General features: G+C 47.0%; 44 protein-coding genes (1 of these 44 running past the window's edge). 21 read left to right on the forward strand and 23 right to left on the reverse strand.

Features of this window, described 5'->3' with window-relative positions; all coding sequences use genetic code 11:
• Nucleotides 1-240, forward strand: partial view of an elongation factor G gene (locus QUB16_RS10200; RefSeq protein WP_333315839.1) — the 3' end only. The gene continues 1,824 nt to the left of window position 1, outside the view; the window shows 240 of its 2,064 coding nt (coding positions 1,825-2,064); its start codon lies beyond the left edge, outside the window; the stop codon is at nucleotides 238-240.
• Nucleotides 241-642: 402 nt separating this feature from the next.
• Here QUB16_RS10200 and QUB16_RS10205 read toward each other — a convergent pair whose 3' ends face one another.
• The 4 genes from QUB16_RS10205 to petP form a co-directional block, all read right to left on the reverse strand.
• Nucleotides 643-1,080, reverse strand: coding sequence for a DNA-binding protein (locus QUB16_RS10205; RefSeq protein ID WP_333315840.1), 438 nt, complete (start codon nucleotides 1,078-1,080; stop codon nucleotides 643-645).
• A complete protein-coding gene (locus QUB16_RS10210; RefSeq protein WP_333315841.1) occupies nucleotides 1,049-1,714 on the reverse strand; it encodes a hypothetical protein in 666 nt (221 codons plus the stop codon). Before QUB16_RS10210 ends, QUB16_RS10205 begins: the two co-directional genes overlap by 32 nt.
• Nucleotides 1,715-2,087: 373 nt before the next feature.
• Nucleotides 2,088-3,182: a Get3/ArsA fold putative tail anchor-mediating ATPase NosAFP gene (locus QUB16_RS10215; protein ID WP_333315842.1), complete on the reverse strand. Its 1,095-nt coding sequence runs from the start codon at nucleotides 3,180-3,182 to the stop codon at nucleotides 2,088-2,090.
• Between the two features lie 207 nt (nucleotides 3,183-3,389).
• On the reverse strand, nucleotides 3,390-3,590 hold the full coding sequence (gene petP, locus QUB16_RS10220; RefSeq protein WP_190735912.1) for a cytochrome b6f subunit PetP: 201 nt from the start codon (nucleotides 3,588-3,590) through the stop codon (nucleotides 3,390-3,392).
• Nucleotides 3,591-3,689: 99 nt separating this feature from the next.
• Here petP and QUB16_RS10225 point away from each other — a divergent pair, with 99 nt between their 5' ends.
• Both QUB16_RS10225 and QUB16_RS10230 read left to right on the forward strand, forming a co-directional pair.
• Nucleotides 3,690-4,034 carry a hypothetical protein gene (locus tag QUB16_RS10225; RefSeq protein WP_333315843.1) on the forward strand — a complete coding sequence of 115 codons (345 nt, stop codon included), beginning with the start codon at nucleotides 3,690-3,692 and terminating at the stop codon, nucleotides 4,032-4,034.
• Between the two features lie 224 nt (nucleotides 4,035-4,258).
• The gene (locus QUB16_RS10230) at nucleotides 4,259-5,368 is read left to right on the forward strand and encodes a FecR domain-containing protein (protein WP_333315844.1); all 1,110 of its coding nucleotides are present in this window, start codon (nucleotides 4,259-4,261) and stop codon (nucleotides 5,366-5,368) included.
• 240 nt (nucleotides 5,369-5,608) lie between these two features.
• Here the strand turns inward: QUB16_RS10230 and QUB16_RS33545 are convergent, their stop codons facing one another.
• Nucleotides 5,609-5,872 carry an NblA/ycf18 family protein gene (locus tag QUB16_RS33545; RefSeq protein ID WP_445251110.1) on the reverse strand — a complete coding sequence of 88 codons (264 nt, stop codon included), beginning with the start codon at nucleotides 5,870-5,872 and terminating at the stop codon, nucleotides 5,609-5,611.
• A 135-nt stretch (nucleotides 5,873-6,007) separates the two neighbouring features.
• On the opposite strand from QUB16_RS33545, the gene QUB16_RS10240 reads away from it, so the two are divergent.
• The 3 genes from QUB16_RS10240 to QUB16_RS10250 all read left to right on the forward strand — a co-directional run bounded on the left by QUB16_RS10240 (nucleotide 6,008) and on the right by QUB16_RS10250 (nucleotide 8,598).
• The gene (locus QUB16_RS10240) at nucleotides 6,008-6,604 is read left to right on the forward strand and encodes a phycobiliprotein lyase (protein ID WP_333231532.1); all 597 of its coding nucleotides are present in this window, start codon (nucleotides 6,008-6,010) and stop codon (nucleotides 6,602-6,604) included.
• Between the two features lie 262 nt (nucleotides 6,605-6,866).
• Complete coding sequence (locus QUB16_RS10245; RefSeq protein WP_333315845.1) at nucleotides 6,867-7,625, forward strand: phycobilisome rod-core linker polypeptide; 759 nt, start codon at nucleotides 6,867-6,869, stop codon at nucleotides 7,623-7,625.
• Nucleotides 7,626-7,911: 286 nt separating this feature from the next.
• The gene (locus tag QUB16_RS10250; protein ID WP_333315846.1) at nucleotides 7,912-8,598 is read left to right on the forward strand and encodes an NERD domain-containing protein; all 687 of its coding nucleotides are present in this window, start codon (nucleotides 7,912-7,914) and stop codon (nucleotides 8,596-8,598) included.
• Nucleotides 8,599-9,443: 845 nt separating this feature from the next.
• Here QUB16_RS10250 and QUB16_RS10260 read toward each other — a convergent pair.
• Genes QUB16_RS10260 through QUB16_RS10270 form a run of 3 tightly spaced genes read right to left on the reverse strand, consistent with a single transcriptional unit; the run spans nucleotide 9,444 to nucleotide 10,691 of the window.
• Nucleotides 9,444-9,845, reverse strand: a complete 402-nt coding sequence (locus tag QUB16_RS10260) for a biopolymer transporter ExbD (protein ID WP_333315847.1) — start codon at nucleotides 9,843-9,845, stop codon at nucleotides 9,444-9,446.
• Complete coding sequence (locus QUB16_RS10265; RefSeq protein ID WP_333315848.1) at nucleotides 9,829-10,488, reverse strand: MotA/TolQ/ExbB proton channel family protein; 660 nt, start codon at nucleotides 10,486-10,488, stop codon at nucleotides 9,829-9,831. The genes QUB16_RS10260 and QUB16_RS10265 overlap by 17 nt, the downstream gene beginning before the upstream one ends.
• Before the next feature lie 20 nt (nucleotides 10,489-10,508).
• Nucleotides 10,509-10,691 carry a hypothetical protein gene (locus QUB16_RS10270; RefSeq protein WP_333315849.1) on the reverse strand — a complete coding sequence of 61 codons (183 nt, stop codon included), beginning with the start codon at nucleotides 10,689-10,691 and terminating at the stop codon, nucleotides 10,509-10,511.
• Nucleotides 10,692-11,258: 567 nt separating this feature from the next.
• Between QUB16_RS10270 and QUB16_RS10275 the strand changes: the two genes are divergently transcribed.
• Nucleotides 11,259-12,821 (forward strand): energy transducer TonB, encoded by a 1,563-nt coding sequence (locus tag QUB16_RS10275; protein ID WP_333315850.1) that lies wholly within the window; start codon nucleotides 11,259-11,261, stop codon nucleotides 12,819-12,821.
• 102 nt (nucleotides 12,822-12,923) lie between these two features.
• Nucleotides 12,924-13,997: a hypothetical protein gene (locus QUB16_RS10280; protein WP_333315851.1), complete on the forward strand. Its 1,074-nt coding sequence runs from the start codon at nucleotides 12,924-12,926 to the stop codon at nucleotides 13,995-13,997.
• A 74-nt stretch (nucleotides 13,998-14,071) separates the two neighbouring features.
• Here the strand turns inward: QUB16_RS10280 and QUB16_RS10285 are convergent, their stop codons facing one another.
• Nucleotides 14,072-14,305 carry a hypothetical protein gene (locus QUB16_RS10285; RefSeq protein WP_333315852.1) on the reverse strand — a complete coding sequence of 78 codons (234 nt, stop codon included), beginning with the start codon at nucleotides 14,303-14,305 and terminating at the stop codon, nucleotides 14,072-14,074.
• 805 nt (nucleotides 14,306-15,110) lie between these two features.
• Between QUB16_RS10285 and QUB16_RS10290 the strand changes: the two genes are divergently transcribed.
• From QUB16_RS10290 to QUB16_RS10300, 3 genes are all read left to right on the forward strand, one after another.
• On the forward strand, nucleotides 15,111-17,921 hold the full coding sequence (locus QUB16_RS10290) for a TonB-dependent receptor domain-containing protein (protein ID WP_333315853.1): 2,811 nt from the start codon (nucleotides 15,111-15,113) through the stop codon (nucleotides 17,919-17,921).
• Between the two features lie 342 nt (nucleotides 17,922-18,263).
• Nucleotides 18,264-19,445 carry a PepSY-associated TM helix domain-containing protein gene (locus QUB16_RS10295; RefSeq protein ID WP_333315854.1) on the forward strand — a complete coding sequence of 394 codons (1,182 nt, stop codon included), beginning with the start codon at nucleotides 18,264-18,266 and terminating at the stop codon, nucleotides 19,443-19,445.
• A gap of 102 nt (nucleotides 19,446-19,547) precedes the next feature.
• Nucleotides 19,548-19,700, forward strand: a complete 153-nt coding sequence (locus QUB16_RS10300) for a hypothetical protein (protein ID WP_333315855.1) — start codon at nucleotides 19,548-19,550, stop codon at nucleotides 19,698-19,700.
• A gap of 703 nt (nucleotides 19,701-20,403) precedes the next feature.
• Here the strand turns inward: QUB16_RS10300 and QUB16_RS10305 are convergent.
• The 5 genes from QUB16_RS10305 to QUB16_RS10325 all read right to left on the reverse strand — a co-directional run bounded on the left by QUB16_RS10305 (nucleotide 20,404) and on the right by QUB16_RS10325 (nucleotide 24,420).
• Nucleotides 20,404-20,838 (reverse strand): hypothetical protein, encoded by a 435-nt coding sequence (locus QUB16_RS10305; RefSeq protein ID WP_333315856.1) that lies wholly within the window; start codon nucleotides 20,836-20,838, stop codon nucleotides 20,404-20,406.
• A gap of 30 nt (nucleotides 20,839-20,868) precedes the next feature.
• Complete coding sequence (locus QUB16_RS10310; RefSeq protein ID WP_333315857.1) at nucleotides 20,869-21,834, reverse strand: RluA family pseudouridine synthase; 966 nt, start codon at nucleotides 21,832-21,834, stop codon at nucleotides 20,869-20,871.
• 178 nt (nucleotides 21,835-22,012) lie between these two features.
• A complete protein-coding gene (locus tag QUB16_RS10315) occupies nucleotides 22,013-23,458 on the reverse strand; it encodes an ATP-dependent DNA helicase RecQ (protein ID WP_333152438.1) in 1,446 nt (481 codons plus the stop codon).
• Between the two features lie 37 nt (nucleotides 23,459-23,495).
• Entirely contained in the window at nucleotides 23,496-23,894 is a 399-nt protein-coding gene (locus QUB16_RS10320; protein WP_333315858.1) for a DUF4087 domain-containing protein, read from the reverse strand.
• Nucleotides 23,895-24,036: 142 nt separating this feature from the next.
• Complete coding sequence (locus QUB16_RS10325; protein WP_333152434.1) at nucleotides 24,037-24,420, reverse strand: hypothetical protein; 384 nt, start codon at nucleotides 24,418-24,420, stop codon at nucleotides 24,037-24,039.
• 489 nt (nucleotides 24,421-24,909) lie between these two features.
• Here QUB16_RS10325 and QUB16_RS10330 point away from each other — a divergent pair, with 489 nt between their 5' ends.
• The gene (locus QUB16_RS10330) at nucleotides 24,910-25,464 is read left to right on the forward strand and encodes a M23 family metallopeptidase (protein ID WP_333315875.1); all 555 of its coding nucleotides are present in this window, start codon (nucleotides 24,910-24,912) and stop codon (nucleotides 25,462-25,464) included.
• Between the two features lie 211 nt (nucleotides 25,465-25,675).
• Here QUB16_RS10330 and ftsH read toward each other — a convergent pair whose 3' ends face one another.
• Nucleotides 25,676-27,610, reverse strand: a complete 1,935-nt coding sequence (gene ftsH, locus QUB16_RS10335; RefSeq protein WP_333315859.1) for an ATP-dependent zinc metalloprotease FtsH — start codon at nucleotides 27,608-27,610, stop codon at nucleotides 25,676-25,678.
• 538 nt (nucleotides 27,611-28,148) lie between these two features.
• Here ftsH and QUB16_RS10340 point away from each other — a divergent pair.
• From QUB16_RS10340 to QUB16_RS10350, 3 genes are all read left to right on the forward strand, one after another.
• Entirely contained in the window at nucleotides 28,149-28,568 is a 420-nt protein-coding gene (locus tag QUB16_RS10340; RefSeq protein WP_333315860.1) for a helix-turn-helix domain-containing protein, read from the forward strand.
• Complete coding sequence (locus QUB16_RS10345) at nucleotides 28,525-29,364, forward strand: transposase (RefSeq protein WP_333315861.1); 840 nt, start codon at nucleotides 28,525-28,527, stop codon at nucleotides 29,362-29,364. The genes QUB16_RS10340 and QUB16_RS10345 overlap by 44 nt, the downstream gene beginning before the upstream one ends.
• 95 nt (nucleotides 29,365-29,459) lie before the next feature.
• The gene (locus tag QUB16_RS10350; RefSeq protein ID WP_333315862.1) at nucleotides 29,460-30,005 is read left to right on the forward strand and encodes an NADPH-dependent FMN reductase; all 546 of its coding nucleotides are present in this window, start codon (nucleotides 29,460-29,462) and stop codon (nucleotides 30,003-30,005) included.
• A 254-nt stretch (nucleotides 30,006-30,259) separates the two neighbouring features.
• Here QUB16_RS10350 and QUB16_RS10355 read toward each other — a convergent pair whose 3' ends face one another.
• Entirely contained in the window at nucleotides 30,260-30,490 is a 231-nt protein-coding gene (locus QUB16_RS10355) for a hypothetical protein (RefSeq protein WP_190734279.1), read from the reverse strand.
• A 131-nt stretch (nucleotides 30,491-30,621) separates the two neighbouring features.
• On the opposite strand from QUB16_RS10355, the gene psb32 reads away from it, so the two are divergent.
• Nucleotides 30,622-31,344, forward strand: a complete 723-nt coding sequence (gene psb32 / locus QUB16_RS10360; RefSeq protein WP_333315863.1) for a photosystem II repair protein Psb32 — start codon at nucleotides 30,622-30,624, stop codon at nucleotides 31,342-31,344.
• 58 nt (nucleotides 31,345-31,402) lie between these two features.
• Here the strand turns inward: psb32 and QUB16_RS10365 are convergent, their stop codons facing one another.
• The gene (locus tag QUB16_RS10365) at nucleotides 31,403-31,786 is read right to left on the reverse strand and encodes a DUF4346 domain-containing protein (RefSeq protein ID WP_333315876.1); all 384 of its coding nucleotides are present in this window, start codon (nucleotides 31,784-31,786) and stop codon (nucleotides 31,403-31,405) included.
• Between the two features lie 261 nt (nucleotides 31,787-32,047).
• Between QUB16_RS10365 and dcm the strand changes: the two genes are divergently transcribed.
• Entirely contained in the window at nucleotides 32,048-33,100 is a 1,053-nt protein-coding gene (dcm, locus tag QUB16_RS10370) for a DNA (cytosine-5-)-methyltransferase (protein WP_333315864.1), read from the forward strand.
• Nucleotides 33,101-33,506: 406 nt separating this feature from the next.
• On the opposite strand, the gene QUB16_RS10375 is transcribed toward dcm, so the two are convergent.
• From QUB16_RS10375 to QUB16_RS10395, 5 genes are all read right to left on the reverse strand, one after another.
• Nucleotides 33,507-33,917: a hypothetical protein gene (locus tag QUB16_RS10375; RefSeq protein ID WP_333315865.1), complete on the reverse strand. Its 411-nt coding sequence runs from the start codon at nucleotides 33,915-33,917 to the stop codon at nucleotides 33,507-33,509.
• A gap of 83 nt (nucleotides 33,918-34,000) precedes the next feature.
• A complete protein-coding gene (locus QUB16_RS10380) occupies nucleotides 34,001-34,408 on the reverse strand; it encodes a hypothetical protein (RefSeq protein WP_333315866.1) in 408 nt (135 codons plus the stop codon).
• Nucleotides 34,405-34,824, reverse strand: a complete 420-nt coding sequence (locus tag QUB16_RS10385; protein WP_333315867.1) for a hypothetical protein — start codon at nucleotides 34,822-34,824, stop codon at nucleotides 34,405-34,407. Before QUB16_RS10385 ends, QUB16_RS10380 begins: the two co-directional genes overlap by 4 nt.
• A gap of 271 nt (nucleotides 34,825-35,095) precedes the next feature.
• Nucleotides 35,096-36,904: an aspartate kinase gene (locus tag QUB16_RS10390; protein WP_333315868.1), complete on the reverse strand. Its 1,809-nt coding sequence runs from the start codon at nucleotides 36,902-36,904 to the stop codon at nucleotides 35,096-35,098.
• Nucleotides 36,905-37,115: 211 nt separating this feature from the next.
• Nucleotides 37,116-37,910 (reverse strand): Uma2 family endonuclease, encoded by a 795-nt coding sequence (locus QUB16_RS10395; protein WP_333315869.1) that lies wholly within the window; start codon nucleotides 37,908-37,910, stop codon nucleotides 37,116-37,118.
• 13 nt (nucleotides 37,911-37,923) lie between these two features.
• Here QUB16_RS10395 and QUB16_RS10400 point away from each other — a divergent pair, with 13 nt between their 5' ends.
• Both QUB16_RS10400 and QUB16_RS10405 read left to right on the forward strand, forming a co-directional pair.
• Complete coding sequence (locus tag QUB16_RS10400; protein ID WP_333315870.1) at nucleotides 37,924-38,619, forward strand: HAD family hydrolase; 696 nt, start codon at nucleotides 37,924-37,926, stop codon at nucleotides 38,617-38,619.
• Nucleotides 38,620-39,025: 406 nt separating this feature from the next.
• Nucleotides 39,026-42,367: a PAS domain S-box protein gene (locus tag QUB16_RS10405; RefSeq protein WP_333315871.1), complete on the forward strand. Its 3,342-nt coding sequence runs from the start codon at nucleotides 39,026-39,028 to the stop codon at nucleotides 42,365-42,367.
• Nucleotides 42,368-42,774: 407 nt separating this feature from the next.
• Here QUB16_RS10405 and QUB16_RS10410 read toward each other — a convergent pair whose 3' ends face one another.
• Nucleotides 42,775-45,132 carry an iron uptake porin gene (locus tag QUB16_RS10410; protein ID WP_333315872.1) on the reverse strand — a complete coding sequence of 786 codons (2,358 nt, stop codon included), beginning with the start codon at nucleotides 45,130-45,132 and terminating at the stop codon, nucleotides 42,775-42,777.
• 171 nt (nucleotides 45,133-45,303) lie between these two features.
• On the opposite strand from QUB16_RS10410, the gene QUB16_RS10415 reads away from it, so the two are divergent.
• Nucleotides 45,304-46,035, forward strand: a complete 732-nt coding sequence (locus tag QUB16_RS10415) for a sucrose-phosphate phosphatase (protein ID WP_333315873.1) — start codon at nucleotides 45,304-45,306, stop codon at nucleotides 46,033-46,035.
• A gap of 429 nt (nucleotides 46,036-46,464) precedes the next feature.
• A complete protein-coding gene (locus QUB16_RS10420; RefSeq protein ID WP_333106534.1) occupies nucleotides 46,465-46,818 on the forward strand; it encodes a DUF6464 family protein in 354 nt (117 codons plus the stop codon).
• The last annotated feature ends 301 nt before the right edge of the window (nucleotides 46,819-47,119 follow it).

The following is a 47,119-nucleotide window of genomic DNA, read 5'->3' on the forward strand; positions in this document are numbered from 1 at the left end:
AGCGGACACCGCGGCCAAATTCTCGGCTACGAAGGTAAAAAAGACTGGAAGGGATGGGATGCAGTTTCTGCTTATTTGCCGATCGCAGAAATGCAGAATTTGATCGTAGAATTGCGATCGCAGACAATGGGAGTAGGATTTTTTAATTGGGAGTTCGATCGATTGCAAGAAGTGCCGGAACCTTTAGCTAAGCGGGTTTTGCAAACTAACGGAAATGGCAACGGAAACGGTAAAAATTAAGCCGTAGGGGCGGGTTCACCAACCATTTCTGGAATCATTAAAAGGATAAATAAACCCGCCCCCCCCCACGGTAAATCTGAATGTACATTGCGATTGTTTGTTGGGTGGGGGCGGGTTTTCGAGATTGTTTGTTTCAGGCTATTATGGTTGGTGGAACCCGCCCCTACGGGATTGTGTCGCTTGATTCAAATTACAATTTGAATGTAAATTTGATTGGTAAGGGCGGGTTCACCAAAAATATATAAAGATGACCAACTATATATAAAAACCCGCCCGGCCCCACGGTAAATCTGAATGTACATTGCGATTGTTTGTTGGGTGGGGGCGGGTTTTCGAGATTGTTTGTTTCAGGCTATTATGGTTGGTGGAACCCGCCCCTACCGATTTTAATTATGATTCAGCTTATTCAGTCAACTCATTTAACCCCGAAATAATATTCTCGCCTAGCACTAACGCATTTCTCGCTTCTCTTTGTAAGTTAAACATAGTATCTTCATAATCAGCTTTATTCCTAAGTTCTCTCAATCTGCTTAAATTTTCACCTATTTTGACCAGGTTTTTCTTTTTAGTTGGGTGGTATATAAATTCTTCTGCTACATATTGATGTTCGTTGATATCGCGATTCTTACGAAAAAGTCTTGGGTCTTTTTCAATGTCGCGCAAGTAATTTCGCGCTAGGCAAAATGTCGAATAGTATGCTCTACTTATCGCCGATCGCAACTTGGCTTCCCTGTTAGGTGAACTTTCACTATTCGTGGCCGCTAACTCTTGAGCTAAATTCAAATATTCAGACCAATCACATCTCATTTTACTCCCATTCAAGGCTAATATGTAAATCATTTTTGGGGGCAGCTATTTTAGCTTCAAGCCACCAACTATCATCAAGGATGTTTAACTTGGCAAAAGCTTCCTCGACTTCGAGTTTAGTGTAGATAGCAATCCACAGCGATCGCCAATTGGCAATTTCTGGATCGGTTTTCACTTCCAAGCCTAATCTTTCCGTAGGAAACAGCGCTCGAATGCGATCGTAAGCTTCTAGAATCAAAGGTGCGATCGCTTCTTGTTCGATGATGATTTGAAAACTTTCTATAGGGTTTTCAACCGCGTACAGGCTTTTGATTTTATTAAAAGATGCAATGAAATTGTCAAAGGCTTTAGCTATTTCAGAGGGATTTTCCCTTTCTTCATGCGGCTGAGGAAAGGAAGGGCTTAAATTTGCAGCATCCGTGCTGTAAATGCTGTCACTTCTCTCGTTGTAGCGTTTGTCTTTTGATTTTGCTTGGTACTGAGCTTGTAAGTCGAGGCGTTCTTTTGTGTAAATTTCGTTCAGAGTGTGGTTTTGTTCGGCTAATTTTTCTAAAGCCAATATCTGACGACTTATATTCTCTTCCAAGTCGCCAAGCTGGACAGATGAATCGAGTTTAGCTAAAGCAGCGCCAAGGGCTTGCAGACTAATAATGTCTCTTGCTTTCATAATAGTCGATGGTTGGGAGGTTAGGGATTAACTTTACCAGTAATCGTGAAACCTGTCTGGATCTTCTAGCAGATTTGGCGGTTGAATGTACCTTTGGTTCGTAGAGGCGGGTTCACCAACAATATATAACGATGACCAACAATCTATATAAACCCGCCCCCACCCCACGGCCAATCTGAATGTAAATTTCGATTTACCGTGGGGAGAGGGCGGGTTTTCGAGATTGTTTTTTCCCGGCGATTATGGTTTGTGAAACCCGCCACTACGATCGCACAAATTAGACGATCGCGAATCAACGAGACATGATATTAGAGAACTCCATAATTCATCCCTGTATCCGTGTCAAAATCCGTGTCGTGCCTTCTTCCTTACCCTAAAAAGAAATAATCAAGTAACCATTCAGGAACTTAGCACCAGTAACTGATTTCCCAGTTAGCGCCGGAGGCAGCAAAATATTGCGCCGCTGATCGCCCGCTTCGATCGTCACTTCCGGCCCGGATTGAATCAATTTAATTTCTTTCTTGTCAAACCCAGGCAAAAACAAACTAACTTGACGCTGTGCAATGTTTATGTTAATGGGTTGAGGAGCTTTTGCGGCCTGAGAAAAATCTGGCAAAGCATCAATTAGCGGCTGCCAATTATTGTCACTGTGCGCCGGAACCGAAACAGCCGTCAAAGGATCAAACTCGGCAGTAATAGCTTCTGTAACCGGTGCTTGATTAACAATGACACCGCCCACAGTCAAACTAACTTGTTGAGAACTTCCCCAAAGATAGCGGGCAGTTGCGATCGCACTTGCATCTCCAGTCGTCACCAAAAAAGCCGCCGTGCGGTTCGGATCTGCCAGCGCTTCCTTACCCTTATCCAAAAGATTATCGACTTGCTTAGTAGATTGAAAAGCATTGTCTCCCGACATATCCACAGTCAACACGGTACTGACAAGCGGTTGAATAAAAGGCGACAAAGCTTTACCCAAATCCGAATCTACCAAAGCTTGGCGGAAGCGGCGGATGTACCAACTCAGAATTTCCGGCATTCCCAGCATCCGCAGCGTATCCATGCCGCCATTGCCGTCATAAACAATTACATCGTATTGTTTGCTGTCGTCGTATTCCCGAAGTTCATTCAACGCCAGCGCGCTGTCCATTCCCGGTAACACCCCTAATTCTTGACCGTAAATCTGCTTGAAAAAGGGAGTGCGGACATATTGAGCTTCTAGTTGTTTAACTTCGTCCCACCTGCGTTCTAGCAGTGGCCCGCTTTGCACCTGAACTGCTTTGAGGTTGGGGGCGATTTCCTGGGGGGTGAGAGTCAGGGGAACCCCTAGCAGAATACCCAATGCAGGGCCTGGATCTTGGCCGAGCAGCAGAACTCGCTTGCCTTGAGCGGCATATTTTTTAGCTGTTGCGATCGCGATCGTACTGCGGCCAGTGCCGCCTTTGCCCAAAAATGTCAAAATCAAAGCCATTTTCTGTTCTCACTGCCAAAGCTTACTCTTTAACATTTAAGCGCAACCTTCAGCGAGAGTGGGGGAGGGGGAGAGTGAAGGAAGAGGAGAGGCGGCGAGTGGGAGAGTGGGAGAGGGGGAGAGTAGGAGACGAAAGGAAACACAGTTAAATTCAATCCGTGTATCCGTGTCCGAATCCGTGTCGTGCCCCCCTTCCTTCAACATCTGTTAAACGGGTTCTAGCTCATCTTCAAAGAACCAAGTCGAAAAACCGTCAAACTTGACAACCACGCCTACTCCGCTACCGTCAACCATTCTGAATCCGTCAACAGTGCCTACTGGATTCTCTTTTATCCTGCCCACCATATTCGGAGGTATCCGATCTCTGAGACGGCGCACCTTCACTCTCTGACCTACTTCTATTGCCACTGAAATTGTTCTCCTGCTCTATATAACCTATATACAACCGTTTATTTTACAGTTTGGCGTCTACTTCGGAACAGCAACACCCGCAGGCGATCGCTCCCTATGATTTTCCATCGAAATTTCCACCAACTTTCCCTAAAAGACGGTATTCTAGTCCGAGTTGGTCGATCGTCTACCCTGATTCGCTTGGGTTTGCTTCATCATGTTTCACAGCGGCAAGCTCCACTGGCAGAGGCTGTTCAACACTTAGATAATTATTCTTTATCGCTTCCCAAAAATAATCTTTTTATTAATTGCCACAACTACAGGGTTTCTCTCAAATTAGTCATCCTTCCGGCAGAGGCCAAAAGGCCTTCAAAAACAGTAATTAATTTTATGTTTGCTATATATAAATCAGCGCTCTCTGATGTTGACAGCGGCGAAATTTCATGCTGCAAAGGACTTTGAGTCGGGTTGGCACAAAATTCCGAAGGTCAGATTTGAGGAAACTCCCAGGTTGTAACAGTTTACTAAAATATGACCCTAAAAAAAGTTTTAATGCTAAACTTTCAGGCTGATAAAATTTATTTTTGCTGCTGTGTTACGGCATAAAAAGTGGAACGATTGCCGGATTTAGGGAGTCTAATAGAGGAAAGGAAGTCCAGGAACTTCAATATGACAAAATTGAAATTATGAATAAAATTTTTACCTGTGGGCGATCGACCAAAATTCCGCTCCTAAGTTTGTCCTTGGCTGTGCTGGCGAGTCTGTCGCCCTTTCGTGGGACGATCGCCAGTCCGCCCTCTCCATCCCCCAAACAGCCGTCCAACACTACTAAAATTGTCTCAGTCGATCGACCGCCAGCACTACCAATTGGCTCAAAATCTCCAACAAATCCGGCAACACTGGCGGCGAATTCATCCCCAGCAGAGACGATAAAAGCTCAGGGAACAGCGACGGGGCGATCGCTCGAAATAGAAGAAATTCGCGGTACAGTCAGCTTTAAAGGGCGGCCAGCGGTTGTGGGCGATCGGCTACTCGCCCCCGGAGATGAAATCATCACCGGCCCCGATTCCACAGCCCGTTTAGGCATCGACAACGACATCGGCGTCGTGGAAGTTGCCGAAAAAACCGCAGTCAGAATATCCAATTTGTCAAGCAGTGCAGGTGGGGAAAAAGACACAGCGATTTTTGTCAGCAGGGGGCGAGTCAGGTTGTCGATCGGCAAAACTGCTGCGACAACTCCCGCAGCCAACACCTCAACAATTATCCCGCCGAACCAAATAGTCGCCCTCAATACCTTCAGCGGACTCGGCCAATCCAGTCAAATTGCCCAAAAAACCCGTTCTGCCAAAAGGGCCCCAGTCAGGGTTGAAACCCCAGAAGGCGTTGCCGGAGTCCGCGGCACCTCCTTTGGCGTCAGCGTCGGCGGCGGCAAAACCGCAGTCGAAACTATTGAAGGTGAAGTCGTAGTATCCGGTGGCAACACCGACTCAGAAGTAGTTCTCAACAGCGGCAACTCCACGACAATTTTCCCTCAAACCTCACCCGTGGCGCCCTCAGCGAGCCCTCGCCTAGCTAAACTCAAAGTCCGCAGTTTGTTGAGAGTCAGCGGCAATATCTATCGCCTCAGCGGTCAAATTAACCCGATCGACACAGTTTATGTCAACAACGAAGAAATTAAGATCGATCGAAATGGCAACTTCAAAATCCAAGGAATTTTACCTCCAAGTCGCCGCCTCAAAATCGTAGTGCGAGGCCCGTCAGTCACAGAAAGGCATTACAGCTTCGCAGTTCGCTAAACAACCTATCGTCGCGAGTAATGTACGCGGGCAGTCTCTGAGGACGTGAGTTAGATCTGAGATGTTGCACCATTCTCAATAAGCTTTTTAGGAACAGGCTTTCCGGCCTGTTCCACAAGAAAATTCACTCTTTGTGGAACAGGCCGAAAAGCCTGTTCTTGACAATGGTGCAAGATGTGAGTCGATCGCACTTTTTGCAGATACAAGCGGCTGATTTTTGTGAAGAAATGCTCGAAGAGTTCACATATTCTTCATCCAATGCTTGAACAGGTTTTCTTTAACCATACTTTGCCGCATAACTTCGAGCAAGTATTCCTGAGCTTGGTCTTGGCTTAACCTTTTGACTTCTTCGCGCAGCACTTGAAGTTTGAACTGCTGTTCCATGCTGAGGCTGGTTGTAGGCATATCCATAAATCGCTCCTCCAGTTTGCTGAGATTGATGCGAAATTGATCGGAATGACGTTTCGCAGGATTTGTTGTGTCTCCTACATTGTAAACTATCATAACATTCCCTTGACAATATGTCCAAAGTAGACATTTTGAAACTAATTTGTGTCGCAAAAGTACATCAAAGTGGGGGGAGCCTTATCATAAAAAGGCGTAAAGACAGGGAAGCCTAAGCCAAAGGAGCTAGTTCGTATGGATGCAATGGAGTTTTTTCAAAGCAGTGCTGGGGAATGGCGTTCTCAGCGCAGCACTCACCACCTCGCTTTCCGCCAAGCGGAGATTGGGGATTCAAATATTCAGGTAACGGCCCTGGGTGCGGATGACGCGCGAGTGGCCGATATTTGCAAGATGCACGAAGTCGATCCGAGCCGGGCTGCTGGGGGGGCTTTTGTGACTTGGCACGGCTCGATGGCGTGGGATAAGGATGATGAGAATCATAAAGGGTCTACAGTGTTCGCGATCGTCCCCGATCCTGAAAATCCCCGGCAGGGCTTGATGTTGCGGGAACGGGGCTATGCGGAAATTGTGCCGGTGGCTGGCCGTTTTGAGATGGATGATGAGGATGGGCTGCTGCTGATTACCGAATACGAGACGATGAGTTCGATCGAGCGTTTCTGGTTTGCTAATCCGAACGTGCGGATGCGGACGAGTACGGTAAAGCGCTTTGGCGGTTTCAGCACATCGACTTTTTGTACCGAAATTCGGGTGCAACCAGACTCGGATGCAACATCAGAAGCAGCAGCCGATCAAGTGGCCGGCAGCGAGTTTTATTCGGCTCTGGGTTGGTAATTTATTTGACTGTGAACGGTTGACTGTTTATGGTTGACTGTTTACGGTTGACTAAAATCTGCCAACTGCCAACTGCCCACTGCCAACTGCCAACTGCCCACTGACAACAGTCAACAAATGTTACAGATTGTTGCAAAAAATCAGGAAAATCAGATTTAGATTGCGGGAATCCCCTAATCTGTATGTTGGTTAGTTGTATCCGTTTTGCTGGCAGCTCACGGTGTCAACTATTTCTGAAATTTGAGATAACGGAGATTTTAACGTGGCGCTTCCTTTATTAAGCTACGCCCCCAAGAGCCAAAACCAGCGCGTTGCGGGTTTTGAAGTAGGGGGCGACGAGCAGCCGAGAATTTTCACAACTGAAAATGTGCTCTCGTCTGGAGACATGGATAATTTGATTTGGGCTGGATATCGCCAGATTTACAGCGAACACCAAATCCTCAAGAGCAACCGCCAAAAGTCTTTGGAGTCGCAACTCAAGTTCGGCCAAATTACTGTGCGGGACTTTATTCGCGGTTTGGCGACTTCTTCTCCTTTCTTGGAGCGGAATTACCAAACTAACAGCAACTATCGGTTTGTAGAAATGTGCGTGCAGCGCATTTTGGGCCGGGATGTTTACAGCGAGCGCGAAAAGATTGCTTGGTCGATCGTGGTAGCCAATAAGGGGCCTCAAGGCTTTATTGACGAGTTGGTCAATAGCGAAGAGTACCTGGAAAAGTTCGGCTATGACACAATTCCTTACCAGCAGCGCCGAATTTTGCCTCAGCGAGTTGGAGGGGACACTCCTTTCAACTTGAAGACGCCTCGTTACAACGAGTACCACCGTTCGCAGCTTGGCTTCCCGCAAATCATCTGGCAGACAAGTGTTCGCCGTTTTGTTCCTCAAGAACAGCAGCCCAAGGCTGGCGATCCGTCGAACTATTTGGGTATGGCGCGCAATATGCCCATTCCTACTACTCCGCCGCAGCGCGTGGCTCTGGCTAATATCAATATCGAGACGATGGTTCCCCGTCGCCGGTAATTGATGCTGCCCTGATGCAATTATTTGTGTCGGGCGATCGACTGAATCGATCGGCTTTTAGGCTGAGAGAGTTTTGAGTCTTGAGTTTTGAGGTTTGAGTTTTTTGATAAACTTGGAATCCAAAACTCGGGACTCATAATTTTTTGTCATTAGTCATTAGTTATTAGTCATTAGTCATTAGTCATTAGTCATTAGTCATTAGTCATTAGTCATTAGTTATTAGTCATTAGGAAGAAAAATAATTCGACCTTTTCTCGTTGTTAACTATAAGTGCATAGGTGCATTTATGCAGCCGCAATATAACGAAGATGCTGGAAAACCATTGCGTCGCCATGCTCAACAGCTTCGTACCAAAGCCTTATACAGGTACGGTGCGGCGACAGGGCTAGTGTTGTTGCCACTGCTGGTATACGCGGTAGCACCTTTTGCTCCTTTATTTTTATTTTTGGTCGCGGCTATTTTGATAGGGGCATTAATCGCCCTTCCGTTGATTGAGGACGGGAAAACGTTTTGGAAGTCGTCTCAGAGATTTGACCAAGGGGCCTGTGGTGAAGAAAAGATTCAGCAAGTTTTGGAGTCCTTAATCCAATCTGGATGGATAGCTGAGTACAATTTAAGATTGCCGGAAGTAGGCGATATCGATGTGTGGCTGCGATCGCCTAAAGGAGTCAATTTTATCCTTGATGTGAAGTCTCACTCAACCGTAGTTCAGTTGGATGGGGATGTGCTCAAGCGTCTATCTTACGACGGGAAATTGATAGATTTTAAGAAAGATTTTCTGGCACAGATTGCCAACCAAGCTACGGCTATAAAAAAAGCTAAGAAGTTAACTAAGGTCACTCCAGTAGTTGTATTTAGCGATGCCAAAGTGATTTTGATCAACAAAAAAAAGATTAGGGGTGCTTACGTCATGGAACTGGGCAATCTGGTATCAAGGTTGCAAGAACTCGATCGCACCTATAAAACTAGATAAGATTGGGAGAAATGAGATAAACGGCTACCTTGATATGTTTGACATCAACAAATTTGCACACAGCAGTACATCCCAGACTTGCACTAGCATCTAACCCACATTCCGCACCCCCAACAGGCCCACACGCAGTTGGGGTGCCTCTTGAGAGTCCTTAGCCCAAGATAATAGTCAGTAAAAATACCCTGAATTCTGTGTCAGGAGCACATCAACCAGTTAGAGGACTCTCAAAATTGACCTTACGGGCATGATTCATATCTTTTTAATCTATAAAAACTCAAAAATCTAGTTCTAACTCAATACGGTTCAGTTAAGGAAAATTGTAACGCAAATGTTGGGCGGAGTGAAACCGAGGGTTCGTTCCACGGGCCCAACCTACGCACGATCGGTTTTTTTAGCACTAACCCAAGCGTATTGGTGGAACATCTTCCTCCCTATTCTCCAGAGTTACAACCAGCCGATCGGTTATGGAAATTGGTGGATGAACCGTTGGCTAATACTTGTGTTAAAACTATAGATGAACTCGAAACAATATTAGTTGAACGAGGTCGGTTGATCCAGGAGAATATGCAGGTATAAATTCGGAATCTAACCAACTATCATTGGTTAAGCTATGACTAATTTGTTTCAGACTTTTGAAAGCCGGATTCCGTATAATGTGCCGCCACAGGTTCAACAAGTTATTGAGAATAAAGTGGACAGCCAGTGATTAGGTTTCAACAAGCTTGGTTGACAGCCCCGCAAATTCGCCGCCGGGAGTCACCCCGCCAGCTTTTTGAGTACATTTGCACCGGGGAATTTCACTTTAAAAGTATGAGGGATTACAAATTAGGAATTATATTAGCTCTCTACTTTGCGGTAGCAATCCCTAACTTAGCTCCCTTAATTCGGCGTAATCGATCCATAACTTCCACCACATTTCCGTGATTGACGTTTTTATCCGCATTCAGCACAATTAATGAGCTCGGATTTGACCCCATTACCTGTCGCACTGTACTCTCAATCTGCTCTAAGTTGACTAACTTTTTATCAACCATTAATTTTCCCCGATCATCAATGGTGACGGTAATTTTAGCAGGCGAGTCCTGAACTTGAGAGGTTGAGGCTTTCGGTAAATTTACGGGCAAACCCTCGGATTTGGATAAAGACAGAGAGGAAACAATTAAAAACGTCAATATGGCGAAGACCACATCAATCATTGGCACGATGTTAATCTGGGGAATACTATCAGGTTCATCGGGTAGGCGCATAATTAGATTCTCTTGGTAATTTTTCGTAGCGGTGACGGTACAATAGCTCTAACTGGCCTCCAGCTTCCTGAATAAAAGCAAGCTGCTGTAAGTAAAACCCGCGAAACATATTGGCAAATAAGAGTGTAAAGATTGCCACAACTAACCCTATTGCCGTAGAGACGAGGGCTTCGCTAATCCCAGAAGTAACGCCTGCAGCATTGGTGCCCGTGGCATTCCCCAGTTTGAGCGAGGAAAAGGTGGTAATTAACCCCAAAACTGTTCCGAGCAACCCAAATAGTGGGGAAAGGCTGATAATGGTGTCAAGTATTGTATTGAATCGCTTCAGGATAGGGATTTCTGCCTGAGCGCCACTCTCTAGGGCCAAACGAAATTCTTCGATGTTGGGCGAGTCTAATTCTAAAGCTTCTAAAAAAATCCGGGCTAGGGGCAAATCGCCGTTTACTTGTAACTTTTTGATGGCGGAATCGGGGTTTTGACTGTAAAGCTGTAGCACTTCTCGCACCACTCGCCGCTGCCGCCGATTTACCCTAAACCAAAAGGCAAGACGCTCTACGATCAGCGCGACTGCTGCGATTGAGGAGGCCAATAGCGGCCAAGCAACAATGCCTGCGGCGCGAAAAATGTAAATGAAAGCATCCATTGATTTGTACTCTCGCTAGCTCAGTTGAATGATCGCAAGCTGCCTAATGGTGCAATTAGATCGAAGGCTGGTAGAGTTTCTGCGTCAAGTCGGCACAAGTGATTCAGACTGCGAATTGTTTCACTCAAGCGCGATCGCGATCGCAAGCGCGATCGCAAGCGCGATCGCACTACCTGTATGTGACTATCTTCGTCTGTACCCAAAATGCTCCTACTGCGATCTCGACCGAGATCGCGACAGATTGTTCTGCCAGTGCTTCTTTGCTAAATATTTGCGTTAGGACTTGACAATAATCTTCAATAATTTAAAAGATTCTCAACTAGGTTTCCACAAAATTTAGGGTTTGTCAAGTCATGCTCCACCCTGTTAAATAACAATGTGCTATTCAATGCTTATCTGAAATTATATTTACTTATTAATCAATTTTTAGGAAAAGCTTGAGAATGTGGAAATTTGTTGGTAAATTATGGGCTAGAGTATTGCGGTTAAGGCATTTTGGAACCTAGCCCTGCCCGACTCCGAACATTGACAGCACCCAGGAGAGCGACGTAGACGCCCCCAAAAGAAATGCTGAGGGGTAGCCTCTAGTCGCAATCTCAAAATTAAATAATGAAAATTAATTGCAAGAGTCTTGAACAGGGTGACAGTCTTCTTATAGGATGGGTAGGTTCATCATTGATAGCAAGCTCAACCCGCAGTTGGTAGCTTGTTTCGGGTTATGTCGGGGAGCCAGCGAGGATGTTGCCATCCATAAAGGAGAGTGAGAAGGCATGAGTTTTTCAAATATTTCGGCGACGCAAAGACAACAACAAGAAGAAGCTCTCAAAAAAGTTCTGGCGATCAGTCTGTTAGCCTCAACCTTACTGCACGGTGTCGCGCTGCCGTTGAGCCTCAAGTTCGTCAAACCTGCTGAATTTGCAGAGGATGCAATTGAAATTGTTGTGCTTGATGAGCCCAAAGTAGAGGAAACCGAGCCAGAGCCGACTATTCCAGAAAAGGCATCTCCCCCGCCTGACACGTTCAAACCAGAACCGCCACCAGAGCCAGCTCCCGCAGAGGAGCCACCGGTAGCGACAACGCCCCCGCCGATTCCAGAGGAGCCACCGGTAGCGGCAACGCCACCGCCGATTCCAGAGGAGCCACCGGTAGCGGTAACGCCACCGCCGATTCCAGAGGAGCCACCGGTAGCGGCAACGCCACCGCCGATTCCAGAGGAGCCACCGGTAGCGGTAACGCCACCACCGATTCCAGAGGAGCCACCGGTAGCGGTAACGCCACCACCAGAGATTAAGAAAGAGCTGCCATTAACGGAAACTTCGCCACCAACTCCTATCGAGCCTTCCCCCCCACCTCAACAGGATTTCAATTCCCCAGAAACTCCTAAAACCCCGATCGCCAAGGAACCCGAAACCCCCTCGCCCGATCCTCCAAAAAGCGAACCACCCGTTACCGCCTCCCGCCCCAAGGGTGCTGAAAGTTCCACAGACTTTACAAAAGATGCTGGAAATCCCAACTCCTCCGACAGCCCTGAAAAAAATAACCCGCTCTCCTCGTCTGCTTCGGCGGGTAGCGGGGAGCCTTCTGATGAGCCATTAAATCCTTCTTCCGGGCCCATACAGCGATCGCCCGCGGCGGGCTCGCCAGTCACAGCTACTAGGCCAGGAGGCGGTGGTAACTCTGGAAATGCGATCGGCGATCTCACAAACCCCTCCTCCTCTGATAGCCCCGGAGGAAGTTCGTCGAACTCACCATCCGGTGCCAGCAAAAATGGCGACATACCTTCTGATGAGCCATTTGCGGCTGGTTCGGGGCGATCGCCCCGAACACCTGCGGCTCGGTCGCCAGTCACGGCCACCAGGCCAGGAGGCGGGGGAAATTCTGGAAGTGCGATCCCAGATGTAGGAAACCTCCCCTCCTCTGGTAGCCCGGTCGGAAGTGGGTCGAACTCATCACCCGGTGGAGGTGGAAATGGCGGCGGGGGTTCGTCAGGGCCATTTGGCAGCGGTTCGGGGCCGATGCCAAAACAGACAAATCCAGTCCGAGGGGGGAGTCCTTCGCGCCCGAACGGCGCGCCTCTGGTCACTTGCATTAGTGGCTGCGGTAAACCTGAATATCCGATCGCAGCCAGAGAAGAAGGACGCCAAGGCCAAGTGGAACTCATTTGTGACATTGACCCCAATGGTAAGACATCCAACATCAAGATATTGACTCCTAGCAAATACAACGACTTGAATCGCGCCGCGATGAAACAAGTACAAGAAAGGAAATATGCGCCATCAGAGAGTGGCATTTCAGGAGAAAGAATAGTCATTATCTTCCGGCTCGATGACTAGGGATTTTTTTGAAACTCTAGCAATTTGGCTGGGGATTCTATAGCACCCTCCAAGGAATAGCAAAGTTAAAAGTTGAATTTTTTGTGAATTATGAATTTGGGAATGTCGTCAGCAATATTAAGTAAACTTCAGCGAGTTGGACTCGCTCTCTTACTTGGTTCCAACTTGGGAATGGCTTTATTGTTTGCCAACCCTCACAGCGCATTGGCAGGAGTAATTACTTTACCCGATGGCGGACGTTGCGAGGGAGAATTGAGTGAGGGCAAACTCAGCGGCCCCGGCATCTGTCAATATGCCAACGGCGATCGCTACGAAGGCCAATTTCTCAACGGCAAACCTCACGGTCAAGGCATTTATACCTTTAAAGAAGAAGGTCGATACCAAGGAGAATTTGCCTTGGGTGAATTCAACGGTCAAGGTGTCCGGGAATTTGCTAACGGCAACCGCTACGAAGGAACTTTCAAAAACGGTGAGTTCGATGGTACAGGCACTTTTACCTCAACTAACGGCATTCGTTACGAAGGCTCTTTCACGAGTGGTTCCCCTAGCGGTCGAGGGGCTTTTACCTTCACTAATGGTACTCGTTGCGAAGGAGATATTAAAGAAGGAAAAGTTAACGGCAAAGGCGTCTGTGAATATGCTAATAAGAACCGCTACGAAGGAGAGTTGCTGAATAACTTGCCTCACGGACAGGGAATTTATACCTTTGCTGAAGGAGGTCGTTATGAGGGGCAATTTAGTGAAGGGCAGTTTCACGGTAAAGGGGTTCGCGAATATCCGAACGGCAACCGCTATGAAGGAGAGTTTGTCAAGGGCAACACTCAAGGTCAGGGGTTGTTTACTTTTAAAGAAGGGGGACGTTATCAAGGGCCGTTTGACAATGGAGAATTTAGTGGTGAAGGTGTCCGTGAGTTCGCCAATGGAAATAGCTATAAAGGCACTTTTGTCAAGGGTAAGATGAGCGGGAAAGGAGTTTACATTTTTGCGAATGGCGATCGCTGCGAAGGCGAATTTAGCGATGGTCAGTTCAACGGCAAAGGTACTTGCATTTACGCCAATGGCGATCGCTATCAAGGTGAATTCCTCAACGGGCAAAAACACGGGCAAGGTTCTTATCTATATGCAGATGGAACGAAGGTAGAGGGAAATTGGCAACAGGGGCAGCTCCAAAAATAATTGTTTTTCCTTTGACGCGCCACTCTCCTTCTGAAAAAGCAGTGAACCAATTTTAAGAGAATTGGGCTAGGTTTTTATTCCCTTTGGATCTCAAGCGGAGTTAGATACCCTGCTAGCCCCAGGGCTGTTTCATTCTCGCGGGCGATCGCGTCTAACTCTCGATAAGTCAAACTGGCGGTTTCAGTTTTTCCGTCTAACAGAAATGTATATTTCTGCTCTGGTTGGTGTAATGCTCTGTTTTGTAGGAGTTCTACTAAATTGGTACAACTTTCGGTGAGTTGGTTTCCCTGAATGCTTGCGTCACTCATCGATTCTTTTTACCTATAAATCTTGTTTGCAGTACGCCAACCAGTTGGGTCAAATTCTTTCCACATAGACTTTCTGTGAACAGTTGTTGGGCGTTACGACTCTGGCATCAGCGCGTTTGAGTCTTCAATCCGGGTATGAGCGCTTGTTTTCACGTTTTGTTGTCGATCGGGCTGTTCGGCTGCAGGCTCCGGGGCGATTTCAGTCCGAGCCAGCTTCGATATCAGCTTCAGGGGCTTTACGGCTATCGACTTTAAGCATATTAGGCTAGATGACATTTATTATCAAGAGTTGTCAACAAAGTTGTTGACTCTTCTCGTTTCCTATATGACAATCTTTTCTAACTCTGGTCATAGCATTTTAGGCGGGCGTTTGTCTGGTTCTGACCATCAACCATAATAGGCACCTGGTGTGCAACTAGTATAAGGGGTGACACCCCCTATCTAAAAATGCAATAATTTTTCATTAGTTAACTCTTGACAGATGCAAGTGCTCTGTTATCTAATTAAGGCACTTTCTCATTAAGCGCCCCGCGATTACTTCCTTTAACCGAAGAAGCTGCCAACCGTGGGCGATCGTCCAGAGCGCCACCGGACTGAGGCTTTCGCCCTCACGCGCCTCCTGTATTCCCAGACAAAGGCCACTAGCGACGGGAGAATCGGATCGAACTGCGCCCGACAACTGGGCCGGATCTTCCGCAGGTCAGTTTCAAGAGGCACACAAGAGCAGCAACGCTGCCACAAATCATGTTGTGCAAGCAACGCAAACCACATATCCGAAGTTCCATTAATTGTTGATTCAAGAGTAATGAATAGATCGCAGAAATTATTAAATAGCCTTGGGCTGGCAGGAGTCGTGTCGGCGTTAGTCGCTGGGCCGGCGTGCGCTTCCAACATCGCGCAGGTGACGGGCGTTCGCCTCAACCCCACGTCAGAAGGCATTGAAATCATCCTAGACACTGAAGATGGAAGACCCCTGCAAGTCTTCAGCGCCAGCTTTGGCGAAACTTTACAAGCTGATGTCATCACCGCTCAACTGCGACTACCGGGGGGAAATGAGTTTCGTCAAGACAAGCCTGCTGCCGGAATTGCTTCTGTCACCGTTACTCCTTTAGATAACAACAGCATCCGAATCAAAGTCGTTGGCGAGAGGGGTCAACCAGTGGCACAGGTGATTCCTAACGCTGCGGGTCTGATTCTCAGCTTAAAACCCACCTCGGAGATGACTGCTCGCCCGTCTGCACCTGCTCCTACAACACAGGCACCAGGTACACCCGGAGAACCCTTGCCGCCGACAGGGCAGTCGGTAGAGATACCCGCAGAACCCTTACCGCCTACAGCGCAGCCACCTGGGACACCAGGAGAACCCTTACCGCCTACAGCGCAGCCACCTGGGACGCCCCCAGAACCCTTACCGCCTACAGCGCAGCCACCTGGGATACCCCCAGAACCCTTGCCGCCTACAGCGCAGCCACCGGGGACACCCCCAGAACCCTTGTCGCCTACAGCGCAGCCACCAGGCACACCACAGGCGGGGAGAGACCCGATTGAAATTGTCGTCACTGCAACACGAACCTCAGAAAGAGTGACAAACGTGCCGCGCTCTATAACGGTGATAGACTCAGAAGAACTTCGGCAGCAGGTAGGGCCATCGAGAGATATCGGGGAAGCTCTGGCAAATCAGGTTCCCGGTTTCGCGCCCCCGAATCAAACTACTGCCACTTATGGACAAACTTTGCGGGGTCGCGACGTTTCTGTTCTGATTGACGGCGTGCCGCAAACGACCAATCTTCAATCTTTTGTCAGAGATTTTAGAAACATCGATCCCAGTGCGATCGAGCGCATTGAAGTAGTGCGGGGGTCTACCGCAATCTACGGCGCTCAGGCTACAGGTGGCGTGATTAATATTATTACTCGTCGGCCAACTGAGGAAAGGCTAACTGCTGTGACTGAAGTGGGCGTCAGTAGCGCTTTAACAAACACAGAAGATGCTTTAGGCTTTAACGCTCAGCATACGATGTCTGGTCGAAGTGGCAATTTCGATATGACCGGCACTGTCTCGCTCGCCAGAAGTGGAGCTTTTTACGATGCCCAAGGCGATCGCATTCCCTTTTTTGAACTCGGCGGAGATAGCAGCACCCTCTTCAACGTCATGGGCAAAGTCGGGGTAGATTTGGACACCCAACAGCGGCTGCAACTAACTGTCAATCACTATCGGGAAACTCAAGATCCCAATGTGCTCGGAGACTCTAGCGTTGACGACCAGGAAGGACGGCAAAAAGCCCGCGCCATCCGAACCGGAAATTTGGATATCGCCGGGGAAACACCGGGAAATAGGAATACACTCCTCAACCTAAGTTACACCAACCAAAACCTTTTTGGCAGCAGCCTTCAAAGTCAAATTTACTATCGAACGCATTCCAATGTAGGTGTTCCTTCAGATTACCGCACGTCCGATTTCTTTGGGCCGTTTGTCGGTGTTACTCGTTCGCGCACCAACACCGAACAAATAGGAGGAAGGCTGGCGATCACCACTCCTTTATCGCGTGCCGAAAATCTTCGATTAACTTGGGGTTCTGACTATGTTACTGAAGATAGCAGACAGCGTTTCGACCTGTACGACACGGAGAGATTTGACGCAAGTGGGGGCCGGGTTTACCGGAAAATCTCCGAGCGTCCTTTCGTTCCTCCTTACACTTATGACAGCCTTGGCCTTTTCGGTCAATTGGAATGGAATATTGACGATATCGTCATTCTAAGTGGCGGGATACGTCACGAACGCGCCGGGTTAAACGTCAATGATTATACCACTTTTAACGAGCGCCAGATCGAAGGAGGCGATCGCAAATTTAACGCCACCCTATTTAATACAGGGGCTGTCTATAAAATTAATGACAACTTCAACATATTTGGCAACTTTTCTCAAGGTTTCTCAGTTCCAGATTTCGGCCGCATCCTCCGCCAACCCCCCGACAATTTTGTCGGAATTGAATCTTCGTTAGAAGTAACTCAACCGCAAAAAGTCAACAACTACGAAATTGGCATTCGAGGAGGGTGGCGAGCGGTGCAAATGTCGCTTGCCGCTTTTTACAATACCTCGGATCTAGGAATCAGTTTTCAACCAGTTGGCAACACAGGCCGCCTGGAACTCATCCGCGCCCCAGAACGCATTTACGGCTTAGAAGGGACTGTGGATTGGCAACCTGGACGAGCATGGTCGATCGGCGGGACTGCTACTTATATTCAAGGCGAATATGAGGAGGACAACCGTTACATCGCGATCGATAGCAGCCGAATTCCACCGCTCAAGCTAACAGCTTATGTTCAAAACGAAACTTTGCCGGGATGGAACAATCGTTTACAGTTATTATATTCTGGAAATCGCGATCGGGCCTTCAAAGACGGCTCGGATGGCGGCCCGATTAGCAGCTATCTCACACTGGATTACGTCAGCGCGGTTAAAATTGGCTCTGGGCTGCTACAAGTCAAAGTCGAGAATTTATTGAATAATCAATATTTTCCCGTGCTCTCCCAATACTTAGCTGGATTTGGCTCGGACACCTCTAATTATGCAGGCAGAGGTTTGACTCTCAGTGTTAATTACCGCCTTAACTGGTAATTACAGCAGATTGCAGGTTTAGGAGGTAGATTCAATATCCCCCGTAGGGACACTCCAAGAACCCATTGGTGTCAATTTAACGTCAAACCGACAGTCCGGCAGGGGTTTAAACCCCTGCCTCAAAGCTAAAGTCCTCTAAAAGAGGACTGAAGGACTCATACCAAATCCGGGTTAAAAACCCCTTTATTGCTGGAGAGGGGGAGAGGGGGAAAAATTAGCTCGCCAGTTCAAAAAGGGGGTGAGTAACCCGGATTTAGTATCATTAGTCCTCTTGAGAGGACTTTAGCTATTAGACAGGGGTTTCAACCCCTGGCGGACTCGCGGGCCCACTAACGGACTTGAATGAGAACAGTTAACGGCTTTGAGAAAAATTTCGAGATGAAGTTCCGCAAACTCGCATTCAAACTGCACTTGTATTTGGGGTTGGTGGTAGGAATATTTCTAGCAGTAATTGCTTTAACCGGCAGCTTGCTGGTTTTCGGCCCCGAAATCGAGCGGTTCTTCAATCCCCAACTCCTGCAAGTAATTCCTCAAGCCGAACGCATACCGCTGGAAAATGTCCTGCAAATTGTCCAAAAAGCTTATCCGCAAAATCAAGCTCTTAGTATTTTGCTGCCGCGAGCAGCGAAGGAAGTTTGCCAAGTTTCGATGCTTTCAAAGAGTGAGGAAGTAGTTAGCGTTTATGTCAATCCTTACAGCGGAGAAATTAAAGGTGCGCGCCTTTGGAAAGACAGTTTTACAGGTTTTATTTTGACGTTACACGCAGAATTAGCGGGAGGAGAACTCGGTCATTTTTTTGTAGGCATTTGCGGTCTAGTAATGCTAGGACTAACTTTTACTGGCTTGGTATTGTGGACGGGTTGGCGCAATTTGGCTCGCGGATTCTCTATTAATTGGAAAGCTCACTGGCAGCGGACTGTATTTGATTTACATAACGTTTCTGGCATTGTATCGGTCGCTTTTCTCATACTAATTTCCGCTACAGGGACAGCGATAATTTTTTACGCGCCGGTTGAATCGACTCTGTATTGGCTAACGAATGAAAAGCCACAGCCAGCATTGACTTCTCATCCCCACTCTAGCAGTTCGAGGCAAAACCTTGATGAAATATTACACCAAGTTAATACCGTTTGGCCGGAAGCTACAACCACTTTTATTTCTCTGCCTTTGACGCCTGAAGCAATTTTTAAAGTACGGAAAAAATTTCCCAACGAGCCGCACCCAAACGGGGTTAGCACCATTTATATAGACCAATACAGCGGCAAAATATTGCAGGCTGACAGTGTAAATTCAGCTTCTGTAGCAAATCGAATTCTCAGCTCGCTTTATCCGCTACATATTGGCAGCTATGGCGGAATTTACTTGCGACTGGCACACGCGATCGCAGGATTAGCAGCGTTTGTACTGTTTGTTACGGGTGTACTGATGTGGCGACAGCGGCATTTGGTGAAATTTTACCGCAATCAGGCGAGACAGCAATATGAAGAATTATCTCCACTTAGCCAGCAATGGCCTTGGTTTTAATGAGAGCGGCGTGGGATTTTATGCGGGTCTCATTCTCCTGCCTAAAAACCCCTAGCCTCGGAATTTTAAATCCTATTAATCGCGTATTTCATGCAAAAATTTATGCAACTCTGGCTGGGACAAACTGCTTCGATGATTGGCAGTGCTATGTCCGCGTTTGCGCTGACTGTTTGGATTTGGGAGTCCACAAGTCAAGCGACGGCTTTGGCTTTGTTGATGTTTATGAACAAGGTGATACATCAATTAGGAAAGTAGCCGCCAGATTTGATGTAAGTAAACGGTTTTTCTTCACGGGGTGACAATGCCGTCAAAACGTCCGTATCATCAGGGACATAGCCCTCAAACCCCTCTGAAAAAATGGTAGCTTGTTCCGTCTTATTGCCATTAATTCCTCAATCATTTTTTCACAACATTCTATTCCTATTACCCAAAAATGACCATACAATCCCATCCAAAAACTACTATGTCGGCGTATAGTTCGCGGTTCTTCTTTGATGCGCCCCACATATTTTTGAATACCCATTTTTTTAGTTGTCTTTGGAAACAATTTTGGTAAAATGGAGGTAACATTGTATATAGATGGGGTTGCTTATAAAATTTACCCCATCTTTTTTTACCATAAATCGGTCTAACCTTTGTTAGCTATGGGTCAAGACGGGGTTGTCACCCCCTGAACTATCTGCCTTCATCTGCGTTCATCTGGGGTTTCCTTCTTGCATCAAAGATTTAGGCAAGAAGTTTAATGAAAAAAAAGGAAGGGGAAAAAAGGTTTATATAGCAATCCTAAATGATTATACTCGTTACCAGGCTCTGCCTGGTAACGCATATCCGGAGGAAGAGCCTCCATTGTCGCAGCCGAGGCAGAGCAAGAGTGACATCGGTTCCCAGGCAGAGCTTGGGAACCAGTTAACCAGTTATTGAAACTGATTTAGGATTGCTATAGTAAGGAATTTAGTCATTAAAAAGGTAAAGGATCTGGTTCTGACGGTAAGAGGCTTACGCCAGTATAAGCTGATTGGAGTCGATCAAAAATGTATTCAAAAGCTTCTTCAAAGTGTCTGGGTTCATCAATGAGAATCTTGAATTCGTGACCCCAAGGATAAACGGTGACAATGAAATTGTCAATAACTTTGTTAACACTCAAAGATATTTCGACTGTTTCGCGATCGCCATTTTGGGGATTTTCTGGATTTTCGCAAACATCGATCGCACCATCAAAATACAGAATGCCATTGTCATCAAACTTCTGATTTTGGTTGTGAATCGGGCATTCCAAATAATCGCTCATTTGCTTGATAAAAATTTCACTAAAATCCTGACAAGCTTCGCAGGATTCGCGGTATGCTTGCCGGGATGCTGCGTAAGCTTTGCAAAGTTCCTCAAATTTAGACATAGAAATTACCAGTGTTAACTGCCCAACATATCAAGTGTGAGAGCGCAATCGCAATATTTTCAACAAGGTGTTGAATTGATCGGGTAAAGGTGCGATCGCCTCTATTAATTCTCCTGTTACGGGATGCTGCAATGTCAGCCGCCATGCGTGGAGGGCTTGTCCGGTTAAATTGACGCCGATGGAACGGTTGGAACTGTACATCGGGTCGCCGACAATGGGATGTTTTATCTCCGCTGTATGCACGCGAATTTGATGGGTGCGGCCGGTTTCTAATTGATAGTGCATTAAGCAATAGTTGCCGATTCTTTCTTTGATTGTCCAGTGAGTAACTGCGGGGCGACCGCCTTTTTCTACTGGTACTACCGCCATTTTTTTGCGGTCTGTGGGATGCCGCCCGATGGGTAGGTCTATTGTGCCTGTTTCGGTGTTGGGAGTCCCGTAAACTATGCCTAAATACTCGCGGCGGGCCGTTTTGGTTTTGAGTTGGGCTTGCAGGTGTTGGTGGGCTATGTCGGTTTTGGCGATCGCGATCGCACCTGTTGTATCTTTGTCTAATCTGTGAACGATTCCCGGCCGCTGAACTCCGCCTATTTCTGCTAGGGGACAGTGGGCTAAGAGGGCGTTGACTAATGTACCGTCTGCGTGTCCGGCGGCTGGGTGGACGACTAATCCCGCTGGTTTGTTGATGATAATTAGGCTGTCGTCTTCGTACAGGATGTCTAGGGGAATTGCTTCGGCCTGCAACTTTGTGGGCTGGGTTTCAGGTAAAGTGAGGTGGATGCGATCGCCCGTTTTTACTGATATTTTTTTCGATGTGCAGGTTTCGTCGTTGACTTTGACGTTACCTTGTGATATTAGGGTTTGGATTCGCGATCGGGATAAGTCCGGTATCTGGTTTGACAGCCAAATATCTAATCGCTGATTGACATTACTGCGATCGAATTCCTCTGTATTTTCTACTGTGTAAATCTGTGCCGCAGTGTCTGTTTCTATCATTTACTTTCTTTGGTAATCGGTAATCGCTAATTTAAAATCGATCGATTTGTATGCAGTACATATCTTGTAGGGGTGGGTTTCACCCATAATAATTGCCTAAAACCAATAATCTCGTAAACCCGCCCCCACGAACACGGTAAATCGAAATCTACATCTTTCAAGATACAAGAGACTGGTTTCACCGACAATTATCGCAGTGGCCGCACTGCATAGATTTCGCCTCATTTGCAAACCCAAAAGCTTGCAGCAAAAATTGCCACCTGCACTCGCGATGTTTCAAATATTTTACCATTTCTTCCGCTGCGGTAAAGTTTGATTTTTCCGCTTTTTGCTGGGGAGATTTATTGATCGCATAATTAAAAGGATCTTGCCATGTTAATTGTCCGCTGCTGTGCAAGATTGAAAGGGCGATCGCACTTTCGGGAAATTCGCGGGAAACAGCTTCTATATCGCCTTTAACTGGCAGTTTTTTTGCTAATTGCTGAGCTTCTCGGTATTGCGATCGCAATTTATCTTGAAAAAATTGCCCTCTTTGTTTATCTTCGGAATAAAGCAAACCCGTCGGTTCGCTAATCAGTGTCAGGGCGATCGCCGGTTTGCCGTCGCGTCCGCCTCTACCAATTTCCTGAATGTATTCCGATAATAGCAAAGGTGCTTGATAATGAACAACCCACCGGACATCGGGCTTGTTAATTCCCATCCCAAATGCTGAGGTACAAGTCACGAACTTAAGCTCATTGTTCAGCCAAGCTTTTTCTATTTTTCGTCGTGATTCTGGACTTAAACCTGCATGATATGCTGCTGTTTCATAACCTGCTTCTTTCAACAAATCTGCCAAGTTCTCGCTATCTTTTCTAGTGCGGACATAGACTAAACCTGCTTGTTTTGGTCGAGCTTTAATAAAATTTAATAACTGCTGCTTGCGTCCTCTCGGCGTCCAGACTGTCTGCACTTGCAGGTGTAGATTAGAACGGTAGGGACTTAGCAGAAATGCTTCGGGCTTTTGCAGTTGCAAGACATTTTTGATTGTTTGCTGTGCTTCCGGGTTGGCGGTAGCGGTAAAAGCTGCGATCGCAATTTTACTATTTGCTGGTTTAGCTTTCAACAAAGCCGGCCGCACTGTTCCCAAACGGCGGTAAGCTGGTCGAAAAGTATCACCCCACTGCACTAAACAGTGAGCTTCATCTAATATTAAACCGTTGATTGGGATGTGCGGCTGACTGATAATTTCCCAAACAGGTTTGCTGAGTAATGTTTCGGGAGACAGGTACAGCAATCTTAATTTGTTTTGTTGCAGCGACTGCATAGTTTGTCGGCGCTGCTGTGTTGGCAATTGACTGTGGAGGAGGGAAGCGGGAAGATTGCGATCGCGCAATTCTTGCACTTGATTTTCCATCAGTGCGACTAACGGCGAAACTACCAAAGTTAAGCCTGTTTGCAACAAAGCTGGCAGTTGAAAGCAGATGGATTTGCCACCACCTGTCGGCATAATTATAATTGTATCTTTTCCGGCTAATAAACTACCGACGATTTCTCCTTGCGGCGGTCGGAAGTCGTCGTATCCCCAAATTTTTTGGAAGGCGGCGCGGGCTTGATTTAATGTTAGTTCTGGTTTAAAGTTCATTTGACTCAGTTAAAAAACTTGTATGGTTTCGCCACAACTAACGAATTTTTGGCAAATTCGGATCTTTTCGACAAGTCGAGAGTGGTAATTGTTCACCACCTTGTATCGTGGTAATTCTCATTCGATTTCTATCTGTCACCACATTTAAACAAGCACAGCCATATCCATAATTAACATTAGTTTTAACATATTCATCGTCGTTAAAAGGAGGAATAGTGTTCATTCCTCCGGCTTGATATCCCCCTTGCGCCGAGATTGTCCACTGAGCATCTTTGTCTTTGAGATACCAATTAGCAGGCGTGGGATTTATTAACCATCCGCACCTGGTTTCAGCCGCTTTTGCAGGAATAATAACCAGCGAAAAAGATGAGATAATTGCAGGTATCAACCACTTTATTTTCATAGCTTTACATCCTAATTTTTGAGCGACAATCATACAGGAATTACGCGCTTCGAGAAAAGAAACAGAAACCGGGTTTTTTAGCGAATCTGCGGGTGACAACGAAATATTGTCGCAAAAACCTGGTTTCTAACTACCTGCGCGTAAGTCCTGTCCAAAATCCAAAATCCAAAATCCCCTAAGACTCCTCGCCGTCTCGGCGGCCGAGCTCGTACACGCCGCCACCAATACAGGCGATCGTACCCATAGATACTGCCCAACCAGTGCCCAGAGACAATTCGACGCCCCAATTGCACAATCCCCCCGCAATCAAAAAGGGTACAATGCTCAACAGCGAAGCGTAAAACGCATTTTGGGCTTCTCTGGCTTGGCGGGTTCTTTCAAACTCGGCTTCCGAGGTGTAGAGGGATCTCTCGGCAAAATTCATCCAGCGGTTCAGTTGCAGGATTACCCATTCTGTGAGGGGCGACAGGCCCCAGTATAGGGCCAAAGACCACAAGGACGCACCGGCGATCGCAGTTGCGTCTATGGCAAAGCTAAAGGGAAAAATTTCAGTAAGCATTGCTTGATGTTTGTGATGAATTTGAGATTTTGGACGGCATCCAAAATCCCCGAACTTAACTATAGTGTCAAGCAAAAGCTCGATCGAATTCAACCGCAGCACGAATTTCCAATTTTTTTTATCACCCCTGGGCATTTACCCGGAAGCCTTGACACGGGTTTTGGATGGAGTAAGATACACGTTGTTATTAAACTGATTCGCGATCGCGGGTAGAGCTCAAAGCCAATCTTGCAGCGAATTGGCATAACTTACATTTTGCACCCTTCTCAGAAACGGGCAAGATGCCCGTTCCACAAAGAATGATTTTTTTGTGGGGAGTAGGGGTTGGGCCGGAAAGCCCGCCCCTGAAAGCTTTATTGACAAGGGTGCAAGATGTGAGCCTAACAGACAACGCACACTCCCACACACATTTAACTTTGAGCCGTGAAAAAAATCCTGCAAGACTCTAGAGGCCCGCTGACGGCAAAACGCTTTTTTCGTTTCAGACAGATGCTGCTGCTGGCACTTTCGATCGGCATTGTGTTGATCAGCCCTTATTTGCAGCAGCAGGTGGTCAAAGCTCAGTCAGGCTTACCAAGCAGAGTAGCGACGGGTAATTTGTGGCAAGAAGCTTCTTTTCCAGTCGAAAACTTTGAAACATACACTTCCCCCTTCGGCCCCCGTGGCGGGGATTTTCATTACGGTTTGGACTTGGCTGCCCCGGAAGGCAGCTATATCCGCAATTGGTGGGGCGGGCAAATTGTGGAAGTTTGGGAAGATGGCCGATGCGGCACTGGTATGATCGTGCGATCGGGAAATTGGGAACATATCTACTGTCACCTCAGAGGCCGAGTGCTAACGGCTAACGGCGGACGTTATTATACCGATCGCGAAGGTACTTTGCAAATTTGGCAAGGTCAAACAGTGCCTGCGGGTGCGAGAATTGCCAGAGTTGGGATGACAGGCCGCACGAGTGGGCCTCACTTGCACTGGGGATTGAAGTACGGAGGCCGCTGGGTAGACCCGGCTTTGGTTCTCCGGGAAATGTACGCGCAACAATCTTAAACAGTTGACTGTTGACTGTTGACTGTTGACTGTTATTACCAATAATATATTGTCCGGTTAAACACTTGTCATTGCGACCGTAGAGAAGCAATCGCAGAAACATTGCGATTGCTTCGTTTCACTCCCTGCGGACATATCGTAAGTGATTAGGCGGACATGAGATAACTAATGACCACTGCCAACTGCCAACTGCCAACTGCCAACTGACTCTTTACGTTGGTGCTAACTCTTTTTTTGTCAACTCGGTGTACCGCTCGACAATTTGGCGGAATTCGTCGCCGTCGATCGTTTCTTCATCCAACAACGCTTCGACAAGTTTGTCTACCAAAGCGCGGTTTTCGCGGATTATTCGGCGAGCTTCTTCGTAGCACTCAAAGGCAATTTCCCGGACTTGGCGATCGATCTTGATTGCCATGTCTTCGGAATACTCGGATCGCGAATTCCAGTTTTGGCCCAAAAACACCTCATTGTTCGGACTTTCCAAAGCCACAGGCCCCAAATCCGACATTCCATAAAGCGTTACCATCTCCCTCGCGAGACTGCTAACTTTTCTGAGATCACTACCAGCACCGGTGTCGATTTCAGCATCGCCATAAATTTCGGCCTCCGCCGCCCGTCCCCCCAAAGCTACTTTAATTCGGTTTAACAGCAAAGCCCGACTCCTTAAACCTTCGCTGTCGAGCATTTCGTCGTCGAGCACAAAGCTAGTAAAGCCTTCAATGCCACCGGAACGGGGAATAATCGTTACTTTTTCCACCGGGTCGGCATTTTTGAGCATGGTCGCGACTAGGGCGTGGCCAACTTCGTGGTATGCTGTCATCCACTTTTTCTTGCTGTCCAGCAGCGGGTTGAGGGTAAGCCCGATCGTGATCCGGTCGATCGCATCGTGAACTTCTAAGTTACTAATCGTGTCTTTGCGACGCCTCGCGGTGAGAATGGCTGCTTCGTTGAGCAAGTTTGCCAAGTCAGCACCGGAAAAGCCGGGAGTGCGACGGGCGATCGTGTCTAGGGCAACTTCTGGGTCGAGTTTTTTGTTGCGCGCGTGAACTTGCAAAATCCCCAAACGCCCTTTGTAACTGGGTAAATCTACCGTTACTTGCCGATCGAACCTGCCGGGCCGCAGCAGGGCGGTATCGAGCACGTCGGGCCGATTAGTAGCTGCAATCACAATCACGCCGCTGTTACCCTCAAACCCGTCCATTTCTGTCAGCAACTGGTTGAGAGTTTGTTCGCGTTCGTCGTTGCCGCCGCCGATACCAGCGCCGCGCTGCCTTCCTACGGCGTCTATTTCGTCGATGAAGACGATGCAGGGCGAATTTTCTTTAGCTTTCTTGAACAAGTCGCGGACGCGGGAGGCGCCAACTCCGACAAACATTTCGACAAATTCGGAACCGGAGATGCTGAAGAAGGGGACGGCCGCTTCGCCTGCGATGGCTTTTGCCAGCATTGTTTTGCCGGTGCCTGGAGGCCCAATTAACAGAACTCCTCTGGGAATTTTTGCGCCGATGGCGTTGAAGCGTTCGGGTTTTTTGAGGAAGGTTACGACTTCTTGAAGTTCTTCTTTAGCTTCTTCGATGCCTGCTACGTCGTCGAACATCACGCCGGTTTTGGCTTCCATTTGGAAACGGGCTCTGGATTTGCCGAAGTTCATGGCATTTCCTTGAGATTGGGTCGATCGGCGCAGGATTGCCATCAGCACTGCCAACACTGCAAAAATCACTAGCAAGTTTATTACTAAACTGACTGCCGCTGCGTTATCTGCTGTTTGTTTGACTTCAAAGTCAATCTTTTTGGCGCGGATTTGCGAGTACAGTTCTCGGTTGTTGTAGTCGAACAGACTAACTGATTGGGTTTGATCGCTTTTTTGATTTTTTAGCCTAACCTTGGCAGTTTTTTGAGTTTCGTCTACTTCGATTTTACTGACTTGCCCTTTTTCTATGTTGTCGATGAGTTGGCTGTAACTCATGGTGTTTGGCGCACTCTCGGCAAACACCGGGGTCGAGAGCAATATTCCTTGAGAAATCACCAAACTGCCCAGGATGCGCCAAAGATTCCGTCCTGGAATTGATTTTTTAGGATTCTGGCTCGACTTGTCTTTGTTTACAGCTAGATGCCCCAGCCATGCGTGTTTCCAAGAATTTTTCATATTGCTTTGCCCAAGGTTGAAGACTGCCAAGATTGACCGCTTGTGGTTTGCTACGTTCATTTATTTTAACAAGAGGGCGGGTGTTGAATGGGTTTATCTCTCACTGGATCTCCAGATACCCCTCTTGAGGGGGGTTTTGAATCCACGGCTTCCTCAAGAAACCGGGTTTTTTACGTAATCTGCGGGCTATAACCAAGGATTTTGCTCAAAAAACCCGGTTTCTGGGCCCCCTTCACTGAACTTACCCACGCATCCTCAAGAAACCGGGTTTTTTACGTAATCTGCGGGCTATAACCAAGGATTTTGCTCAAAAAACCCGGTTTCTGGGTTCCGTCGGTAAATCTCAAATCTCAAATCTCAAATCTCAAATCGATTGACCGAAAAGCGAGACACAAGCCCCCGGCTGTCTTACGTGGGGATAAGTCGGTAGCGGTTTCAACCGCCTTGAATATTTAGCTCGTGTTCTCTTGTATTTCTTGAAAAAACGTTCAGTCGATAACTCAAGAAAAGAGTAGAATAGGTCAAGGAGGTAAAGTAAGTGTTCAATCTGACCTACGAATTCAAACTTAAGCCCACAGTAGCACAAGTAACAATATTTGAAGATTGGCTAGAACAATGCCGTCGTGTATACAACTGGTCGCTGGCAGAGCGCAAAGATTGGTTTAAATCTCGTAGTTGTCAAATTAACGCTTGCTCAATTCGCGCTGAATATATAATTCCAGCCTCCGTACCCAGACCGACCTACGCCAGTCAGTGTAAGGGTTTAACTCAAGCTAGAGCAACTATACCAGCACTCAAAGCAGTTCAAGTGCACGTTCTGCAACAAACTCTTAAACGGCTTGAAGGCGCATTTGTAAATATGTGGGAACAAAAACACGGATTTCCTCGCTTCAAAAAAGTTGGGAAGATGCGATATGATTGTATTTCCTCAGATGGGAGTAGAACCTATCAAAAATAGTGCTGTTAAACTACCTAAGATTGGCTGGGTGCAGTTTCGCCAAAGTCGAGAAATACCAAGTGATGCAATACTAAAACAAGTGCGCGTAGTTAAGCGTGTGTCTGGCTGGTATGCAATGCTAGCTTTGCAATGGGACGTTTCAATCCCCGATATCATTCCACATGGAAACCCCGTGGGGCTTGATGTTGGCTTGACTAATTTTATTGCAACTTCGGATGGGCTTCTAATTAAACGTCCAAAGTTTTTTATTGATGCAGAACGCAAGCTTAAATTACTGCAACAGAGTGTCAGTAGAAAACGCATAGGCTCAAATAATTGGAAGAAAGCTCAGAAAAAAGTGGCACTGCTGCACGAGTACGTAGCCAACTGCCGAAAAGACTGGCATCGCAAGCTATCACACAAAATCTGCAATGATGCAGGGATGGTTTTTGTCGAGAATTTGAATCTGGTCGGGTTATCGAGAGGAATCTTGGGCAAGCATTGTTTAGATGCTGGTTTTGGTCAATTCTTCAACATTCTCGAACAAACTTGTTTTAAACGTGATGTGTACTTTCAAAAAGTAGATGCCAGAAAAACAAGTCAAATTTGTCCAAATTGCGGTACAGAAACAGGCAAAAAAGACCTATCAGAACGCACTCACAGTTGTTCAAGCTGCGGGTATATAACAGATAGAGATGTAGCCTCCGCTCAAGTAGTTTTAATTAGAGGACTTGCAGCCGTAGGGCATACGGTGAAGATGCTGGCTGAGGGTAAATTCATTGGAATCCCTGTGAAGCAAGAATCCCCCGGCTTCTAGCCGTAGGGAGTGTCAAAGTTGCCGATCGAACTTGCTATGTTAATCATACTCGTAATGAGTACGTTTTAGTAAAGCAGTTATTGTTTTTAAGCTTTATGGTAAAAATTGTCGGCATTGGTGGAAGTTTGCGGGCTGGCTCCTACAGCCAGTTAGCGTTGAATGTGGTAGCAGAACGGGCCGAGGCCCTGGGCGCGGAAGTTGAAATATTGGATTTGCGATCGCTCAATCTGCCCTTCTGCGACGGTGAGAATGATTATCTCGATTACCCGGATGTGGAAAAGCTGCGAAATGCGGTTAAGCAAGCCGACGGCTTGATTTTGGCAACGCCGGAGTATCACGGTAGCGTCAGCGGTGCTCTCAAGAATGCCCTGGATTTGATGAGTTTTGAGCATTTGGACGGGAAAGTTGCGGGTGCGATTAGCGTTTTGGGAGGGCAAGTTAACAGCAACGCACTCAACGATTTGCGCGTGATTTTGAGATGGGTGCACGCTTGGGTAATTCCCGAACAAATTGCGCTCGGACAAGCTTGGAAAGCTTTTAGTCCAGATGGTAAATTGTTGGATGAAAAACTGTCGGAAAGGTTCGACGAATTTGCTCGGAGTTTAGTAGAAAATACGCGGAAATTGCGAGGAATTTCTTAGCAGACGGCTTGCTTTCGCCAGGAGTCATTGGTAATTGGGAATTGGGAATTGGTAGTAACTAACCAATAACCAATAACTAATGACTATTGGTAATGGGTAAGGAGTAATTTGTATTGGTTATTGGCAATTGGTAATTTGTAGCAACCAACTACTGACTACTGACTAATGACTACTGACTAATGACTAATGACTAATGACTACTGACTACTGACTAATGACTACTGACTAATGACTACTGACTAATGACTACTGAGTTAAAATGGCATATCGATCATGTCTCCGAAAGGATGGGGTACGTCGATCGCCATTCTGCCGGGTTTTGACTCATATTTGTCTATCCACTTTTTGGCCAATTCCAAAGCTTCCTCCTCAGTCTTGGCATTTTGGACGGCGACGTGGCGGTTGCCGCGGCTATCCCAAACCTCGACGTAGAAGACTTTCTGGGATTGAATAATCCAACCTTTATAAGTGTCTGCTGGTTCCATAGTGAGAATCCTAAAATAATCGGGGGGGAGTTCCACAGGCGAGCTAATTGTAAATATTGCCCTGCATAAAATGAATTTTACGGGGGTTTCTATAGTATTTTTGGAAAAAAGTCAGTTTTACGGTTAACCTCATGACCCGACTCCTGAAGCAATTATTTAACTGGAGAAAATATCTCCAACCTTTAGCCGCGGCGATCGCGATCGCCCTAATCGCATCCCAGATGGCGGTATTGCCGGCATTGGCGACTGGCGTTTACGAAATGCCGGTGTTGTCGGCGGGCGATCGAACTTGGGTGTTCGACAAAGGCGACGTACTCAGCCGCAGCAGCGAAAGCAATATCAGCAGCGTGCTCGACAACCTGGAAAACAAAACAGGGAAACAAGTCCGATTTGTCACCATCCACCGCTTAGACTACGGCGAAACGACTGCAACTTTCACCGACCAACTGTTTGAACAGTGGTTTCCCACAAAAGAAGACCAGACTAATCAAATTTTACTCGTTCTCGACACTGTTACCAACAGTGCGGCAATTCGGACGGGGGAAGGGGTGAAATCCCTGCTAACCGATGAAATTGCCCAGAGTGTGGCCGGGGAAACAGTGCAAGTGCCGCTGCGGGAAGCCAATAAATACAACGAGGCATTTGCGGCTGCAAGTACGCGCATTGCAACTGTTTTGTCGGGCGAACCCGATCCGGGTGCTCCTGAAGTTGTTGACAACATTCAAGTTGAAGGCACGTTTAAAAAAGCGGAAGAAACAGACCAAGGTAATGCCACAGTTGTTGTGGTTGTGCTGTTGGTATTGGCGACAGTGATTCCGATGGTGACTTATTTCTGGTATCAAGGTTTTTCGTAATCGGTGCTGCTAAGTCCGATCGGTTGCCATTTTGTCAAGAAATTCTGGCAGGGCTGCACTAATCTTGAACGTATTCTCGATCGCTCAACAAAGCAATTTCTGCCCGTACAAATTCCCGTCCCAGATAAGCCGCGTGATCTAACATTGTCACAGGACAGGGGCGGGTTTCTTCTAGGATTTTGACACAAAGTTCTTTGGCGGTTCTGCCGGTAAAAAGTGTGGACTGAGTGCGTTCTACCTTGCCGCGGGCGGGGATGGGTTTGCCAGTTTCGGGATCGACGGCGAGGCCTCGATCGTCGATGATGTTGGTGAAATGTTTGGCACAAATTAAGCTGGTTTCGCGATCGAGATAGATGATGAAGTAGCCGCCTGGATCGAGGTCGATGTGGCGTTTGGATAGGTTGTCATCGATTGCGGTGAGATTTTCCAAGGTTTGACTCATGGTTGGTGAAAGAAAGTAGACAATAGCTGTGATTTGTTCTGCTATTTCTAGTTTAGTCGGCTGCGGGACAAGTTTGGGAGTTTTTGGGCGATCGACATTCTCGGCGATATCTGTAGGCACGGCAATGCCCTGTCCGGCGCGGGGTTTTTGTTTAAATTAGTATTGTGAACCGCAGAGAGCGCAGAGAACGCAGAGTGAAAGAAGAGAGAGAAACAAAATATGTTAGGATTGGCTGGAGTAAGATTTAGTATTAAATTATAGATGAAATTTATAGATTTGTTTTCAGGAATAGGAGGTTTCAGACAAGGGTTTGAAAAAATTGGCTTTAAATGCGTTTTTTCCTGCGAAATTAACAGCAAATGCCGAGAAGTTTACACAGGAAATTTCGGTGAAGTTCCTTTTGCCGACATCAGTAACATCAATCCCGCCGATTTAGCAGACTTTGATATTTTAGTCGCCGGGTTTCCGTGCCAACCTTTTAGCATTTGCGGCAAAAAGTTGGGTTTTGAAGATACTAGAGGCACGCTCTTTTTCGAGATTTGTAAAATTATCAAAGTCAAGCAGCCTAAAGTTATCGTTCTCGAAAATGTCAAGCACTTAATCCATCACGACAAGGGAAATACCTTAAAAGTAATTATTGCCAGTCTTGAAGATTTGGGATACAGCGTGAATTACAAAACGCTGAATGCTAAAGACTTTGGAATTCCTCAACATCGTGAAAGAATATTTATTATTGCAACTAAAGGTAAACCCTTCAATTTTTCTCGACTTAAAAGCAAGTTTCCTCCGCAACTCAGGGAATTTCTAGATGAGATAGGAGATTTTGAAATATTGGACAAATCCGAGTATACTTTAATTGAGTCTCCGAGAAAGCAAGATTCGGGACTTTTGTTTGTAGGTTACAGAAATAAAGGTACTTGGAAAACTGGCGTGAGGCCAAATACAGAACATTTATCCAGAGTTCACAGACAGCCTAATAGAATTTATTCGGTAGATGGAGTGCATCCGACAATTCCTTCGCAAGAAACATCGGGCAGGTTTTTTATCTACATTCCTGAGCAAGATATGGTGAGAAAGTTGACCCTGAAGGAATGTTACCGCCTTATGGGTTTTCCTGAAGATTTTAAAAGTTATCCTAGTGCGGGGGAAAGTTACAAGCAAATTGGGAATTCGGTTTGTGTGCCGGTGGTGGAGGCGATCGCCCAAGAAATATTAAGTCAAAATTTATTGTCAAATGAAACGAAGGAACCACAAAGACACCCAGAGTCTCGATTTCTTGAAGAAGTCAAAACTCTAGCTAACACTATTACTTAATCTGACAACTTATTTTACTATCTTGACGAAGATTCCCATACAATTCGAGACTGTCTTGCCAATAAAAGTGCAAGCTCATCAGCCCTTGGACGGTTATCTTCACGATAGGGCAAGCCTATAATACTCCCATGAGATGAAGAGTCACGTACTACATTTAGACCTAGTTCTCGAATTTTCCCTAAATCCAGGCTAGCAACTCCTTCACAATTTCTCAATGCACTCAAAGATTGCTCTATGGAAAAATTGACAGAAATACCCTGTTCGTTTATACGTTGGCGCAAATAGTAGGCGTCCGATTTGACGATCGATCTATCCCGATCTATCCATCCTTTTCGGAGAGCTCGGTAAACAAGTGTACGATCCGGTAATGTTTCCAACTCTGACGCACTCCCTGAAGATGGTTCTATCATATTTTGTTAAACCACTGCAACCAGTCAACTAATGTTGATGATGAAGCGATATCTTCGACCGCATTTTCATTGTTGGCATGGTGATAAATGTCAACTGGTTGCTCCGCACTGAATGGACAAAATAGGCGCACTGTACGCTCTGGTTCTAAGCTTGTCCAATCTAGTGTAATACTGCCTCGGTCATCTGTACCTGTTGAGGCTTTTGGAAAACTGTTTCCCATGCTATCGTATGCCTCAACAACCAATTTCATCGCTGTCCTGAAAGCATATTCAGTCGGTCTTAAAATCCCGTACTCATCCTCTTCTTCTAAATCTAAAAGCTCGATCAGACGTTCGACAGTGATTCGGAAATTTGATAAGCCGCTATTGCTAGTGCTATTAGTAATCTGTTCGTTCGCTACAGTCATAATATTCAATCCCTTTTAGGCGATCGCGCTAGTTTTATGCTAACACAGCCTAATGCTGTGAAATTATTTGACAACTTGCTGCGCTATATTTGCGAAGGTTTCCATACAATTTGAGATTGCTGTGCTAACAAATCAGCCAGCAAATCAGCCATCTCCGGGTCATCTTCAGCATAAGGTGGATCTGCTATCTCAGCGTGAGATATAGCGTCAGGAATTACATCTAAACCTAACTCGCGAATGCCACCTACCTCAAGGCGAGCAACTCCATAACAAGTTCTGAACCTTGCAGCACATTCTTCAGGAGAACAAACACTAGCAATGTTTACAGAAATACCCTGTTCATTTTTATTTTTTCGCAAATAGTAAGCTTCAGATTCAACCAGTCCAGTATCCTCATTTATCCACGGTTTGCGAAGTAAAGCCCGGTAGACAATAGCCCTCTTAGGTAGTGGTTCAAACTCTGCCTGATTACTAAATTTTTGTTCGTTCATGCTTGATTAAACCACTTTAGCCGATCGACTAATGTTGTTGCTGACATTACCTTCTCTGAACCGTGTTCATCATTTTTGCGATGATAAATGCGAACAGGTTGCTCGTCATCGTCCATAAACGGACAAAACAAGCGAACTTTACAAGCTGGATTTACACTTGTCCAAGTCAGGCTAACACCGCCTTGATTATCTGTACAAGCTGATGCTTTTGGAAAACTGCTTCCCATCATAGAATGTGCTTCTACAACCAAATTAAGTGCTGTTTTAAAAGCAAAGTCGCTGGGTTTTAAAAGGCCGTATTCATCCTCATCATCTTCGCCTTCATAAAGCTCTCCCAGACGTTTGAGAGTGATACTCAGTCCTGAGCGGCTGTAGTTGCTACCGCTATCAGTAATCTGTTCTTTCGCTACAGTCATAAGATTCAATCCCTTTTAGCCGATCGCCAATTTCATTTTAACACAGCCTCATGCTGTGCAATTTGCACTCAAAACTCCGAGCATTGACTGTCGCTCGATATTTGTATGAACACGGCAGTGCGGTGTCCAAATCCGAATATATTTGTAGGGATACAGCACTGCTGTGTCCGCGATATTTGCAAGGACACGGCACTGCCGTGTCCCTAAAGAAAACCGCCATACAACCACCAATGGATCGGAGGCAATCTTAATTCCCGACTGCAAACTTGTCTTAAGCGGGAACTTGGATTCTTTCAGTGCCGGCAAGTTCAAAGGCTGCGTGAACAGCCTTCAAAGCAGTTACTCCTTGTCCTTCATCCACAACGCAGCTAATTTTAATCTCGGAAGTGGCAATCATTTGAATGTTGATTTGCTGGCGGGAAAGCGCTTCAAACATCTTTGCCGCTACTCCCGGATGCGCTACCATCCCGGAACCGACAACGCTAACTTTGGCTATTTGTGTATCGACTGCTACTTCGCCCCATCCGAATTCTGGGGCGGCTTTTTCGAGGACTATTTTAGCAGCTTCGGCGTCAATTTGTGCGACGGTAAATGCAATGTCGCGAGTTAATATGCCGTCGATATTGTGGCAGCGCTGCGACTGAATAATCGTGTCTACGCTGATATTTTCCTCGGCTAAAAGTCCGAACAGTTTTGCTGCTACTCCGGGGCGATCGGGCAATTGGCGAATTGCTAGACGCGCTTGATTGAGATCCAACGCAACGGCGCGGACTGCGGGCGGTTTGTGGGATGATGAACGCAGCCCAACAGGGGAGTTGGCGACATCAAATGCTTTGCAGAGTTCGGCAACGGCCCGATCGCAATCTTCGGCATCGATCGCACAACTAACTTTCACCTCGGATGTAGAAATCATTTGAATGTTAATTCCCGCATCCGCTAAAGTCTTAAACATCTGCGCCGCTACCCTCGGACGACCGATCATTCCCGCACCCGCAATGCTAACTTTAGCTATTGGCCGTTCTTCTGCTTTCACTTCCGGTTCTCCCAATTCAGGGCGAGAATTCTTGCCGAGGGAGGGGATAATTGCATCTGCAACGGCGGTGGCTTGTTGCAGAGATTTTCGCGTCACGGTGAAGGCAATATCGTTAGTATTTCCTTCATGAATTGACTGAATAATTAAGTCTACATCGAGGTTTTGTTGGGCGATCGCGCCAAACAACCGCGCTGCTACACCGGGGCGATCGGGCAAACGCAGTAGCGACACCCCCGCCTGATCCAAGTCAAATTCCACCGCATCCACCGCTTTTGCGAGCTCCAAGCCCTCCAAAGGCCGGGGTTGCGGGGGTGGGGACACTACACGGGTACCGGGGGCGTCACTCCAGCTAGAAAGCACTACCAGGGGCACGCCGTAATTCTTGGCAATTTCTACCGCGCGCGGGTGGAGGACTTTTGCGCCCAAACTCGCCAATTCCAGCATTTCGTCGCAAGTGATTTCGTCCATCAATTGCGCGTCGGCAACCAAGCGCGGATCTGTAGTCAAAATTCCGGGCACGTCGGTATAAATTTCGCACCTGTCGGCCCGCAGCGCTGCAGCCAAGGCTACTGCTGTCGTGTCGGAACCGCCACGGCCCAAGGTGGTAATTTCCAATTCTCCGGCATCGGCGATGCCTTGGAAACCCGCAACAACAACAACTTTACCGCTTTTTAACTGGCTTTCAAGCCGATTCGGATCGATTCGCAAAATCCGGGCGCGGGTGTGGGCGGCTTCGGTGACAATGCCGACTTGGGCGCCTGTGAGGGAAATTGCGGGCTGTCCCATTTCCTGCAATGCCATGCTCAAAAGTGCGATCGAGACTTGTTCCCCAGTGGAGAGCAACATATCCATTTCCCGCTTGTTGGGATTTGCGGAAATTTCCTTGGCGAGTTTAACTAAACCGTCGGTGGTTTTGCCCATCGCCGAAAGTACGACAACGAGAGAGTTGCCGAGCTGTGCTGTTTTTACAACTCGTCGGGCTACTTCCAAAATGCGATCGACTGTACCAACCGAGGTTCCGCCATATTTCTGAACAATTAGTGCCATAGATTCTACACAAAGCTACAAAATACTTATCAAATAATACAAGCAGCTTCTGGATGAGAAACGATAATTTTTTAATTTTCCATACTGCAAACCGGAGAAAAGAAAAAAATATCTGCGTAAACGATGAAAATATGTGGTAGGGGCGGGTTTTACCAGCCCTTTAAGTCTCTCACACCAATAATTTAATAAACCCGCCCTCTTGATTCTGATTTTAGCCTCCTTCTAGCTCTCGCAAACGCGCTTCTAAAGCTTGAATTCGCTGCTCGGCTTCTATTCGCTTTTGCCGTTCTTGTTCTGCTTCTGACTGCGCTTGTTCGACTGCCAATTCCGCTTGTTCAACCCGTTCATCAGCGGCCAGCAGCAAATTCCCCTCAGCATCCCACCAGCGCATCCAAGGCAGTTCTACGCCCTGATAAACCCCTTGCCAAATGCCTAATTCCAATCCCATTGGCTCGATTTGGTAATGTCCGCGCTGATTTTCTGACATTAACTCAAATCTATCTTCTACCAAATGATAGCATTCTATTTTGGCTTTTGTGACTTCATAAATTCCATAAAAAGCAGGTCTAATAATTCGCTCGTAAATCCAGAATTTCCCCTTTTTGGGAGTTTTATCTCTTTCTTCGCTGCCATCTCCAGAGACAAATTCTAGTATAATTAACGGCGGCATTAATTCTTTCCACATCACATAGGAACGCCGCATATTTCCGTCGAGAGTTGGCGGCACGTCGGGGACGTAAAACCAATCCGGTGCTTCAGCTCCTCTGGCTAGGGGTTCTGGGGGTTGCGGGACTCGCCAATAAATGCCGGAATCTTGACCGATACAATATTGTCCGTCGGGATGAAGTTGGTCTAAAATGGGTCGAACAGATGTTGTTAACAGGATGCTTTGAGGGAGTTCTTGAAAGTTTTTCACAAAAGTACCGTCGGAATCTGGTAATTGAGTGTGGTCTGGAAAATCTGTAAAATCTGTTACTAGAAGTTCGGGTTTTTCGGTGACACTCATGTTGACCTCTTGAATGCTAAAAAATTATAATTCACATTTGGAACGGATGATGAGTCAGTACAAGTTAATTATTTTCGACTTCGACGGTACTTTGGCAATTACTCACAAAGCTATTGTATTTTGCTTTACCAAAACTTTTGAAAGTTTCAATATTGCCCCGCCTGCTGCTGATACTATTATAGCGACGATCGGCATCAATTTACCAAATAGTTTTAAAATCCTCCATCCGGCGATCGAGGAAAGCGCAATTCCCGAATGGGTTGAAACTTACCGCTCTTATTATCGGACGGAAGGTGAAAAGCAGGTAGAGTTATTTACCGGGACAAAGCAAGTGTTGCAGTTGGCGCGTCAGTCGGGATTGAGCCTGGGAGTTTTCAGCAACAAACACGTTAGCTTTGTTAATGTATTACTAAATAATTTGAGAATTCACAGCTTTTTTGATTTAATTTTAGGTGATAACGGACAAATTATCCCGAAACCAAATCCGGCTGTTTTTCACTCGATGATTAAACCGCTGTTCCCGGAGTTGGATAACAGTCAAATTTTAATGGTGGGCGATACAGCGGTTGATTTGCTGTTTGCTAAAAATGCTGGGATAGATGTTTGTTGGGCGGCTTACGGATATGGCGATCGCGCTCAGTGTCTCGCCCTCGAACCGACTTTCGCGATGGACGATATTTCAGAACTTGCTGTGTTCGTTCAAAATTAATTTTTCCTGGTTTTTTATGAGAATAGTTTGACTCATTTAACTATAAAGTATTTAATTATTTTTTTTTACGAGAGCCGGATAATGTAGTTTTTATTTAATTAAAAAAATAAATGAACGAAATTGTAAGCCGCCCAAACTCGGCCAAGTAAACCATACCAGAGATAGAGTTATCGCTGGAACAACTATTATAAATTAACAACTAGGATTCCTTTGAAGGTAGAAGGCACAAGGCAGAAGGCAGAAGGAAAATAAAACGAGGGAAGCCAGATTTTCTTTAGGTAGGATTTACCGCCCAAATTTTGCATGATAGCCTTCTAACTTCTGCCTTCGGAAAACAGACAATTTTGTTAAACTCTACGCTGTGCTGGCAGTCGGTATCTACAATAAACTCAATTTATAGAAACTCATGCAGATAGATATAAGCATTCCTTCAGAAACGCTATCGCCGACTCGTACTGGCGGCACACCGAATTTAATAGAAGAAGTCTGGAGGCTGTACGATCGCGCCCTGGCAGCTACCAGCAACGGCATCGCGATCGCGGACGCTACCCGGCCCGACAAGCCTATAGTTTACTGCAACGGGGCTTTCGAGCGGATTACAGGCTACAATCGCAGCGAAATAATCGGGCAGAACTGCCGCTTCCTGCAAGGCCCGGATACTGATGGCGCTGCAGTCGATCGAATCCGCGTGGCCCTGAAAGAACAGCATGACTGCAAAGTAGTTCTGAAAAACTACCGCAAAGACGGCACCGCCTTCTGGAACGAACTCACCATCTCGCCGGTGCGCGACAGCAGCGGGATCGTTACCCACTTCATCGGCGTCCAATCTGATATCACCGATCGCTTCCAAGCAGAAGAAGCCCTCAAAGAAGCCGAGGCAAAATACCGCAGCATCTTTGAAAACGCCACCGAAGGCATATTTCAAACCGCCCCAGACGGGCGCTACCTCAGCGCCAACCAGGCACTCGCCCGAATGTACGGCTACGATTCCCCGTCAGAACTGATCGCAAAATGTTCGGCAAAAAACCTTTACGCCGATCGCACCCGCCGCGCTTCCTTCATGGCAGAAATCAGCAAAAACGGCTCCCTGAAAGAGTTTGAGTCCTGCGTCCGGCGCCAAGACGGCAGCACTACCTGGATCTCGGAAAACGTGCGCGAAGTCCGCGACGAAGATGGCGAACTCCTTTACTACGAAGGAACCGTCGCCGAAATCGCCGATCGCAAGCGCGCCGAAGCAGCCCTGCGAAATCAAGAATACTGGCTGAAAACCGCGATCAACGCCGTCCCCGACGCAATCAACCTCACAGACAGCGAGGGGCGCTGGCTGATTGCCAACGACTGCGCCCTGCAACTTTTGGGCTGGGAAACCGCAGACTACCAGGGCAAAACTACTGCCGAACTCGCTGCCGCCGCCACTGGGAGAGTCAGAGAAATCCTGCTAACTTGGCAGGAAACCGACGAAACCACCTGGGAAGCAGGCACTCTCACCTCCAGCCGCCAAATTGTCCCCTTGCCCACAGGCGGCAGCAATTTGTTTGAAGTGCGAAAAGTGCCACTGTTCAACCCCGACGGTTCGCGCAAAGGTTTGGCAGTCGCGGGGCGCGACATCACGCAGGAAGTGGCAGCGGATGCAGCTTTGCGAGACAGCGAACAGCGGTTTCGGGCAATTTTTGAACGCGCTGCGATCGGCATGGTAGTCGCTACCCTCGAAGGTGTGGCGATCGCCACTAATCCGGCATTTCAAGCTATGCTGGGGCGATCGGAAGCTCAACTGCGGGGTCTCGGCCTCGACGACTGCGCGCACCCGGAAGACGCACAAGTTTCGCGCGAGTTGCGCCAACAGTTGGTCGCGGGCTCCCGCGAAGCATACCAAATCGAGAAGCGCTACCTCCGCCAAGACGGCAGCATCAGGTGGGGACGCCTCAGCGTCTCTGTCATCGACAGCAGTCAGGGAACGCCACAGTTTATTTTGCAAATGGTAGAGGATATTACCGATCGCAAACAAGCCGAGTCAGCTTTGTTCCAAAATGAGGCTAAGTGGCGATCGCTAATTCTCAACAGTTCCGACATCATTACTATTCTCGACGCCAGCGGTCGCATTGTTTACGAAAGCCCTTCTGTAGAAAGAGTTTTAGGCTACGAACCCGATGAAGTCGCCGGTCAAATTGCTCTCGATTTAATCCACCCTGACGACCTGCCCTCGGTGATGTCCGACGGCGAAAAACTGATCGCAAATCCAGGCGATCCGATCGCGCTAGAAGGTCGGTTCCGGCGCGCTGACGGTTCTTGGTGTTTTCTCGAAGGTGTCGGCATCAACTTGCTAGCAGACCCCGCTGTGAAAGGAATTGTGATCAACTCCCGCGACATGACGGCGCGCAGGCAAGCAGAGTACCGCCTCAGCAAAATCAACGAGTGCTTTTTGGGATTCACCACCGACGCTGCTGACAACATCCAGCGCCTGACATCCTTAGCCGGTGAGCTTTTGGGCGGAAGCTGCGCCATCTACAGCCGCGTCGGTGGCGGTCTGCTGCAAGCGATCGCGACTTGGCAAGCGCCGCCGGACTACCCGCTGGTCGATCGCGCCGAGGGCCACATCTGCACCGACGTATGCAGCAAAGGAAGCGATCGGGCTGTTGCCATTCCTGACTTGCAGAACACGATCTACGCCCAAACCGATCCCGCTGTCATCCGCTATCAACTGCGAAGCTATCTGGGACAAGCAGTGCGGCGGGGCGACAATTACGTGGGTGCGGTGTGCGTTGTCAACACCGAGTCGATCGCGCCCACAGAAGCCGACTGCAAGCTGATCGGAATTATTGCCGGGGCGATCGGAGTTGAGGAAGAACGGGCCGCCGCCGCCTCGCGCGATCGGCAAAAATCCCAAGAATTGCAAACAGCTTTGCGCGACTTGCAGCAAACTCAAATGCAGTTAGTACAAACCGAAAAAATGTCTTCCCTCGGACAGGTGCTAGCAGGAATTGCCCACGAAATTAACAACCCAGTTGGCTTTGTCGCCGGCAACCTCTGCCACGTCCGAGGCTACGTTCTCGACTTATTAGAAATCGTGCAAGTCTATCAAGAAGAGTACCCAAATCCCCCAGCAAAACTTCAGCAACAAGCCGATGATATAGACTTAGAATTTCTAGCAGAAGACCTGCCCAAATTGCTCAATTCGATGCAGACCGGATGCGAGCGCATTGTAGAAATTATTCAAACTCTCCGAAATTTCTCGCGGGCGGACGAAGCGAAAATCAAAACTGCCGACATTCACGAAGGTTTAGAAAGTACCTTGTTAATGTTAAACAGCCGACTGAAAGCCAAACCCAACTGGCAGGGTATTAAAGTGATTAAAGAATACGGAGAACTGCCCCAAATAAACTGTCATCCCGGACAGTTAAATCAGGTATTTATGAATGTATTGGCCAATGCGATCGACGCCTTGGAAGAAAGCTGCATCCAAGCAAAAGACACCGGCCATACTATCTTTCCTACTATTACCATTCAAACTGAAACGATTGATGACAAGAGCATTTTAATTCGGATTAAAGACAACGGTCAGGGCATTCCCGAAGATCAGATTGTGCGTTTGTTTGACCCATTTTTTACCACAAAACCCGTAGGTAAAGGCACAGGTTTGGGTTTATCAATTTCGCACCAAATTGTCGTCGAAAAACACAACGGCAAATTGCAGTGCCTCTCCGAACCCGGTAAAGGTACTGAATTTATCATCGAAATTCCAATTAAGTAGAAGGAATCAGGAAGGCACTATAGCAATCCTAAATCATTTGTGTAATTCTTGTAGGGGCCAAACCCACGCCCGGTTGCCCCATGAAGCCGGGGTAGGCACTCTTAGCACTACCCCTACATCTTTTTACCATTCATTTACGATTCATTTAGGATTGCTATACACGGATGAACATGAATACACCGATTAATTATTGAGTCTGTGTCAATTCATGTAATGTCCGTTTGATTCGGACTTGTATGACGTTAAATTGTGTAGGGCCGGCTTCGCCTATATATTTGATAATTATCGACAAATTATATAAACCGGCCCCGCCCATACTTAGAAACCGGGTTTTTTACCTTGGGTGCGGGCTAAAACGCCTCTTTTTGTCAAAAAACCCGGTTTCTGGGTTCCCATGCGTCGTGGAATTAAAAACTAAACTGAGTCCGCAAATTGCCCACAAAAATTGTCGGGTTGTTATCGAAATTATTTGCATTCCAGATCGCATAAAATGCCGGTACGAGCGAGAAATTTTCGGTGACAGGCAAATAATAAGTGGCTTCAATTTCGTACTGGTTGCCACCATTTCCCCCGCCCGAAACCAGAAACCTCCGACCGCCAGTAACGTCAAAAGGCACTAAAAATGAGGCGGTAAACACAGCTCCTTTTTTGAATAAATCAGGAAGTGCAAATCCTAACATATAAGATTGAGTTTTGATCGTGCCGTCGGGTCGGTCAGTCTTGGGAAATATATTGGTTTCGGCGTAGCCGTAGCGGCCGAAAAGACCGAAACGGCGGCTGAGCGACCAATCGAAATTAAAGCTATAAGTATTGGCAGTAGCATTGCCCAGACGGCCACCGAAACCGTCATCTGCCAAACCGTTAAGGGGCCTGCCATTCGGTGCTCCGATTAGCCCGCCAATTTGCTGGATGTTGGAACGGCTGTACAAAAACCGCAAATTTGCCCGATCGCTCGGACTGAATGTTAGTTCAGCGGTACTCGTATTTGTCCCACCAAACAAGCCTTGAGACGGATTGGAAGCGGAATTAAACACCGGAGTGGGCAAAAATTCCATACTCTCGCCCAAATAGCCTAAACGCAGTTTCAATCGGCGGCTGATATCCCACAAAGCCAAAGCACCTGCGCCGCGTTTGGTAGCAGTTAACAAAGTGCTATTGTTAGAATTAAAACTGCTCGCACCGTCCACGAAAAAGCTAAAATTATTGTTGTCAAAGTAGCGGTAGAAATTAATTCTCGGGCCGATTACTACTTGCAAGCCGTTGCTAACCGGGAACTGATAATAAAGTTCTCGCAGGATAACTTCATTGGGATTCACCCCAGCAGTCTGGTCGAGAAAAGGAGTGCCAAAGGTATTAAAAAGACCCGGAGAAGTATACTGATTGGCTGGTGAATTTCCGTTACCTACAGCTAGCTGTGTAACCAATTGGTCTTTGCCTGTAAAAGAAGTAGTGAGGGTTAACCAAATTAAGTGGCTGAAAGTAATTTCTGGGTCGTCCACTGTCTGCACAATTGGTCTGTTGGTGACAGGATCGCGTCCGGGTACTCGATCGAGCGGAGCAGCATTTCCATCTATTGCTTCAACTCGGACTCCCTTGCCCGCAAAAGCTCCACTCAGGTTAAACCAAGCAAATCCGTTGAGTTTAGTAGTAGTTGAAAATTGGTTGGCTTCTAATTCTGCCGTGCGGGCTTCTAAAGCATCTACTCGACCGCGCAATGTAGCTAATTCTGCTGCAAATTCTTCTTGCAATCTTTGCAAAGCAAGTAAATCTTCTCGCTTGACTAGATTACCAGTAGAACCGCCAAGTTGTTTGGTAATTTGGTCTAAGCAAGCGTTTAATCCGGCGGCGAATTCATACCGAGTCATTGCTCGATTGCCTCGGAATGTGCCGTCTGGATATCCCGCAATGCAGCCGTATCTTTCTACTAGGGATTGCAAGGCTTGAAAAGCCCAATCTGTCGGCCGCACGTCGGAGAGTTGGGAAACAGAAGTGACTTGTGCTGCGTCTTCTTGTATGCTGAGGTCATCAGCGGTGCCTGTCTCGCTGCTGATGTCGGCAACTTTGCTGGCTTCAGCAACTTGTTGAGACTGAGGAGAGTTTGCAATTTCTAACTTCTGTGGAGGCAATTCGCGAATTGCCTCCGTTATTTCTGGGGTGGTTGTTGCACGATCGACTGTGGCTATATCTGTTTGCGGTAAAGCGCGATCGACTGTTGCTGCATCGGTTTGCGGTAAAGCACGATCGACTGTTGCTGCATCTGTTTGGGGTAAAGCGCGATCGACTGTTGCTGCATCTGTTTGGGGTAAAGCGCGATCGACTGTTGCTATATCTGTTTGAGGTAAAGCGCGATCGACTGTTGCTGCATCTGTGTCGGGTAAAGCGCGATCGACTGTGGCTATATCTGTTTGAGGTAAAGCGCGATCGACTGTGGCTATATCTGTTTGCGGTAAAGCACGATCGACTGTTGCTGCATCTGTATCGGGTAAAGCGCGATTCACCCATGCTGCATCTGTGTCGGGTAAAGCGCGATCGACTGTAGAGTTAGTCTCTGCGGTAATCGCCGCTAACTGCGGTATCTCAATCTTACCTGCTGCCAGCGCTGCGTCTGGGGTAGCCGTAGGGACGGCACTCGCTTCTAGCGCAACTTCTGGAGTTGAGGTATCCTGAATTTGAGCTGTTGCGGAGATCGGCCCCAAAGGCACTGCCGCACCAGAAATCAAGAAAGACAGCCAAAAAGCTTTAACGGAGGTTGCATTATTCACCATAAAACTCACACCACTTGTGGAAAATTAAATCTGGCCAATGTTAACCGATAAGCTTGCTTATAAATGTAGTGGGTTTAACAAATTCTTATAAATAGTTAAAATTATTTTAGGAAGCGCTCGATTCCCGATCGCTAATGACTGATGACTACTGACTCCTGACTAATTCCCCAAATGAAGTTTTTATTAGTTACAGATTTAGACAACACGCTAGTCGGAGATGACGAAGCAACTCAAGTTTTAAACCAGCGCTTGCAATCACAGCGATCGCAAATTTGTTTGGTTTACGCTACCGGGCGTTCTTATGCTTCAACTTGCGAATTAATTGCCCAAAAGCAACTGCTAGCACCGGACTATTTGATCGCAGGTGTAGGCAGCGAAATTTACAAAGACAGCATCCTCGATTTAGATTGGGCGGAATATCTTTCTCAAGGCTGGGATAAAATGGCGATCGCCTCTTTAGCGCAGCAGTTTTCCCAGCTTAAACCCCAATCCCCAAAAGAACAAAATCCTTGGAAAATCAGTTATAGTCTGGAACCAGCAGCAGAAAACAGCTCGATTGTCCAGGCTTTGCAGCAAAAGTTAACTCAATCGGGACTGCCAGTTCAAATCATTTTTAGCAGCAATAGTAATGTGGATCTTTTACCACAAACTAGCAATAAAGGCAATGCCCTTACTTATTTACAAAAGCGCCTACAAATTCCCTCTGAGGCAACATTAGTTTGCGGTGATTCGGGCAATGATATCAGTATGTTTGAACAGGATGTCCGGGGAGTAATCGTCGCTAATGCTCTATCAGAACTGTTAGAATGGCATCGCGAATGTGGCACTGAAAATCATTATTTAGCTGGTTCTGTTTGCGCTTGGGGAATCATGGAAGGAATGGCATATTTTTGGGAATTTTGATTGCCAAAAAATCGGTTTGGTTTGTAGTGAGCAGTGAAGGCCTCATACAAATCAGAGGACTGAAGTCCTCAGTACAAACGCACCCAAAGCACCCCAAGTCCTGCAAACCGTTGTTAAAATCTGTTGAGGAATCTCAACCGCGTATCGATCGAACCTGCGAGTTGCGATACCATCAGCGTGTACTGCTTTATCAAACCTAATCGAACTTAACTTTAGTTACCTCAAGCGAGTTGAAGTTTATTTCCTAGCCTGTTGGGCCCAACGTAGTGGAGGGAGTCGGCTATCGCCCGATCGCCAAAAGTTATATAGTTAAGTTGAGCGCCTAAACCTAAATTACTCTCTCTATAAAAACTTATCTTTCTAGATGAACAAGATGTAGGTTGAGTCAACTATTTGCCCCTTTAGTTCAGTTCGCCAACGCACCGCCACATGGAACAAAATACTTTACCCGTAGAGGTGATTCTCTCTCACCCCCGCCAATATTTAGGTAGCCTGCGGCTGGATTGGACGCCACAACCGGGGAACTATGTAGATTTAGAGGGACAAACCTACGCTGTTTTGGAACGCCACCACCGCTATCAACTCAAATCCGGCCGCTACCGACTGCAAAAAATTGCCCTGTACGTGCAGTCGGCCACACCGCCGACGGAAAGAACTTTTGTAAGCGGCATCTGGGTTATCGGAGATGCTAGCTGTCGCTTTAATGCTCGATCGGAAATTCTGCGCTGTGCTGTCAATCCCAATGGCCCGTGCAACTGCTGCTGCGATTACCAAAAGTCTTGAACCATCAAGTCAATCGATTTTAGATTTTAGATTTTAGATTTTAGATTTTAGCAGGGAGCATCTCCTATTTGTAAAAATACTTCTTCTGGCTCCTTCCTTCTTCTGGCTCCTTCCTTCTTCCTCTTTCCTTCTTCCTCTTTCCTTCTGCCTCCTGCCTCCTGCCTCCTGGCTCAAAACTCCAATTTCTAGCGGAGGGCTGCAAAGGTGAGATGCTCCCTTTAAGCATTGACTTGCGCGAGATAAATACGTTCGGCTCCTTTATCGGATACAGGTTTTTTATTTCTGGACGGATGAATCACGT

It is taken from the genome of Microcoleus sp. D3_18a_C4 (assembly GCF_036702415.1).
Lineage (GTDB): Bacteria > Cyanobacteriota > Cyanobacteriia > Cyanobacteriales > Microcoleaceae > Microcoleus.

Excerpts from the sequence above, each read along its gene's own strand:
- QUB16_RS10225 (WP_333315843.1), top strand. The coding sequence starts at position 3,690 with ATGATTTTCCATCGAAATTTCCACCAACTTTCCCTAAAAGACGGTATT.
- QUB16_RS10265 (WP_333315848.1), bottom strand. The coding sequence starts at position 10,488 with ATGGATGCTTTCATTTACATTTTTCGCGCCGCAGGCATTGTTGCTTGG.
- QUB16_RS10260 (WP_333315847.1), bottom strand. The coding sequence starts at position 9,845 with ATGCGCCTACCCGATGAACCTGATAGTATTCCCCAGATTAACATCGTG.
- QUB16_RS10275 (WP_333315850.1), top strand. The coding sequence starts at position 11,259 with ATGAGTTTTTCAAATATTTCGGCGACGCAAAGACAACAACAAGAAGAA.
- QUB16_RS10395 (WP_333315869.1), bottom strand. The coding sequence starts at position 37,910 with ATGAGTGTCACCGAAAAACCCGAACTTCTAGTAACAGATTTTACAGAT.
- QUB16_RS10355 (WP_190734279.1), bottom strand. The coding sequence starts at position 30,490 with ATGGAACCAGCAGACACTTATAAAGGTTGGATTATTCAATCCCAGAAA.
- QUB16_RS10405 (WP_333315871.1), top strand. The coding sequence starts at position 39,026 with ATGCAGATAGATATAAGCATTCCTTCAGAAACGCTATCGCCGACTCGT.
- QUB16_RS33545 (WP_445251110.1), bottom strand. The coding sequence starts at position 5,872 with ATGATAGTTTACAATGTAGGAGACACAACAAATCCTGCGAAACGTCAT.
- ftsH (WP_333315859.1), bottom strand. The coding sequence starts at position 27,610 with ATGAAAAATTCTTGGAAACACGCATGGCTGGGGCATCTAGCTGTAAAC.
- QUB16_RS10290 (WP_333315853.1), top strand. The coding sequence starts at position 15,111 with ATGAATAGATCGCAGAAATTATTAAATAGCCTTGGGCTGGCAGGAGTC.
- psb32 (WP_333315863.1), top strand. The coding sequence starts at position 30,622 with ATGACCCGACTCCTGAAGCAATTATTTAACTGGAGAAAATATCTCCAA.
- QUB16_RS10400 (WP_333315870.1), top strand. The coding sequence starts at position 37,924 with ATGCTAAAAAATTATAATTCACATTTGGAACGGATGATGAGTCAGTAC.
- QUB16_RS10385 (WP_333315867.1), bottom strand. The coding sequence starts at position 34,824 with ATGACTGTAGCGAAAGAACAGATTACTGATAGCGGTAGCAACTACAGC.
- QUB16_RS10365 (WP_333315876.1), bottom strand. The coding sequence starts at position 31,786 with ATGAGTCAAACCTTGGAAAATCTCACCGCAATCGATGACAACCTATCC.
- QUB16_RS10305 (WP_333315856.1), bottom strand. The coding sequence starts at position 20,838 with ATGTCTAAATTTGAGGAACTTTGCAAAGCTTACGCAGCATCCCGGCAA.
- QUB16_RS10240 (WP_333231532.1), top strand. The coding sequence starts at position 6,008 with ATGGATGCAATGGAGTTTTTTCAAAGCAGTGCTGGGGAATGGCGTTCT.
- QUB16_RS10280 (WP_333315851.1), top strand. The coding sequence starts at position 12,924 with ATGTCGTCAGCAATATTAAGTAAACTTCAGCGAGTTGGACTCGCTCTC.
- QUB16_RS10390 (WP_333315868.1), bottom strand. The coding sequence starts at position 36,904 with ATGGCACTAATTGTTCAGAAATATGGCGGAACCTCGGTTGGTACAGTC.
- QUB16_RS10410 (WP_333315872.1), bottom strand. The coding sequence starts at position 45,132 with ATGGTGAATAATGCAACCTCCGTTAAAGCTTTTTGGCTGTCTTTCTTG.
- QUB16_RS10380 (WP_333315866.1), bottom strand. The coding sequence starts at position 34,408 with ATGAACGAACAAAAATTTAGTAATCAGGCAGAGTTTGAACCACTACCT.
- QUB16_RS10310 (WP_333315857.1), bottom strand. The coding sequence starts at position 21,834 with ATGATAGAAACAGACACTGCGGCACAGATTTACACAGTAGAAAATACA.
- QUB16_RS10210 (WP_333315841.1), bottom strand. The coding sequence starts at position 1,714 with ATGAAAGCAAGAGACATTATTAGTCTGCAAGCCCTTGGCGCTGCTTTA.
- dcm (WP_333315864.1), top strand. The coding sequence starts at position 32,048 with ATGAAATTTATAGATTTGTTTTCAGGAATAGGAGGTTTCAGACAAGGG.
- QUB16_RS10330 (WP_333315875.1), top strand. The coding sequence starts at position 24,910 with ATGCTGCTGCTGGCACTTTCGATCGGCATTGTGTTGATCAGCCCTTAT.
- QUB16_RS10295 (WP_333315854.1), top strand. The coding sequence starts at position 18,264 with ATGAGAACAGTTAACGGCTTTGAGAAAAATTTCGAGATGAAGTTCCGC.
- QUB16_RS10230 (WP_333315844.1), top strand. The coding sequence starts at position 4,259 with ATGAATAAAATTTTTACCTGTGGGCGATCGACCAAAATTCCGCTCCTA.
- QUB16_RS10250 (WP_333315846.1), top strand. The coding sequence starts at position 7,912 with ATGCAGCCGCAATATAACGAAGATGCTGGAAAACCATTGCGTCGCCAT.
- QUB16_RS10285 (WP_333315852.1), bottom strand. The coding sequence starts at position 14,305 with ATGAGTGACGCAAGCATTCAGGGAAACCAACTCACCGAAAGTTGTACC.
- QUB16_RS10375 (WP_333315865.1), bottom strand. The coding sequence starts at position 33,917 with ATGACTGTAGCGAACGAACAGATTACTAATAGCACTAGCAATAGCGGC.
- QUB16_RS10300 (WP_333315855.1), top strand. The coding sequence starts at position 19,548 with ATGCAACTCTGGCTGGGACAAACTGCTTCGATGATTGGCAGTGCTATG.
- QUB16_RS10205 (WP_333315840.1), bottom strand. The coding sequence starts at position 1,080 with ATGATTTACATATTAGCCTTGAATGGGAGTAAAATGAGATGTGATTGG.
- QUB16_RS10215 (WP_333315842.1), bottom strand. The coding sequence starts at position 3,182 with ATGGCTTTGATTTTGACATTTTTGGGCAAAGGCGGCACTGGCCGCAGT.
- QUB16_RS10420 (WP_333106534.1), top strand. The coding sequence starts at position 46,465 with ATGGAACAAAATACTTTACCCGTAGAGGTGATTCTCTCTCACCCCCGC.
- QUB16_RS10325 (WP_333152434.1), bottom strand. The coding sequence starts at position 24,420 with ATGCTTACTGAAATTTTTCCCTTTAGCTTTGCCATAGACGCAACTGCG.
- QUB16_RS10350 (WP_333315862.1), top strand. The coding sequence starts at position 29,460 with ATGGTAAAAATTGTCGGCATTGGTGGAAGTTTGCGGGCTGGCTCCTAC.
- QUB16_RS10320 (WP_333315858.1), bottom strand. The coding sequence starts at position 23,894 with ATGATTGTCGCTCAAAAATTAGGATGTAAAGCTATGAAAATAAAGTGG.
- QUB16_RS10315 (WP_333152438.1), bottom strand. The coding sequence starts at position 23,458 with ATGAACTTTAAACCAGAACTAACATTAAATCAAGCCCGCGCCGCCTTC.
- QUB16_RS10415 (WP_333315873.1), top strand. The coding sequence starts at position 45,304 with ATGAAGTTTTTATTAGTTACAGATTTAGACAACACGCTAGTCGGAGAT.
- QUB16_RS10345 (WP_333315861.1), top strand. The coding sequence starts at position 28,525 with ATGATTGTATTTCCTCAGATGGGAGTAGAACCTATCAAAAATAGTGCT.